This window comes from Nonlabens xiamenensis, assembly GCF_003865345.1.
GTDB lineage: Bacteria > Bacteroidota > Bacteroidia > Flavobacteriales > Flavobacteriaceae > Nonlabens > Nonlabens xiamenensis.
The window spans coordinates 57672-115342 of the sequence record NZ_RMVE01000002.1; the positions used below are offsets into that span (position 1 = coordinate 57672).

Consider the following 57671-nt stretch of genomic DNA (forward strand, 5'->3'; position numbering starts at 1 on the left):
GTATTTAACTGATATACTTCCACAATCCCTTTTTGTTTTGAAGGAATTGCATCACCCGTTTGACATTAGCATGTTGTCGGGACTGTAATTGGGGATCTTCATGCAACAGACCTTTGGCCACTTCACGGGCGTGGGCAAGTATCTGGTTGTCTTTTATGATATCTGCCAGTCTTAAAGACATGACGCCACTCTGACGGGTACCCATCAAGTCTCCTGGTCCTCTGAGCTTGAGATCTACCTCGGCAATTTCAAACCCATCTGTAGTTGACACCATTGTTTCTAGGCGAGTTTTCGATTCTGTGCTCAATTTATGACCTGTCATCAAAATACAATAACTCTGATCGGCACCACGACCTACTCTACCTCTTAATTGATGCAATTGGGATAAGCCAAAACGCTCGGCACTCTCAATGATCATTACACTGGCGTTGGGCACATTGACCCCAACCTCGATTACCGTAGTAGCCACCATAATCTGCGTTTCTCCCTTCACAAACCTTTCCATCTCATAATCCTTGTCTTCTGGTTTCATACGACCGTGAACAATACTGACCCTATATTCGGGCAGTGGAAATTCCCTCACCACACTTTCGTAACCGTCTTGAAGATCTTTGTAATCCAGGGTAGCCGATTCCTCGATCAGGGGATACACCATATATATTTGTCGGCCTTTTTTTATCTCGTCGCGTATAAAGGCAAAAACAGCTAATCTGTTTTTATCATACCTGTGTACTGTTTTGATCTCTTTACGTCCGGGAGGTAATTCATCAATGACTGAAATATCTAAATCTCCATATAGACTCATCGCTAAGGTACGCGGGATGGGGGTCGCAGTCATCACCAAAATATGCGGTGGCAGGTCATTCTTTTTCCACAACTTGGCTCGTTGGGCTACGCCAAATCGATGTTGCTCATCCACAATCGCCATTCCTAAATTAGCAAATTGCACTTTATCTTCAATTAATGCGTGGGTTCCAATCAAAATATGCAGACTTCCCTCTTCCAGCGCTTCATGGATGGGTTTACGATCTTTTTTACTCACAGAACCTGTAAGCAAAGCCACCTCAATTTCAGTACCTGCCAATAGCTCGGCTACGCCCGTGTAATGCTGTTGTGCCAATATCTCGGTAGGTGCCATGATACAGGCCTGAAACCCATTATCAATAGCTAGCAAACACGTGAGTAGAGCTACGATGGTCTTGCCAGAGCCGACATCTCCTTGAAGCAACCGATTCATATGGGATCCTGTACCCAGATCTGACCTTATCTCTTTAACTACTCTTTTTTGCGCACCTGTCAATTCAAAGGGTAAATGTTGCTGAAAAAAATTGTTGAAATGTTCACCGACTCGATCAAAAACATAGCCTTTGATCTTTGTTTTGCGCACCCTATTTTGAATTAATAATTCCATTTGAATAAAAAAAAGCTCTTCAAATTTGAGTCGGTAAATAGAGGCTTGCAATTTTTCCTGAGAGGAAGGAAAGTGAATTTCTACCATGGCCTCGTTTTTAGGCATCAACCGCATGGCTTCCAACAAATGGGTGGGCAGTGTCTCTACAAATGATCCGTGGATCTCACTGTACAATCGTCTCATTAGTTTGACGATGTAGGTATTGGTAATCTTGCGTTTGGACAAGGTTTCTGTGCTGGGATAGATGGGCGTCATCGCGCTCCTTTTCCTGCTTTTATGGTCTCTGAGCAACTCGAGTTCAGGATGCGCCATACTGTATTGCGCACCATATCGGGCTACTTTGCCAAAAGCTACATAGGGTTCATTGATTTTCAACATCTCCCGGATTTGCTTCTGACTGCGGAACCAAACCAATTCCATTCTTCCAGAATCGTCGGCAAAAGTGGCTACCAGACGGGTGGACTTTCCAGTACCTGCTGTTTTGACGTTGATGATTTTACCTATTACCTGGACTTGGCCAGCTTCGGGAACTAATTGATTGACCTTGTAATATTTAGTTTTATCAATGTATCGATGGGGGAACAAATTGGCCAAGTCGCCATATGTCTGTATATGCAGCTCATTGCGCAACAATTTGGCCCGTTCCGGTCCTACGCCAGATAAATAGTCAATGGGAGTGGATAGGAAGTTTAGTGGCAATGCTACAGGTTGTTTTAGCGATACGACCAAAGGTAACAGCTATCCAGCGAATAACCAATAGTCATAAATGTACCCACAAGACTCCTGAAATCTTGGGCAAAACATGTTCTAACTATTTACTGGTGAAAAGACTAACCTCTGCGTCGTTCCAACAAAATCATCATCATCAGCCCCAGCATAACGCGCTCCTTATCGTCCTCGTCAATATCTGCCGTTTTGACCAATTCAAATTCCTTTCCAAAGAAAGAAGCTTGTTTTTTGAGTTTAACTACAATTTGTCCAGCCTTGTTGGTCACATTATAGGTCGGGTTAAACATATATCCTGTAAAGAAGCCTAAAACAGGTATCTCGCCTACCATAGAATCTGCAACACGCACCCAGGCATTGGCTTCCTGAACCTTGTACTGCGGATTATTATTTTGGTCTACAATATCGTATTCGGCTTTCCACATGCTGCGCCAGCCCTTTCTGGCGATCTTACCAATCTCGTTGCCATTAGCATCAAACATCGAGTAAGCCGCACTGAAATCCAACCATTTATTAGCCTTGATGGTAAACAGGACTTTGGATTTACTTTCATCGCTATAAATAGTAATCGCCTCCTTCAGCTTGAACATCTTTTGTTTGACATAAGCTATGGTTTGGCCAGAAGCGTTTTTGGCGGTAAAGTCATTGCTTAAGGTCGTAATCTTAAAAGAAAATCTAATGGGATATTGAAGGTTGAGCATGGGTGAAATTTGATGGCAAATTTAGTTTTTTTTCGCTTTCGCGAAAGCGGAATGATCCGTAAGTTGCTAATTCTAGTCCAGTAGTTCCAACTTGGCAAACCTCAACAGCAATTTTTTGAGTCCGCCGACTTTGAAATTGATTTCCGCTTTCTTTTCTCCTCCTACACCTTCCAATCCTACCACTGTACCTTGTCCAAACCTGGCGTGTTCCACTTTCATTCCCGGCTTGAGATCTCCTTCAAATCCTGCTGGCGCGCTAGAGCTACCTGCTCGGTTGACCGGTCGCATTTTGCGCAATTTGCGAATTTGGTCCTCTGTGGGTTTATTCACACTGGGCGGCGTACCGTTTTTGGGTTTGGTCTGTCTAAGCTTGGACTTATCAGGTTCATCCCAAAGGTGATCAGACAAAGCGCTTTTGTATCGATATTCATCTGGCGGTGTGGTGTACTCCAGATATTGGTCGTCAATTTCTGTAATAAAACGGCTAGGCTCTGCATCAACCAATTTTCCCCAACGGTAACGGCTCAAGGTATAAGTCAGGTAAGCCTGATGCTCTGCCCTGGTCAGCGCCACGTAGAAGAGTCGGCGTTCTTCCTCTAATTCCTCCCTGGTATTCATACTCATACCGCTGGGGAACAAATCCTCTTCCATTCCAACTATATAGAGATAGGGAAATTCGAGTCCCTTGGAGAGGTGCACTGTCATCAGAGAAACCCGATCCTCATCACCGGTATCCTTATCCATATCTGTAGCCAGCGCTACATCTTCCAGAAATTCGGCCAGCGCGCCACGTGCATCGGCAACCTCTTTCTGTCCATCCACAAAATCACGCATACCATTCAACAACTCTTCAATGTTTTCGATACGAGAAATACCTTCCTGAGACCCGTCCTTTTTCAATTCGGTCAGCAAGGCGCTCTTCTTGATAACGTATTCGGTCAGCTCAAAAACATTCTGTTCTTCTTCAAGGGCCTGAAAGCTCTTGATCATGGTTACAAAATTCTTGAGCTTGGTCTTGATTGAACTGCTGATACCGGCATCTACCCTATCGATGTTTTCTATCACTTCAAAGATACTGCGGTCGTAATGTTTGGCGGCTACGATCAAGCGATCCATGGTGGTACTTCCGATTCCGCGCGCGGGATAATTAATGACCCGTTTTAGCGCTTCCTCATCCTTGGGATTAATGATCAGCCTCAGGTAGGCCAGTACATCCTTGACTTCCTTACGCTGATAAAAGCTGAGTCCGCCGTAAATACGATAAGGAATATCTTTTTTGCGCAAGGCATCTTCCATGGCACGGGATTGTGCATTGGTACGGTACAAAATGGCAAATTGGCTATTGTCCAATTGGTGTTGCATCTTGTTTTCAAAAATTGAGCTCGCGACATATCTACCTTCTTCGGCATCGCTCATCAAACGGTGCACGATAATCTTGGGCCCATCAGTATTGGCGGTCCAAACTACTTTGTCAAGTTTGGTTTTATTGTGCTCAATGATGGAATTGGCCGCCTCGACAATATTTTTGGTAGAACGATAATTTTGCTCCAGTCTGTACGCCTTGACCTCATCATAATCACGCTGGAAATTGAGAATATTATTGATATTGGCACCTCGGAAGGCGTAGATCGATTGGGCGTCATCACCCACCACACAAATATTTTGAAACTTGTCCGACAAGGCTTTAACGATCAAATACTGAGAATGGTTGGTATCCTGATACTCGTCCACCAAGATGTATTGGAAACGATGTTGGTATTTGGCCAATACATCGGGAAAGCGATTGAGTAATTCGTTGGTTTTAAGTAGCAGGTCATCAAAGTCCATCGCTCCAGCCTTAAAACAGCGCTCTACATATTCTTTATAGATTTCTCCAAACCTAGGTCTCCTTGCCATGGCATCAGCTTCCTGTAAGTCGGCATCGTTATAATAGGCACGAACGGTAATGAGACTGTTTTTTAAGGAAGAAATACGATTATGGATCTGTTTATATTTATAGACGTCTTTATCCAGCCCCATTTCTTTGATGATTGCGCTTACTAAGCGTTGGGAATCCTGAGAGTCATAAATTGTAAAATTAGACGGATATCCAAGCTTGTCAGCCTCCATACGCAGTAACCTGGCAAAAACCGAGTGAAAGGTACCCATCCACAAGTTCTTGGTTTCGCTAACCCCAACGATATCCCCAATACGCTTTTTCATCTCCCTAGCGGCTTTATTGGTAAAGGTGAGAGCCAAAATATTAAACGGATCCACCCCTTGTTGCATCAGATAAGCGATGCGTATAGTCAATACCCTGGTCTTACCGGATCCTGCACCGGCAATAACAATCATAGGTCCTTCTTTTTGTAATACAGGTGCGCGTTGGGCCTCGTTAAGTTGCGAAATAAAATCCTCCAAAATAGCTTGTTTTTCCAGGGATAAAGATAAGCCTTGTACAGCTTTTGACCTTGGTTTTAGTACCTGCTTTCCGCTTGTTTTATCCACATTTCAGGGATGAATGCCATGGGACGATTATTGTTAAATCTCGCTTTCGCGAAAGCGAGATCAAAACAACTCCTCAACACAGGATCATAAGGCTTGCTCTAAAAAATTAAACCTGCCCCCATGAGACATCACTCAAGTATTGTATTTTTAAGCTTTTAAAATTAATTATGGAAAAGATTTGGGAATTTGTCACCCAGCTGGATTGGTATTGGTACCTCCTGATATTTGTTGTACTGGTGGCGATTTATGATATTTTCAACAAGAAGCACACGATTTTACGCAATTTTCCAGTCGTGGGGCATTTTAGGTATTGGCTGGAGAGTATTGGTCCCGAATTGCGCCAATATATCGTCGCCAACAACCGCGAAGAATTACCTTTTAACCGGATAGAGCGCGGTTGGATCTATGCTAGTGCCAAAAATGAAAACAACTACGAAGGTTTTGGTACAGATCGGGATATCTATTCCCATCAGTATATATTTATCAATAATGCGATGATTCCGTTTAAGGTGGAATCCGATCATGTCACCCATGCACAACCTGAATTCCTGCCATGTGCAAAGCTCATCGGCGGACCCAAAAAGAGAAAAAGACCGTACCGACCTTCTAGTATTATCAATATATCGGCCATGAGCTACGGTAGTTTGAGCGCCAAAGCCATTGATGCGATGAATAACGGTGCACGTTTGGCACAGGCCTATCACAATACTGGAGAAGGCGGACTTTCCCCCTACCATAAACGAGGGGCCGATGTGGTTTTTCATTTTGGAACTGGTTATTTTGGGGTACGGGACGAGGATGGTAATTTCTCCATGGAAAAGCTCAAACAACTGGTTAATGATCATCCACAAATAAGGGCGATTGAGGTCAAGCTATCTCAAGGAGCCAAACCTGGTAAAGGCGGTGTGTTACCGGGCTCCAAAATCACTAAAGAAATCAGCGAGATACGCGATGTCCCCTTGGGTAAAGATGTACTTTCTCCTCCCAACCATTCTGCATTTAATGGCATCGACGGATTGGTTGATTTTGTAGAACGTATCGCTCAGGAGACTGGGCTTCCCACAGGTATAAAAGCAGCTATCGGTAAACTTGAACAATGGGAAGAACTGGCCGATATTATGCATAAGACGGGAAAAGGTCCTGACTTTATTACAGTTGATGGCGGTGAGGGAGGAACTGGTGCGGCACCACCTAGTTTTGCCGACCACGTTTCCTTGCCCTGGGTGTACGGATTTAAAGATGTTTATCAGGTATTCCAGCAGCGACAGATGACGGATGATCTGGTGTTTATCGCTTCTGGAAAATTGGGCTTTCCTGCCAAGGCTGCGATGGCCTTTTCCATGGGCGCTGATCTGATCAATGTAGCTCGGGAGGCCATGATTTCCATAGGCTGTATCCAGGCCAAGGCATGTCACAACAACTCTTGTCCTACTGGTATAGCTACCCAAAACAAATGGCTACAACGAGGTATTGTAGTCCCTGAAAAAGCCGAACGCCTGGCCAATTATTTTAAAAAATTCAACAAAGAACTGTTAGAGATCACCCATGCCGCTGGATATGAACATCCTTGCCAATTTGATATGAGAGACGTGGATGTAAGTATTGGAGATATGAATATGAGCCAAACCCTGGAACATACTTACAAATATCAAAAAACACCAGTTCCTTTTGACAATATGCGTTCTTTGGCCAATTGCCCTCATCTGGGCGGAAAATAAGTCCGCTAGATCATGCCAGAATGAATTAACCTGTTATTTTTGGAACTTTGAACTGAATAGAACACCCAACGGAAATACCCATGCAAGATACCGCCTTTATCATTTTTCAAACCTTATTGCCCGCTTTTATCGTCGGGACCATTGCTTATTATTTCCTCTATGCTTTTATGAAGAATGAAGAAAAGCGTAGACGATTTATTACCGTTCGGGAATCACAAGGCAAAACCTTGCCTACTAGAATGGCCGCTTATGAACGATTGGTGCTTTTTTTGGAGCGTATCAAACCTACCAGTCTAGTGGTGCGCACCAAGTCGGGAAACAAATCCAAGGAAGATTACGAACAATTGCTGATATCGGCCATAGAGCAGGAATTTGAACACAATATCGCCCAGCAGATTTATGTAAGTGAAGAATGTTGGAATGTCATACGGGCCGCCAAAAACACAACCATACAGACCATTAGACAAGCCTCGATGACCGATAAAGTCACTACGGCAGATGGTTTGCGACAAGTGATCCTCAACGATACCATGGATAAAAGATCACCCAGTTCTACGGCGATCAGCTTTCTCAAGTCAGAGGTGAATGATCTATTTTAATCAGATCGCACAATAAACGAAACTTAATTCTTCCCTAGAATTTTCTCAATTTTTGCTCGGTCCTCACTACCCAATAAACGGATAGCTTGATCGATCAAGGCTTTTTCAGTGGGTATCTGATATTGCTGGATCAACTTCTTTCTGGAGTCTTCGTAAAATCGCCAGACATGGTGCAGACTGGCATCGATCAGATCCACATAATTTTGTTGCCCCATCGCCCGTAGGCTGATCAGATATTCAAAAGCAGCGGTGCGTGTTTCAGTCGACTGTTCGGGCGAAGTGTAGGATTGGAGTTCGCTCATGAAAGCCAGTAGCTCATTGTTTTTGTAATTGCGTGAATTTAATGCCAGTACCCGCCAGGCCATCTGAAGGCTGGGATTCCATTGTTGCCAGGAATCACGCACATCATCCAATAATGTGCGTTTGTTATCTACATCATTCCACATCAAAAAGAGTGCAGCCTCACGAGTTACATAAGAAGGATCCCTCAACAGTTGCCTAATGACATCCCGATTGTCATCGTTGACTGCCGGCGTCGACAAGGCGATCAGCTGATTTACCTCATAATGGTCCAAAAGAATTGCCTTACGCAATAAGTCATATTTTCTAGGGTCCTCGTGAGCACTTAATTGTGCCACGACTTCTTTGACCAATTCTTTCTCCACCGGTGGCTCCAGAACTTCTTGATAAGTGTTGAATGCCTTGTCAAAATCTACCACTCGTCGGGAAGCCACTTGAAGATACGCCTCCATAAACGGATCTTTACGCAGTAACACCAGCGCTTCTGCAGTGGGGAATTCAGGGGCGGTAAGCCATATCTTTTTAAAGTTGGTCAGGTCTTTTCCTGTAACTTCAGTCACCACCTGTAAGAAATCATCGGTAGTCACATTTTTGAAAGCATAACGTTGAAGGTAAGTGGATACGCTTTCGCGAAAGCGGGCCTCCCCCACCATATTTCGCAATGCATGTAGTGCCCACGCGCCGTGCTGATAATAAGTTAGCGTACTGCCTGCCGGATCCAATAAAGCGGTAGTTGCACTTTGGGAAGATTGGGCGTTAAGAGCTTCTGCATATTCATACAATTTGACCTGGAAATAGGCGTTGCCATACAATTCGCGCTCTGCTAACAAAGCATAGTAGCTAGCAAACCCCTCGTGCAACCAATGGTGTTTACTATCGGTCTCGGTGACCAGGTTACCAAACCATTGATGGGCGAGTTCGTGCGCATTGACATTGACATAACTGCGGTCATTACTGCCTAAATCGTCCGTAAGAAATTGGTCGTTAAACAAAGTTAGACTGGTATTCTCCATTCCTGAATACAAAAAGTCTTTGACTGGCACCTGCTTGTAATTCTGCCAAGGATAAGCAACGCCAATCTCCTGTTCCAGAAAATCAAAGATTTCGCGCGAATAACGATAGGTAGCACTGACTTTATCAGACTGATCAGGGTAATAATACAATTCGATAGGAACACCAGTAGTGCTCGTGCGTTGCTCAAAGGCATAATTACCTACCGCAAAAGCCACTAAATAACTGGACATGGGTAACTCCATACTGTAATTCCACTGTTGAAACTCTCCTTGATCCTGTCTGGAAACCAATTTGCCATTGGCAATAGCCTTGAGATTTTTGGGAGCCGCAATACTGAGGTTCCATACGATTTTATCCTTCATGTCATCGAGACTGGGGAGCCAATTACTGGTATACTTGCCTTGCCCTTGGGTCCAAACCTGATCCCACCCCAATTCTCCATCGGTATCCACATGATAGAGCGCTTTGGAAGGAAATGCCGTATAACTCAGCTCCAATTGATGTAAAGAACCTGCAGTAAGATTGCTCTCGTACTGTAGGGTTTTGCCGTCATATATGGGAAGAATTTCCTGTTCATCCAGCCTACTGGTATTCCCGATCAAGTTTTTGGCATCCAGAAAAAAGGAGTCGGTATCTTGAAGTACTTTAAAATCATAAATGACCCTTCCTTTTACTTGAGTGGAGTTAGGATCCAATTCAAGAAAGACCTGCGCCTGTTGAAAATCCAATACATCGGTTTGTGAGACCATATTCTGGGCACCGAGCATACTGCTCGAGCAAATCGCCCATAGATAAATCCATTTCATAGCTGGGCAAATTACAAAAGTTATACCGCAGTTGTCCAGCACTAACTATGCATTAACGCTAATTAACCTGATGGGATTTACTTGGTCATACCTATCTGTTTCTAAATGGATAGATTTATTAGTGTATGACTTGGGCAGACAATTGAATAAAAAGTATTTTCGTAAAATAAATGTAGGCCTTGTACGAAAATAGCTTTCCCCATAAACGTTTCCGCATTACCCTGGAATTTTTACAAAAACATATTTCCACGCATCAGCCAATTTTGGATTTAGGGGTATCTAATCCGTTTTCTGACATCATGCGAAAGGCTGGATATAGTGTGGAAAATACCTCAGGAGAAGATTTAGACGATGACGTAGAACGCATCCGAAATTTTCAAGGAGAAGTGGTGACCGCTTTTGAAATTTTTGAACATTTGGTCAGTCCCTATACGGCCATTCAAGCCATTCCTTGTAAGCATTTGGTCATTAGCGTACCTTTAAAATTATGGTTTTCCAGCGCCTACAGAAATAAAAATGACGTCAGAGACCAACATTATCACGAATTTGAATCCTGGCAATTGGACTATGTTCTAGAAAAGGCAGGCTGGAAAGTGGTGGATCAGCTGAAGTTTACGCACCCGGTAGGCAGACTTGGTTTCCGCCCATTGCTCAGGCTCTTTACTCCCAGGTATTATCTGGTCTATTGTGAGCGTCACTGAACATTTCATGAAAACATTGATTATCATACCCGCCCATAATGAGGAGGCCTTTATAAGTCAAACCTTGGACAGTTTGTTGTCCCAAACCTTGGAACCTGACCGAATTATAGTGGTTGACGATAACTCTACGGATGCTACCGCCAGTATTGTAGCTTCTTATGCCTCCCATGGAAATGTATCATTGCTTTCGCGAAAAAGCAGTCCTAAAAATATACCTGGTTCCAAGGTTGTTCAAGCCTTTAATCATGGGTTAGCCCAGGTAGATTGGAAGGAATTTGATATCATCTGTAAATTTGATGCAGATTTAGTGTTTCCAAAAGATTATATGGAACAATTGGTCACCATGATGTCGGTTGATAGGGACGATGATCAGCCTTATGGAATGGTGGCCGGTCATTGCAGCATACTTAAAAATGGACAATGGATACGAGAAGGCCAAAACAATCCGGATCATATCAGGGGGGCACTGAAAGCCTATCATATAGAATGTTTTGAACAAATCGGCGGACTCAAAGAAAGTATAGGTTGGGACACCGTGGATGAGATGTTGGCCAGATTTTATGGCTGGGAAGTAGTCACCATTCCCGATTTATACGTGAAGCACCTTAAACCCACAGGCGCGGCCTACCAACATGAAAAGAGCATGCAGTTGCAGGGAGAAGCTTTTTATAAAATGCGTTATGGTTGGAGGTTAACATTGATCACCGCAGCTAAAATGGCTTGGAACAAAAAGAAATTCTCATTGATTCCAGCCTATATCAAAGGATATCAAAAAGCCAAAAAAAATGACCTTGACCCGCTGGTGACAGTGGATCAAGGTCAGTTTATCCGATCCTACCGCTGGCAGGGAATCAGAAAAAAAATAGGGCTTTAAAAGTTAAAAGAAGTACCTATACTGATATTGAACTGGTTGTATAGACTTTCTTCTGGAGTCAAGTCTTCTGTTTTGTACTTAGCAAAAGGAAAAGCTGCTTCCGTGTACAAACCAAATCCATCCGTAAAAAAGTATCTGGCACCTACGTGTCCACCAAAATGTTTAGTAGTAAAAGCAAGTCCAGGGTACAGATCAAACATGGGATCTATGTTCAACACATTACCAATAGGCGCGTTGAATCTTAAGGCAAGCATCGCTCGCTCATCAAAATCAGGATCGATCAAATCATCGGTTCCCAAGGCATAAGCCGCTCCCAATCCGATAGAAAAATTGTCTCCCAAACCGTAATCATAGGTCCCAATAATTCCAGTAGCACCGTCCTGAAAACTGGCACCAATTTGTACTTTTTGGTCTCCCCTTCCTTCATAGGCCTGAGCGCTAACCAAAGTTGCACAAAACAGACATGCAATAAGTATTATTCTTTTCATATATAAAGTTTAATTGTTCATCAATAATTTGTGACGCTGCAAAGATAGGCAACACTAAAGATCTTAAAGCCTAGTCTTCCAGGACTTCTACTATTGGATTCCCAATGCTTGCATTAGGAAAGGCTATTTGGAGTAGGCTTGATATTGTGGGTGCTATATCGGTAATTTCATAGCGTCTGGCAGACTGACCCGGTTTGATACCTTTTCCATAAAACAGTAGAGGTACGTGGGTGTCGTAGCTCTGCGAACTACCATGAGTAGATCCGGTTGTAGGATAAGAGATCACTCCAGGTTCCAATACGTAAACCACATCCCCACTGCGCTTATGATGGAAACCGTTTTGGATCAACCGGCCAGTTCCCTCTGTAAAACTTCCACTGACCAACGCATCTCTCGTAAACACTTTGTCGATATGCTCAAAGTTGATAATGGTTTGCGCCACAAACTGCTGTAAGTCTGAGGCATTGACACCAGCATCTAGCATTTCTTGATGATTAAAAAAGATCTGATCATTTGAAATATTTTTGATCAAGTTTTCTGTGTTATAGGTATCTGACAATGCTTGATTGAGTTTTTCTTCAAATTGTCCTCCGTCAAAATACCCAGCTTCAATTCTCTTGGATTGGAGGTAAGCAGGTACATTGACAGCACCATGGTCTGCGGTCAGGAACACTGTATAATTGCCTTGTCCAACTTGTTGATCCAATGCCTTGAACAGTCTTTCCAAATCCTGATCTAATCTTAAATAAGTATCCTCTAATTCAACCGAATTCACTCCGTACTGGTGACCTATATAATCCGTACTGGAAAAACTGACCGCCAAAAAATCAGTTTCGTCCCCTTGACCCAATTTTTCAGCTTCCAATGCTGCAATGGCAAAGTCGGCCACGATACTATTTCCAAATGGTGTGGCTTTTAAAAGGTTCAGTTGTCCATTCTTTTCGGCAAGGGCAGACAAGTCGTAAGGAAATGTGGCAGTATCCTTCCCTCTGGGCGGTCGTTCAAAATCATTCAGGTCCTTACCGCTGGCCGTATAGGTTTCCAGTGGATATAATGTATTCCAAGTTTTGAGGTAATTCCTGACCTGACTGGAAGTATTGAAATTTTGTACCCATTCTGGGAGTTCAGACATATAATAACTGCTGGTAATAAATTTTCCCTGGTCGTTGCCCTGGAACCAATAAGCTGCATCTGCCGCATGACCTGCAGGTAAGATAGCCCCACGATCTTTGATGGAAATACCTATGACTTTTGAACGCCCTTGGGAATGTAATTCCAGTTGGTCGGTTACGGTGGTACTCAAGAGTTTTCTGGGGGACATACGGCCGTCATTCATATCAGTACCTACCGGATCAACATCAGGATCACTCGCATTATAAATGGTTTTTTCGATAAATTTATCATACCAGTTGTTGCCAATGATCCCATTATTGGCTGGAGTGGTTCCTGTATAAATAGCGGCGTGTCCCGGCGCAGTATAAGTAGGCACATAATTGTAATGATGATTGGTCGCATTGAATCCGTCCCTTACTAAGCGATTAAATCCTCCCTCACCATATCTATGGGCAAAACGCGTCAGGTAATCATAGCGCATTTGATCGACCACAATACCTACCACAAGCTTAGGCGGTGTTGATTTTAAATAACCAGGTTGTCCTTGCTTCGAGGGTTCATACATGGCTGAATCACCTTGCTCTTTTACTTCTGTTTGCTGGTAGCTACGGCTTGCCTGTACACTGGGACCACATGAAACCAACATAAGCATGCTGAATATAAGTATTGAACTGATTTTCATAAAATGACTTTGTACAAAAATAGGGATATGGTTAATGGATAAGTTTAAGATAGCATTAAATTGCGTAGTGTAATTTTTATCTACTTTTACCAGCAATGAGATTTTTAGACCATATAGGCCGATACATGATCATGTTGTTCGGTGTATTTAAAAGACCAACCAAAGGGATCGTTCTTAAAGAATTGATTCTTAAGGAAATCGATGATTTGATCATCGGATCATTGGGTATTACTGCCTTTATTTCGCTGTTTATGGGTGCGGTAGTTGCCTTGCAGACCGCATTGAACCTGGACAATCCGCTCATTCCTAAATCTCTGATTGGATTTGCCACACGTCAGTCGATCATTTTAGAATTCGCCCCAACTTTCATCTCGGTCATCATGGCAGGAAAAGTAGGTTCTTATATTACTTCCAGTATTGGTTCAATGCGAGTAACAGAGCAGATCGATGCGTTGGAGGTGATGGGGATTAACCCGCTCAATTATTTAGTCTTCCCTAAGATCATTGCATTATTGTTCTATCCGTTTTTAATTGCTATAGTCATGTTTGTAGGGGTTTTTGGCGGATTCCTCGCTAGTGTTTATGGTAATTTGGTGAGCATGGAAGAGTTTGTGATTGGATTACAGGACACCTTTATCCCTTACCATGTGGCTTATGCCTTTATTAAAACTATGGTCTTTGGACTTATCTTGGCCACCATTCCCAGCTACCATGGTTATTATATGAAAGGGGGCGCACTAGAAGTGGGAAAAGCCAGTACCACAAGTTTTGTATGGACCTGTGTGGGCATTATCATCGCCAACTATATCTTAACCCAATTACTCCTGAGCTGATGATTCAAGTAAATAACCTTAGAAAAAGTTTTAATGGCGAGGAAATCCTGAAGGGTTTAACAGCCACCTTTGATAAAGGAAAAACTAATATGATTATTGGCGCCAGTGGGTCGGGTAAATCTGTCTTTCTCAAAAATATGTTGGGATTATTTGTTCCAGATTCGGGGGAGATCATTTATGATGGAGAAGCGTTGAATGAGATGGAAATTGAGCGTAAGAGCGAACTGCGCAAAGACATGGGAATGTTGTTTCAGCACAGTGCCTTATTTGATAGTATGACGGTAGAAGAAAATGTCATGTTTCCTCTGCGTATGTTTTCCAAAATGCGCAGAAAGGAGCGACTGGAACGCGCCAACGAAGTTTTAGATCGGGTGAACCTTGTTAATCTCAACAAAAAAATGCCCAGTGAGATCTCTGGTGGCCAGCAGAAGCGTGTGGCACTGGCTCGAGCTGTGGTCAATTACCCCAGCTACTTGTTCTGTGATGAACCCAACTCTGGGTTGGACCCCAAAACCGCCACGGTAATTGATAACTTAATACAAGAAATCACCCACGAGCGGGACATCACAACCGTCATCATTTCGCATGATATGAATTCGGTAATGGAAATCGGTGAAACCATCGTGTTTCTTAAAGACGGTAAATTGGCCTGGAAAGGTACAAACAAGGAAATCTTTAAGACAGACAACCAGGCTGTCACCGATTTTGTATATAGCTCAGAACTTTTTAAAAAGGTGCGAATTGCGCAAAATGAAGGTTTTTAGACCTTTTTTCTAGCTTTTCCCCTCCAGCGATACCAACTATATCCTAAAAGACCCAAGAGGACAATCGGCCACATAACCATGATCGTCAGGCTGAAGTTTTTAATCCAGCCCCATCCAATGCTTAAGTTTTCCACAGCTCGATCTGTATAGGTTTTGACGTCTTGTTCAATCGAATGTTCAATCTCTAAAGGTTGGTAGAATAACAAATCTATACGGCTGTAGGATATTTGTTCATCCATAAAACGCAATCTTCCTTCCGCAGATTCAATTTCTTCTTGGAGCACCCGTAGTTTTTCTTCAGTATTTAAGACTTCATCTATGGTTTTGGCTTTACTCCGTAAGATTTGATCATACCTAAGTTTCACCTCTTTCTTAGTAGCCAATCTCGTTTTCAGATCCACATATTCTGACGTGATATCCTTGGTGGTGATATTCTTATATTCCACAACATCTGCTAGCTCAGTCAACGCTTCAAATACCGGGTCAAATTTGCCAGAAGGAACCTTGATCAAGAGTTTGTTCTCTAAATTATATTGGTTTTGGCTGTAAAGCATTTCAGCAATGTATCCTTGGTTTTGAGAAGTAATACGTTGGACTTGGCGGGTCACACTATCCAGATGGCTGACCTTGCATCTTACATTGGCATTTTTGACAATTTTGATAGCAGATGGACTGGCAGTAGAGGTCAATACATTAGGTAATTTGCCCGGGATGTTAATATCAGCCTCTTCAGTAGTTATCGCCTCCGCTGTGCGGTTCATTTCCGGGTGATAGGCTTCGGTACAATTGATTAAAATTGGCATCACCAATAAGGAAAGAAAAGTGTTTTTCATGAGAATAAATTTTAATGATGAACCAAAACTATCGGGACAGGTTCCAGTGGGGTTGTATTCGCCTTGTAAAAACTTTGTAAACTGTTTTACAAAGGATATTTTAGCGGTGAACCAGCCATGGAAAGAGCCCAAGACATATCTGTATTTAATCAACTACTAGACGAGTTACAGGATAGAGTAATACGGGAAGAACATCCTGTGAGCACCTCAAATATCCGGAAATGGAAAGGCGAGGATATTCTCATTTTCCAAGATGAGTTAAGGCGCAAAACCGGAAGTACAGTAAGCGAGAAGTGGTTTTACACCTATGTTAGAAAGGATTCAGAAAAATTACCCAGGATTGATATCCTGCATTTGCTCAGCCAATATGCTGGCTACGATAACTGGCATGACTTTAAGCAAAAACACCATCAAAACTCAACACTTCAACTAGCCCCTGATCCGCATAAAAAATCCTTTCCTGCAAAAATCGTTCTTGTTTCTAGTTTGGCTATCCTGGCAATTCTTGTTTTGATATGGGCTATCTTTCCTTTTAGCAGTACGCATCAAATTTGCATTCAAGATCACGATTTGCGCTTACCAATAACTGAGAGACCGCTGCACATCACCATTTTAAATAATAAAGAACGATTACAACTTGGTATTGATTCCAGCGGGTGCTTTAAGTGGAAAACTGCTGCCAATAACTTGAGGTTCGAAGTCAGGTCACCCTATTACAAAACAGATACATTTTACCTTAACCTGAACCGGCAAAACACTCACAAAGTCGATTTAAAAACTGACGATTATGCTTTGATGCTGTATTATTATTCCAATGGAAAAAGTAAAGATTGGCAGAAGCGAAAATCCCAATTGGAAGAGATCATCGATGACCAAGCGATCATCATGGAGGTGCTCCCTTATCAAATCGGCATCAATCTTTACGAAAAAAGTGAATTTATAAATAAGTTAACTACGCCTACCAGATCCCTTCAACGCATGGAAATCATTAGTACCCAATACCAAAATGAACGCATTGTGAAATTAAAATTCAGGCAAAATGACTCCCTCTAGATTAATTATCATCCTTTGTTTCATTATGGTCTGTTCCTGTAAACAGCATACAGAAATGACTGAGGTTAAAGATCGATTGGACTCCGAGACGATGGAACTACCTGCCGATTTTGACAAATCAGACTTTTATCAAGATTATATCACATCGGCTTATAAAGATATCATTGAACGCCAGCAACTCAGCCTACAATCTGAGTGGTCTGAAGAAACCATCGATAGCCTACCTTTTCAAATACCTCAAGGTCTAGCATTAGACAGTTTGCAATTAACGGCCGTGGATCAAGCTTACAACCCACGTATGACCGGTATGGATTACGAGTATTTTTTTGCCGCCCAGCATTATTTTAAAAACGCCCAGGGGCAAGCAGTTACCTTTAGCTCCACGATTGCTATTGATGAACGATCTATAGAACTAGATGGTGAAAAGCTTATGGAGATTAGGATCATCTGGTAAGCTCCATGTCAATCGATGCAATTTATGGCTATTTAATTATTGTATAGGTAGATTCTATAACGATATTTGCCAAAAAAATTGATTGCTGTCCGCTTTCGCGAAAGCGGAACATATATTTGCACACTGAAAAATCAGACTAATTTTTAAATTAAAAAACATGGCCATAGTAGGTAAAAAATTTCCAAATCTAAGTGTAGATGCAATGAATGAAATGGGCGATACATTTAAGCTCAACGTTCTTGACGAAGCCAAAAACAACAACAAAAAAGTATTGTTGTTCTGGTATCCAAAAGACTTCACCTTTGTATGTCCGACAGAGCTTCACGCTTTTCAAGAGGCGTTGGAAGAATTTGAGAAAAGAAATACCATTGTCATAGGAGCTTCCTGTGACACTCCAGAAGTACATTTTGCATGGTTGAATACACCAAAAGACCAGGGAGGAATTGAAGGAGTTACTTATCCTATCCTGGCAGATTCTAACCGTAATCTATCTGGAACCCTTGACATTCTTGATGTAGAAGTTGATTATAATGAAGAATTGGACGACCATATCCTTGTAGGTGACAACGTAACTTTCCGCGCTACCTATCTGATCGATGAGGAAGGAACCGTCTTTCATGAAGGGGTGAACCATATGCCTGTAGGAAGAAACGTCAATGAGTTCCTAAGAATGATTGATGCATACACTCATGTTCAAAAGAACGGAGAGGTTTGTCCAGCCAACTGGGAGGAAGGTAAACAAGCCATGGGAGCTAATCGCGCTGCAACAGCCGAGTATCTTTCTCAAAACTAATATATAGCTTATACACCTTGAAAAAGGGGAAGAACCTATTCAGTTTTTCCCCTTTTTATTTTAAAAACCCAAAATCATGAGAACATTAGAACAAGACAACCTGAAAGATTTGGTTGATCAAAATAAAACCGTTGTGGTTCAGTACATGGCTTCTTGGTGTGGCAACTGCCGACTCATGAAACCCAAATTCAAAAAATTGTCGGCCGAAAATGAAGATGTGGTCTTTGTATTGGCTGACGCAGAAAAATTCCCTGAATCCAGACAATTGGCCACTGTAGACAACCTACCCACTTTTGCCACTTTTAAGGATGGGAGTTTTGTGAATCAGGTACAGACCAACAAATTTGAAAATCTAAAAGAACTCGTCAATGAAGTTACCAGTAATTAGACATTTGCAAAAAGGAACCAACCCTGAACAACTGGAGGCGACCCTCGAAGTGCTGGAACATTTTTCAGAACACAGATCGGTTACCGATGAGGAAATGGATGTGGTGGGCGAACTCATCACTAATATCTGTGGAGCTTTGGAGGTGCATGCCAACGTTTCCCAAGGCATGAGCAATGTAGAAGCCGCCAATGCCTTTGCCCAAAAAGTAATGGGCTCTATTGATCAATAATAATTTTGATGAATGGAAATGCGGGTTGACCGCTTTCGCGAAAGCGATATATCCCCATTCCCCTCAAAAGTATATAAAAACAGACCTGGTTTTCTCCAGGTCTTTTTTTATGCTATTTGCTTAATTTTATTGGGATACCGGACGATTATCTCCCAGACGCATATAAGTAGCGGTAATAATTTCTCCGTCTTCTCCCAACCTATCCGTGTCGTCCAAAAGTATCATATCATCAGATTTTCCCTGAGCGAGTAATAAATCGCCATTGGGATGATTACCTAAAATACTTTTCCTGCTTTTAAAGGAACTTATAAAAATGAGTGAGAAGAAACTACTTCCTTTACGCAAAGTGAAAAAGTTTTCAGTTCGTCTTCCTGGTAAAGTAATTTCCTGTAAAAGTTTGACCCCATCGTAGAGCTCTGCTTTTACGTGCTTATCATCGATGTATTCCAAGTATACCAGATCTCCGTAGTCTGCTGTGGTTTTTTGATCTGGGAAATGCAGACATAGATCATTCCATAAACTGTTGTAGTCATCATCTGGGATTTGATTTTCATACAGTCCCGTAAGTGTGTTGGGGTCAAATTTGGCTGGATCTGCCTGTAGATTGCTAGCAAGCCCTTGAGAAGTATAACAACTGGATAGACATGTTATGCAAAGAATGGCTAAGAGTAAGTTTTTGAGCATAAGTTAGCGGTTTGCAAGATGGTATCAATTGTTATACCAACTTAGATTGAATTTAGATAAAAATAGACATCAGCATTTCCATTATATTTGGGAAAACATCCATCATGAAAAGATTGCTTCTATTGTTAATCACTGTGACTACACTAACCAGTTGTGCGGAATTACAACAAATTGCTAGCCAGCTCCCACAAGGAGGACCTTTAACGCAAGTAGATATTGGTAATGGTCTGAGACAAGCCCTGGATTTGGGGATAGACCGTGAAGTAACTAAACTGATGGCTGAGGACGGTTTTTATCGAAACGAATTGGTCAAAATTCTATTACCAGAAGAGTTACAGAAAGTGGACAGCGGCCTGAGACGGATTGGTTTAGGTGGTGTAGCCGATGAAGGTCTGAAATTATTGAACCGCGCAGCCGAAGATGCCACCAAAGAAGCCTTACCTATTTTTACCCAAGCAGTAAAGGAAATCACATTTACCGATGCCAAAAATATCCTTTTAGGAGATCAGCGCGCTGCCACCAGCTATTTGGAAACCAAAACCCAACAGGAGTTATACGCCAAGTTTTCACCGGTGATTCAACAAAGTTTAGGACGTGTGGGAGCAACAGAACTTTGGTCACAGGCGATTAATCGTTATAACTCGATACCGCTAACCAACGATGTGAATCCAGACCTCACAGATTATGTTACCCAACGAGCGCTGGAGGGTGTCTTTACAATGATTGCGCAGGAAGAAATTCAAATCAGGAATCAGGTAAGCGCCAGAACAACAGATCTTTTACAACGTGTTTTTGCTTTACAGGATAAATAATTAAGAAATATTGAAACTTTTCGACATTTCTGAAGTCTTATTATTGTCCGTCAGGACAGTTTAAGGGTAAAAGCCGCGGATTGTAATGATCCGTGGCTTTTTTATTTCCAGTATCCGTAGTCCTTTTTGCTTGCTCAATTACCTCCATTGATCTCAAATCCGCAAACGACCATTTAACAGGTTGTCTCGAATAAATCATTGCTTCATCCATAACTAAACATTATATATGTTTATGTATTAGTAAATTTTTAACTACTCAGGCAAGGATGTTAACGGACCGCTAGGAATATTCAAAGTTGCTAACTCATATTTTTGCTTTAATATCAATGAATAACATGAGTGCAGCCTACGATAAACAAATAGAACGATTGAGAAAATTGGAGAAAAGATATAGTTCGTTAATGAAACAATCTTATCAAGCCGCCATCAATAATCGGGAATATAGTCAAGAACTTAGACAGATCGCCAAAGAAATTAAGATCGAAATTGATACGCTTAAGGAACAATTACTTACCCACTAACCCAAACTCACCCACTTCATCATCATCTTATCTAGCCTGCGACGAATATCGTCCAGTCTAAAGAATTTCTACAGCCGATTCACTCTAGCAGCAGATCAATAAAACTGGCTCATCAAGCATGACTGGTTCTAGCTAGCTGAGGACTAATAGATATTATCCTATCGATCAACTTGTTGAGACCTTTTGGTCGTATATTGGATATATTAAAAGTGTCAATGTGATTAATGCGTCTGATCAAGAGTTGCCGATCTTCAACATTCACCTCATCGATGTAATCACTTACCGTTCCGACCTTTTTACGATTGATTGTCAATGAAAATTCGTTGGGTCTCTTCCTGTAAAACACATTTTTCCTAGAGGAACGGTAGATTTCATAGATGAGCGTAAATATGATAACAATGACCAGCACAACATCTTCATTAAAGATCAAGAAAGATAGCTCCAGTAACAAATAAATAAGCACCGCAAAGGTCAAGATTTGTGTCCAGGTGTTCCACCATCTACTGTAGGGAAGTAATAGGAGCATTAAAAAAGTAAATTTTCTCAATCATTTCAAGTATCCTTATCATTGTATTGCATAGCTAAGCCAGTGAACCGCAATTTCTTAACTACTTGGGAAGGCTTACAATAATCCTCTGGCTTTAATTTCGAGGTACTTGTTAATTGTATTCACCGTGAGATGCTGTGGCTCTGTCAAAATTGTCTGGATCCCGTATCTATTGAGTTCGTTAACGATCAGCTTCTTCTCATATGCAAACTTTTCTGCGATGGTTTTATGGAAGATCTCATGGGTAGTGGTAACCTTTTCATGAAGCAGGGCATTGAGTTCAGTATTTTCAAAAAATATAACCACAAGTAAATGATTCTTAGCAATGGCCTGAAGGTAAGGCAATTGTCGATGCAACGCATCCATGGTCTCAAAATTAGTGTACAGTAGCAATAGACTGCGCTGGGTCAATTTTCGTTTGATATCCACATAAAGTCTGGCAAAATCGCTTTCTTTAAAGTCCGTATCCAAGTTGTACAGGGTTTCCAGAATCAAATTCATTTGAGACGCCCTTTTTTGTGCCATGACTTGGTTGTCCACCTTATTGGAAAAACTAAACATCCCGGCTTTGTCACCTTTTTTTAAGGCGATATTTGATATCACCAATGTAGCATTGATGGCATAGTCCACCAATTTTAATTCGTCAAAAGGCATCTTCATCACCCTGCCTTTATCGATCACAGAATAAACAGGTTGAGATTTTTCGTCTTGAAACTGGTTGATCATTAATTGATTGCGCTTAGCACTGGCTTTCCAGTTAATGTTGCGCACATCATCCCCCAACACATAGTCCTTGATTTGTTCAAATTCCATGGTGTGTCCAATACGTCTGATCTTTTTTAAACCATAATCCTTTAATCGATTCGTAAAAGCCATCAACTCGTATTTGCGCATCTGTAGGAAAGAAGGATAATTAGGCACCATTGCGTCCTGAGAAAACGAAAATTTGCGTTCAACCAGACCTAGTGCTGTACCCGCAAATACATGAAGCCCACCGTAGTGATACTCACCGCGTTCGGTAGGTCGGATTTTATAGACAAAAAAACGCGATTGACCACCTTCAATCTCTCGGACTATTTCAAATTGACGTTCCTGAAATTGCACTGGTAATTCGTCTATTATGCGCAATTTGGTACTGGCGTTGTATCTGTTGGATACCAGAATCTCAACAGGGTTGGCATCACCGTTGGACAATTTATCCGGCAGGTTCCTACTGGCCTGGATACCATTTTTGATGCGATAGAGTAAAAGAATGTCCAGCACAAACAGCCCTAGCAAAACAAATAGAGCAATTTTGATGTAGTCTATCCATCGCTCAAAGAAAAAGGCCATAACAAAGGCTACTACTATCACACCCATGGCGATAAAGAAGCGTCTTTGCAGAAATAGGCTTTTAAAGAATTTCTTCACGGATGGTTTATCTAGGGATCTCTATGTTTTCAAGTATTTGGTCGACGGCCCGATCAGCAGTTAATCCCTCCATTTCACGTTCAGGAGTTAAAATGATACGGTGTCTCATTACCGCTTTGGCAATGTACTTGATATCGTCTGGGGTTACAAAATCTCGTCCCATGATGGCTGCATAGGCTTTGGCTCCATTCATAATGGCGATGGAAGCACGAGGAGAGGCTCCCAGATAAAGGTTAGCATTTGAGCGGGTATCCAAAATAATTTGTGCGATATATTTGATCAAATGCTCTTCAATCAAGATTTCTTTGACGATGCCTTGATAATTTGCGATTTGCTCGCCATTCATAATCGCTTCCACCATGGATTCTGGATCTTTAGTTTTGCGGGCGTCGTGGTCCGTAAGGATTTGAATTTCCTCTTTGAGATTAGGATAACCTACATTGATCTTGAACAAAAAACGGTCTAACTGAGCTTCTGGCAATCTATAGGTTCCCTCCTGCTCTACCGGGTTCTGTGTAGCAAAAACAAGGAAGGGTGCCTTAAGGTCATATTCCTTTCCGTCAATAGTGACTTGTCGTTCGGCCATAGCTTCAAACAAGGCAGCTTGTGTTTTGGCGGGAGCACGGTTGATCTCGTCGATGAGTACAATATTTGAGAATATAGGACCTGGTTTAAATTCAAATTCGTTATTCTTCATAGAAAAAACCGAGGTACCCAAAATATCAGAAGGCATGAGGTCCGGTGTGAACTGAATTCTATTAAAGTCGACTTGCATGGTTTTGGCCAGCAGTTTTGCGGTGACTGTTTTGGCTACTCCGGGTACACCTTCGATCAGGGAGTGACCATTGGCCAGGATAGATACGATCAAGAGATCAATCATTTCCTCTTGTCCAACGATCACCTTTCTAAGTTCGTTTTTGATCTTGTGAACAGCTGCACTCAATTTATCCAGATCCAGTCTGTTTTTAAATTGAACCGAATGATCGACTTCTTTGATTTGGTTTACAGGTTGAACTGTCTCTGGGGATGGTTGTGACTGATTGATTGTATCAGCAGAAGGCTGAGTATTTTCTGTAGGCAAGTCATGCTCCTCATTTGGTCTATTGACAAATTGTTCCTGCGCAGGTTGTTGTCCTGGCTGGCCTTGGGGAGCATCCTGGGAATTATTCATATTGTTTGTATCGTCCATATCCTATTTATTAAAAAAGGCATCAATCCTTTTATTCAATTGTTTGAGTTCGTAATCAATATGTAGCGGTTTTCCCCTCAGGTGGACAATGTATTCCACCATATCTCTGGTTTGTGCTACGGAATTATGTGATTTGATCGCTAGTTTCTTGATAAATGCCTCATCCAGTCGATCGGTGGTCAGATAATAAGATCTGCGTACTCGTTCCAAAAAGAAATTGATCTTCTTATCTATGATTCCTGTAACATCACCACTTTGAAAATATAAATCACCTATAGTTTTAGTGAATTCCAACGTGCTGTTTTCCAAAGGTTTTACCACAGGCACAGCTCGTTGTTCTCTTTTGGCTTTAAAGATAAAATAAACCAAAATACTGATGATAGTCAGATACCAAGCCCATTTAAGGGCAGGATGGGTGAGAATAAATCTTAAGGGAGAACTTACTACCCTTCTCCCAGATTTACCATAGTCGTCAAAATAAACTGGTCCATCATTCAGATAAGAAAGGACTTCAGACACATATTGTTCTTTGCCTTCCTGAAGCATATAATAATTGGTAAACGCGATGGGGTTGAGGTGATAATATATAGCACCATCACCAATCGGTACTTCAATAAAATTAGCTTGTGGAACGCGACGGGTTTTTGATTTTTCTATAGCTTTCTCTAGTATGCTTTTGGTACTATCGCCCACCTTCTCTTCACCTATCAGTTTTTTGAAATAACCTTCCATAGGTTCAAAAGGTAGCACCTCTCCCAAAACCTTGGTACGGGTGGTGTCATAACTGGTAAAATACCGGTAACTACTGCCCTTAACGTAGATGTAACTACGATTTTCAAAAGATGGATTATTGAGTCTCACCCGAACAGTATCCTGTTCATAATACGCATAAGACCTATTGGATCTTATATTCAAAGAATCGGCCAGCCGTCCGGGAGTACTTTTGCTACTTACAAATACTTTGTTCCCTCTGGACACAAAATCCACTACATCGTCAATTTCAGACTGATCAAAGCCAATATAATTATTGACAAAAACGTAATTAGCACCAGTAGTCGATTCTTGAGATTTAAGAAAAGTTACTGGGTCATCTTCAACACTTTTGACTTCATGCCCGGGAAAAAGTTCGTCCAATTGATCGTAGAATACATAGGCCCCAAATGGTATTTTATCACCGCTGGTATAGCTCTCGGTCCAATTGATTGGTGGTGGAGCGATCAACTCGATCATCATCAATAAGCCGGCAAACCCAAAGATGACATAGAGTAATATTTTGGATTTCTTATTCATTAGGCCGCCATTTTTTTAGATGATTGAACTCACTAACTGCTGTTCGATAAGAGGCTTCATCGATAGGAAACTCACCGTACCATACATGATCGTAGAGGTAAGACACTTTCTTAAATTGATCCCGCATGGCTGGATCGTTCAATTCCCGGTAATAATCAGTGTTGGTTTTCTGAAAATCCCATTCCAATATTCCTTGCTGACTTAAGGCCTTGAGCAATGCCAAATATTGATACCTGATCGCACTTCTATAATTCCCTTCTCTTTCGCTTTGAGCGATAAAGTCAGTAAAATCAATTTCCTCGATATGTGTTTCCTCAATTTCCACACGGCTGGCTGACTTAGGGGTGTGCCCGAATAGCTTTGATGCCGTTTCTTTCCCCAATACACGAACAATCATATAAATCACCCCAATGCCGATTAAGATATAAAAGAGATAAGTGAGTAATTTTACCGTAAGAGGTGATAGTGTAAAACCAAATATATTCTGTAAGCCTTCCAACATCCAACTCATAAAACGACCCAAAAGGTTTTGGCTACTACCCTCAAGTTGTCTATAATTGAAATCGCGACCGCGATATTCCTCATTCAGACCAGGTTCCCATTGGCGAACTTCTAACTTTCTGGTGTCGTACTCCCTTTCCAGCGTATCCACAATCTCGACAGGCTGATGTTCCAACTGGTCGATCAAATCTTCCACCTGTTGAATCTGTGCTTGGCCCCAAAGGCTGCCCAGGCAAAAGAAACATATGAAAGTCCAAGGCCTAAACTTCATCTTTCTGCCCTAATTTTGCGATACGTGATTGAAGGTAAACATTGTACTTTGATTCATGAAGGTTGAAGTAGAGGTACCCCAACATGAGCATAATAAGGAAAAACACCAACGAAGTCGCTATGCTGTTAATGGCATAGAAAAAGAATTCTACAGCCTTGATAAAAATGTTTTCTTGGATTTCTATATTGTCTAGCGCCGAATTATAGGTGAAAACACCAATCATTATGATAGGAACCAATTGAAACAAAAATGATAATAGATATAGTAGTATACTTACAATAAAACTCACCCCTAAGGCTTTCCAAAACTTAGAAAACAACATTTCCCATCCCTTCCCCAATGCTTGCATAGCTCCCGTATCTGGATCATAAGCATAAGCAAACATGCTCATGCCTATCCAGGTAAAATAGACAACAATCAAACCCGGAGTAAGCACGAAAATACCTATTAAAGGCACTATGGCCATAATTACAGCAACGATCATGGTAGGTATCATTCCAATGACACCCACCACCAAGATAAGTATCATACCTAGCAACTTTGGTCTAGCTGCACTGAAAACTTCTCTCGCCTCTGGAGAACCTTTTCGATCTCTCTCGTACAAGCGCAGATATGCACCAGCCAGAGCGGCGTTGAGCACCATCATCAACACCGAGCCTACCAGGCTTAATATCCATGCGTATTCGCTACTTTCAGTGTATAAAGTAGGATCCGTATAGGTACCAGAGGCCAAAGCCATAATACTTGACATACCACTATCGGAAAGATAGTTGGCCAAAAACAACAATATGATCAGGACAAAATTATAAGTGAGAAAAACCGTAAAGATGTTTTTGTGGTCTCCCTTCAAAAAATCAAAATAAGCCGTGATCACTCCACCAAAATCTCTACGTAGCCTCGGCTCTATGTAATGCTTCATATTTTCTTTTAACTAATTGGGGGTAAATCCCATAATACCAGATGATCAAGGCCGCACTCGCAATAACGATCAGCCAATTGAGCACTGCGGGCATAAACGCATATCTGGTTACAAAACCTTCAATAAAACCTGCAATGATAAACAATGGAATGGTACTGACCATAACTTTTAATCCTGCCTTTACTCCACGCACAAATGAATATTTACGTTCATAGGTTCCAGGGAAGAGAAGACTATTCCCTAAAATAATTCCTGCGGCTCCACAAACCACAATTATACTTAATTCGATGGTCCCATGAAGCATTATCACTCGCCAGGCGTCCAAAGTCACCCCTTCTTTATAAAACATAGTAAAAAAAGCGCCTACCATGATACCATTGCTGGTAATGACCCACAAACTCCCTAAGGAAGTGAGGATACCCATCGCAAAACAAAACATACCCACACGAATATTGTTCAATGTAATATCCAGAAACATTCCCCCTTGCCCACTCGTTTGGTAAACCGCGGTTGGATTTCCTTCTTCGATTTTGTCCAAAGTCCAATTGACGTAGTCATCTCCCAATATCAGCCGTACAAAACTATCATCGTACAGCGTACTGACCGTACCTATTCCCACAGCAACAAAGAAAACAAGGATTGCAAAAAGGAATTCGCGCTGATAATTTGAAAAGAACAACGGAAAGTCCATGGCAAAGAACCTAAGGATACTATTTCCATTCTCTTTTTTATTGATATAAATTTTTTGATGGGCCTGGGTGGCTAGCGAATTTAAATAACGTAGGGTATTCGAATTCTGATAGTAAGTCTGGGCAAAGGCCAGGTCATTGGTCAAATGGATGTATAAGTCAGACAAGTGATCTGGATTAATTTTTGAATTTGCATCCAAGGCTTTTTCAAAAGCTATCCATTTTTCTTTATTTTGCCTGACGAAAGCAGCCTCGCGCATGAGCTCTTTTTTGGGTAAAGATATAAACTTACGACACTATGTCCAATACGGCAATCAATACAGCGCAAAATGTAAATATAGAATATGAATATGCAGGCTTGAGCCAGCGTGTTTTGGCTTTTATTCTGGACCTGGCCATCCTATTTGTTTATATTTTGATTCTCAACAACACAGTTTTTAAAGCTGCGTCCTACATCGATCCAAACAACGTCTTTGGGCTAGAACAATTATCCCTATTACCTATCTTTTGCTATACACTGTTTATGCATTTGATCTTTGACGGTCGTACCGTCGGGAAGTTCATCATGGGAATCAAAGTAGTCAAAGAAGATGGATCTCCTGCTCGCTGGTCAGATTTTATTGTGCGATGGATTTTCAGATTGATCGATTTGTGGCTCTTTACATTCACGATAGGTACTGTATCCATTCTTTTTTCAGACCGTAAACAACGACTAGGTGACATGGGAGCCAAAACAGTGGTTATCAATGTGCGCAAAAGCACCCGGATCTCCCATACAATCTTGGAGGAATTGGATACTAATTACCAACCTCAATTTTCTGGGGTGCATCTATTTACGGACCAAGAAATCAATGAAATCAAAGATATTTACAGGTTGGCCGGAGAAAGCAGGGACTACTTGACCTTGCGTATGCTGCGCAATAAGGTGGAGGAATTGCTTCAGGTAAAATCGGATTTAAGAGACGGTATATTTATTCGCACCGTTTTGAAGGATTACACCTATCTAACCCAGGGCCAATGACCTATATCGACATCATTGATTTACTAGGTACCATTGCTTTTGCCATCTCAGGTGCTTTGGCGGCCTTTTCCAAAAGACTGGATCCGTTTGGTATCGTGATCATTGCCTTTGTAACTGCCGCGGGTGGAGGAACATTACGGGACGTCCTGATTGGAGCAGAACCAGTCTCTTGGATGAAAAACATGAACCTGGTCTATACTATTTTGATCTGTGTATTTATCACCTTCTTTTTACGCAAGCAATTATTAAAATTACGCCGCACACTCTTTTTGTTTGATGCGATTGGTATAGGCTTATATACTGTGGTAGGAATTGAAATGGGTCTGGCCGCCGGACTTCATCCTGTGATTTGCGTTACTCTGGGTTGTATCACTGCTTGCTTTGGCGGTGTAATCAGAGATATCTTGGTCAATGAGATCCCTGTGATTTTTAGAAAGAATATATACGCTACCGCCTGTATTTTGGGCGGTGGGGTTTATTTTATGTTGAGGCGATTGGGGATAGATGACAATTGGGTTTTTACGATCTCTGGATTTTGCGTGATTGCCTTTAGGATATTGGCAGTAGTGTTTAAAATTAAATTGCCTTCCCCCTATTCTCGTGCAGAGTTGGAGGAAACAGATTCTTGATCACAGAGGAGAAATTGGGTGGTATACGCTTTCGCGAAAGCGTTATTACCTGAGGTTATCAGAAGTAAAGTCTGCGTCTGTTCCACACCTGCCTTTACGAAAGTCTTGTGTAAAAATTGGATCTACTCCTTACCTGCACGGAATAAGTAGTCTTTTTCGGCTTTGGAAAGTGATTCATAACCACTCGCTGAAATCTTGTCCAAAATAGCATCTAGTTTAGCCTGATCTGTTTTAGGCGTTGAAGCTTTATTTCGCTGTTTACGATTTTTATAGACCGTCTTCATGTTGGAGGAACTGGACCTTGACTTGGACCTAGGTTTGAACAAATTGGCAAAAAAATCACCTACTTTGGCCATTCCCTCAAGTAAATCTATACCGTCCTTCATACGTATGGCAGTATAAAATCCAACTGCGGCCCCAGCCAAATGGGCTAAACTTGCCCCAGCTTCAAATTGAGTAAACAATCCCACAATATTTACCGCTACCAAAAAATAACCAATATATTTCAATTTGATATTGACAAAAAGCAATCGATATTCTGATTCTTTGAAGTAGGTGCAGGCAAACAACATCAAGGCAAAAACACCACCACTGGCACCGATGGCAATACCGCTTCCAAAGTAAAAATTCATCAATCCAGTGGACAATGTAAAGGATAGACCTCCCGCCAACACTCCCAAAAAGAATAAAGTCAGGAATTGCCTTCCTTTAAATAGGTTAAGAATATATCTTCCCGCAATAAAAATACCGAAAGCATTTCCTATAAAATGCCATAGACTTCCATGTACAAAAGCATGGGTAATATAACTCCACGGCTGTAAAAGTGGAGGAACAAAACCAGATGGTAAAACCAACTGTAAATAAGCTCGAAGATAAACCAACCCAATCAACCAGGCCAATATACTGGTACCTGCCAGAACAGTAATCAATTTACCGGCGGTGTCAAAGGTTTGAAATTTAGATTTTATTTGGTCCACAAAGTTCATATCAGTCTATTCTGTATCGATCCATATCGTTTCTTTTCCAATACCAGATCATGATAAAACCTACAATCGCACCACCTAAATGAGCGAGATGTCCCGTTCCGGGTGTGGAGGCAATCACGCCAGTAGAAGCCAACAATTCCCTTAAGATATAGAAACCAATCAAGTATTTTACTTTGATGGGAAAAGGAATAAATAACAGGTACATTGACCTATTGGGAAACAAATACATAAAGGCGGCCATTACACCAAAAATTGCACCACTGGCTCCCACTGATGGGGTCCAATAGTCTTGCACATTGGGGTGAATAAGTCGTTTATCGGCATAGCCCTGAGCAATAGCGCTCATGCTCCAGTCTTGTGCCAATAATTCGTTGATGGCCATCTGATATTGCACATATTCAATTCCCGCTACCAATACAAAAGCACCTAATCCACAGGAGAGATAAAAGAATAGAAAACGATTAGATCCCATCCAGCGTTCAATCTCAGGCCCCAAAAAAAACAACCACAACATATTAAACAAAATGTGACTGATATCGTAAGCACTGTGCATAAACATATGCGTCAAGGGCTGCCAAATCCTGAAATTGGGGTTTTCAACAAACCATAAAGCCATCGTATCATATAATCCCGGCGCCAAAAAAACCGTACCCACATACATTGCTGCGTTGAGGATAAGAAGGTTTTTCACCATGGGGGAAATCTGAATATTCATTTAATCAAATTTTGAGTTGAGTTGGTCCCCAGAGAGTTTTATAAAAATCTTTTTGCCGGCCGCGGTTAGCGTGGGTTCCTTGCAAGCAAAAAGCTCGTCCACCATATGATGCATAGCCTCTCCGCTAAGTTGTTCACCCGTCTTTATACTCATACCACTGGCGATGGATTGAGCGAGACTATCTACACTGGAGTATCGCTGCTCTGGCAATTGCTGTTGTTCATTGGAAACGATTGCATCAATCACCTGAGGCACATCCTTTTCCTTGAGTTCAAGGGGAAGCCCTTCCATCTCCACCACATTATGTTCCAGGCTTTTGAATAAAAAACCTGTATGTTCAAGATCGGCTTGCAAGTGCTTGAGAATCTCCACCTCTTCTTGAGGAAGGTTTAACTTAATGGGAAATAGCAACTGCTGGCTTACTCCGTTTTGAACTGTTAGTTGGCGCAGTAGTTTTTCATATAAGATTCGTTCATGTGCACGTTGCTGATTGATGACCAACAAGCCGCTTTGTAAGGCGCTAATGATAAACTTCCGCTGAAGTTGAAAGATATGCCGCTGTTCTCCTTCTTGTTGATCAAATAACTCTCCGGTACGTCCATCTCTATCGGTTTCATCGGTGAGTCTACTTGTATCAGGTTCCAGATCCGTATATAAAGCCTCCCATGGTTGTGGATTAGTTGAGCTAAAATTCTTCGCTCGGGAACCTGATCCGGGCTTTGGAGAGGTTTCTTGAAACGGATTAAAATCTGGATCTACTTCTATTTTTGGTACTGCTGCGATGCCTCTTTTGGCCAGATCATAAGGCACATCATATTGTTGTTCTTGATTAAAATCAATGGAATTGACGCTGAATTGGCCTAGCGCATGCTTAACCGTTGCCCTCAGAATTGCATACAAACTGTGCTCATCGTCAAATTTGACTTCGGTTTTGGTGGGGTGAATATTAATATCTACAGTATCCGGCGGAACCTCAAAATAGAGAAAGTAAGATGGATTGGCCTTATCCTTCAAGAGCCCCTCAAATGCGCTGGAAACAGCATGATGCAAATAGTTGTGCTTGATAAAACGACCGTTAACAAAAAAATATTGGAGTCCGCGAGTCTTTCTGGCAAATTCAGGTTTTCCGATAAAACCTTTGATATTCATCAGTTCCGTCTCTTCTTCTACCGGCACCAACTTCTCATTGGTTTTGGCACCCATGATAGCAACGATACGTTGTCGGTGATTCCCGGGTTGTAACGTAAAAAGTGGAGTGTCGTTGTGTGTAAAACTCATCGATACATCTGGATGTACCATGGCGACCCGGTGAAATTCATCAGTTATATTGCGCAGTTCCACTTGATCCGATTTCAGAAATTTTCTTCTGGCGGGAATATTGTAGAATAAATTGCGCACACTTACCATCGTCCCTTTAGAGGTTACTACCGGTTCCTGACGCAGCACTTTACTCCCTTCAATTTCCAGCTCGCTCCCTAAATCATCTTCTTCACGTTTGGATTTGACGCTGACCTGGGCAACCGCAGCTACTGAGGCAAGCGCTTCTCCTCTAAAACCTTTGGTATGGAGGTTGAAAAGATCATCTGCAGAAGAAATTTTGGAAGTAGCATGTCTTTCAAAAGACATTCTTAAATCGGTGGAACTCATACCATTTCCATTATCGATAACCTGCACCAGCGTCTTTCCGGCATCCCTTACCACTAATTGGATTTGGGTAGCACCTGCATCAATGGAATTTTCAAGAAGTTCTTTAACCACACTGGCCGGACGCTGCACAACTTCGCCTGCAGCAATCTGGTTGGCCACATGATCAGGTAAGAGTTTTATAACATCTGACATGAAGTCAATTAGAATCTAAAAATACTTAAATCAAAGTCTATCAACCAGAGGAACACAAGCACCAGAATGGCGATAATAATATAAATACGCTTTTTGACCACGGCATCACTTCCTTGTTTAAGGTCATTCATGGCGTTGTTGAATTTACCTTTCAGTCCAACCGTACTGACCGTGGTCCTATGGTCATCAAATTTGTGTTTGATTTGAAAGGGCTTATCGCCAGTCTCATTGTTATAATAACGAGGCTGGTAATCGTATTTCTTGTTTTTCCTGCGGCTTAAAATCCCCATAATATCTGGTCTTCTACAAAGTTAAAAAATCCTTTTCCAACTAGATGCAAAGATTATACCTAGATTAACAAAGTTGTCAACGCAGCTCAATTACTGGTGGTTACTATTTGAATGTTTCACATAAAAATGCCAATCAAAAGAAACTTTATCATATCAAACTCCACCTATAGAAGTTTATAACTTATTGATTTTCAATAGGGCTTAGAAAAACTCAGACGGGCAAGATGAATGGTATATGAACCTATTGGATCACCTCTTGATTTTTACGCTGAAGACCAATAAGATTATGACTGGTACATTTTGTCCCTTAGTTCCTTGATTTTTTTATCATCCATATACTCTTCAAAAGTGGTATAACGGTCAATCACTCCATTGGGCGTCAACTCAATTACTCGGTTACCCACTGTTTGCGCAAACTGGTGATCATGAGTAGTAAGCAGGACGGTTCCTTTAAAATTTTTCAGACTGTTGTTAAAAGCCTGTATAGATTCAAGATCCAGGTGGTTGGTAGGTTCATCAACCATCAATACATTGGCGCGCTTCATCATCATACGAGAAAGCATACAACGTACTTTTTCACCTCCAGAAAGAACACGGGCACTTTTTAATGCTTCTTCCCCAGAAAATATCATTTTACCCAAAAAACCTCGTAAGAATACTTCTTCCCGCTCTTCCTCGGTTTGGGCGTATTGCCTTAACCAATCCACCAGATTCAGATCTACGTCAAAAAATTCTGAGTTGTCCACAGGCAGGTAACTCTGAATGGTAGTAATACCCCAGTCAAATTTCCCAGCATCTGCCTTAGCTCGATCATTGATGATTTCGTAGAACAAAGTAGTCGCACGAGAATCCCTGGAGAATAAAACCACTTTATCGCCTTTGGCCAGGTTGATGTCCACATCTTTGAATAATACTTCGCCATCAACAGAACCGGCAAGTTTCTCAACATTTAGGATCTGATCACCTGCCTCTCGGTCACGTTCAAAAATAATCGCTGGATAACGACGTGAAGAAGGCTTGATTTCAGAAATATCCAGTTTCTCAATCATTTTCTTTCGGGAAGTGGCTTGCTTAGATTTGGCTACGTTTGCACTAAATCTGGCGATAAATTCCTGCAGCTCTTTCTTTTTCTCTTCAGCTTTTTTATTGGCTTGCTGGCGTTGTCTAGCGGCCAGTTGAGAGGATTCATACCAAAACGTGTAATTCCCACTATATTGATTGATTTTCCCAAAGTCGATGTCGGCAATATTGGTACAAACAGCATCCAAAAAGTGCCTGTCGTGTGAAACCACGATGACGGTATTGTCATAATTGGCCAAAAAGTTTTCCAACCAGTTGATGGTTTCATAATCCAGGTCATTGGTCGGCTCGTCCATGACCAATACATCTGGATTTCCAAAAAGAGCCTGGGCCAATAACACCCTAACCTTGAGCTTGCTATCCATATCAGCCATTAACGCGGCGTGATATTCTTCACTGATTCCTAAATTGGATAAAAGAGAGGCAGCGCTGGCATCTGCATTCCAACCATCCATTTCCTCAAACTTTACTTGTAGTTCGCCAATTTTATCAGCATTCTCATCAGAATAATCTGCATAAAGTGCATCAATTTCCGTCTTGAGTTCATACAGGGGTTTGTTCCCTTTTAGCACAGTTTCTAATACCGTGTCCTCATCATGGGCATTGTGGTTTTGCTCCAAGACAGACATACGTTTACCTGCTTCCAGGTGTACATGTCCACTGGTAGGGTCCATCTGACCAGTAAGGACTTTGAGAAAAGTAGATTTTCCAGCGCCATTGGCACCAATAATTCCATAGCAACTGCTCCCACCAAACTTAGCATTGACTTCATCAAAAAGGACGCGTTTACCAAATTGTACAGAAAGGTTTGAAACCGTAAGCATATTTGTGATTTTAAGCCTGCAAAAGTACTCAATCCCATGGGTTCTCCACGAATTTCCTTGCATGAATTTAACTTGCCATTAACGCTACCCAGCCGGCAATAGTCATTTTTTTGTGAAGTCGAACAATTTTGTGACTTATGATTGATGTGTTTCCGCTTTCGCGAAAGCGTACCTACCACAACTTGATCATCTATTTGATCTCATTGCTAACGCTGACCTTGGTATCTTGTGGAAAGGACCAGTCAGATGTCACCCATATCTCAGGAAAGATCATCAACTCCAAGGCAAAAACTGTGGTCTTCCGTGATTTTCAGGAGCTTAACGACACCATTCAAGTAGATTCTACCGGACATTTTAAACTGCAGTTAAACAAAATTAAACCAGGCCTTTACACTTTCCTTCATTCGGGAGAATATCAGTCAATCTACCTTGAACCAGGCGATAGTATAATGATGAGGTTCAACACCAAAGCTTTTGACGAATCACTGGCTTTTACCGGATCACATTCCCAAGAAAACAACTATATGATCAACCTGTTTATCGAGATGGAACAGGACAATAAATTCATACGGTCGCAGTATTACAAGGAGCCATCGCAGTTCAAAAAAACGATGGACAGCCTGACCAACAGAAGGATCAATAAATTAGACAAGACGGCAACGGACAAGAATTTTGAAGAAACATTTTACCAGGCCCTGGAGAAAGCCATACATCTTAACGCTTATTCTCACCTGGAACGTTACCCGTACAGTCACTACGGTAAACGGAACATCTTACAGAGTGAATCGCTTCCAACGGCCTTTTTTGCTCACAGGGAACAAGTCAACCTCAAAGACCCATACATGTTGAACAACTATGCCTATCGACCTTATGTGCAATCGCTGGTGGCCAATATTGCCCTGGTCAATTGCGCCAAAAAACAAGGCAATGGTCAATTGGTCGATCGCAACGGGTATGAATACAGACATGAAAAGCTCAATGTAATTGATAGTCTATTTAATTCACAGGAATTTAAACAGCAATTTGCCAGCGCTGAAGTGCGCAATTTTATCCGAAACAGCAAAAATGCCACAGAGGTCAATCAGCTGGTAAGCCAATTTGTAAGCATGTCGACCTCAGACAGTCTGAATCGCAATATTACCAGTATGGCTGCGACCTATGTCAATCTAAATCCTGGCAATAAATTACCTGACTTTAAATTATTGAATACCAGCCGGGACACCACACAAATTTCTGATCAGATCGAAAAATTAAGTGTGTTATTCTACTGGTCCAACAAGGATGAATCTTACGCACTACGAGTACATAATAAAGTGCGGGACTTGAGGGGAAAATATCCTGAAATCGAATTTATTGGTATTAATCTGGATGATCCCAAAAATACCTTATGGCAGGATGCCAACGATCGTTTTAAATTCAATCCCAACCACGAATTTCAAATTCTAAACACTGAGTCCATCATCTCTCAATTGGCTTTGCGCAACAACAATCGCAGTATGGTGGTGAGACCGGGATTGATCATCGTGGATCCCAGCATCAATCTGTTTCATTATAAAATTGAAACCACTTTATTAGGATATCTCAGTCTATAAAAAAAACTTCAGTATTATTTTTCCATCCTTAAGAGGAGAATAAATAACACTGAAGGATTCATCACATTGAGTTACCAGGTTCCCCTAGCTGTTCCCTTTCTTGTAGTCTGCCAAAAACTTGGCCAGCCCTATATCTGTCAACGGGTGTTTAAGCAAACCATCTATTGAAGACAATGGTCCTGTCATGACATCTGCGCCCAATTTTGCACATTCGATTACATGCATGGTGTGCCTCACTGAAGCGGCCAGAATTTCAGTCTCAAAACCGTAATTATCATAGATCATTCTGATCTCGGCGATCAGGTTTAATCCGTCGGTACTGATATCATCTAATCTACCTATAAATGGTGAAACATAAGTAGCTCCGGCCTTGGCTGCTAGCAGTGCCTGACCTGGACTAAAGACCAATGTCACGTTGGTTTTAACACCCTTATCACTGAAATATTTACATGCTTTTACACCATCCTTAATCATAGGTAGTTTGACCACGATTTGGTCATTAAGTGCTGCAAGAGCCTCACCTTCCTTGACCATACCTTCAAAATCGGTAGAAATCACCTCGGCACTGACATGACCATCGACCAAGTCACATATTTTTTTGTAATGATCAATAATATTTTGCTCGCCTGTGATGCCTTCTTTGGCCATAAGCGATGGATTGGTAGTTACACCATCCAGAACTCCCATATCCTGGGCTTCTGCGATTTGATCCAAATTTGCGGTATCAATAAAAAATTTCATGGGGTTATAAGTTTTGAACTATTGGAAAAATAGACTACAAAAATCCAACATAGCGGAGAATATCAACTATTTTTAACCTTCAAGATATGATAACTTTTTAACAGGCAGCAAATTTCCCTTATCTACCTGGTATCTGGTTCATTTCAACAATCATAATTTGTCATGAGATCGTACCTTGTCGCCACAAACCCCTTTAAAACTATGGAAATTACTTGGTCGCATTTTACGGAAAAGATTGAGCTTCTCCCAGAAGTCGCTATCGGAACGCTGATAGTGTACATTGCCATTATCGCCTATACCCGTATTTTTGGCTTAAAGAGCCTGAGCAAAATGACTGGCTTTGACTTTCTCAACACAGTGGCCATTGGAAATCTACTGGCCATGAGCGCAGCAACGAGTTCGCCTTCCCTATTTGTGGGAGCTATTTTAATCGGACTCTTATACCTTATCAACTATTTGGTGTCGGTGATAATGGTGAAAAGTCAGTCAGCACAACAATTATTAGACAACTCCCCTATTTTATTGATGAAAGATGGCAACTTGCTGGAAGACAATATCAAAAAATCCAAGATTACTATGGATGAGTTGAGGGGGAAATTGCGAGAGGCTAATGTGATACAACTCAGCGAGGTAAAAGCCGTGGTATTTGAAACGACTGGCGATATAAGCGTTTTACATACCGACCAACCCAAAGAATTGGATTCATTTATCATGAAAGACGTAAAAGAATAGTTAATGAGTTTACTTTATCTGATTTTAGGATTGGTTTTTTTAGTAGTCGGTGGTGAATTTTTGGTACGTTCATCAGTGGGACTGTCGTTAAAACTTCATTTATCGAGGATGATCATTGGACTGACCGTAGTTTCTTTCGCCACGAGCGCACCTGAACTCATTGTTAGTATAAATGCGGCCTTGGATGGGTCTTCTGGTATTGCGTTAGGTAATGTTATCGGATCAAATATTGCAAATATAGCCTTGGTATTGGGGGTGACGGCCTTGATGGCTCCGTTGATGATTGACAAAGATTTCTTCAAGTTCAATTGGCCCTGGATGATGCTGTTTTCTTTTGCGCTCTTAGGTATACTATATTATGGTAAGAATATTGAACGGTGGGAAGGCGTGATCCTGCTTGTATTATTAGTTGTATTCCTGGTATTGCTGATCAGAAGAGCCAGAAACCGTCCAGAGGCGGTTAGTATGGATGAAGAATTGAACGAATCCAAATGGTGGAAAATCATTATGTACCTGATCTTGGGTGGAGCCGCATTGTGGATAGGTTCAGAATTATTGGTAACAGGTGCAGTGGATATCGCAACCAGTCTATCCATTCCAGAAAGTATTATTGCAGTATCTATGGTTGCTGTAGGGACTTCCATACCTGAACTGGCGGCTTCAATTATTGCAGCTTTGAAAAAGGAAAAGGCAATTTCTTTGGGGAACCTGATAGGCTCCAATATATTTAATATTGGGTCAGTATTGGGTATCACTGCGTTGCTTCAACCTATACAAATGGATGTAAGCAATGAGGCGCTGCTCAATAATGATATATGGTGGATGTTGGGTTTTTCTGCCATTCTACTACCCTTGGCGTTTTTTCCCAAACGCTATGAATTAAACAGATTGAAAGGGGCATTTTTACTGGCTGGGTATGTTTTTTTCATTTACATCATCTTTCAGACCCTGTAATTTTTAGGGGTTATCCACAAATAAGATGATCTTGTTCATATTTTACCATCAAAAATTGGGGGTAGTTTCTATCTTTCGTTTACTTTTGTGCCTTCATACAACTAAATCATACTATTACGATGTCCACACTTAGATTTCAAGCATTAAAGGAAACGCTCAACCGAAAGGAAGTTGCTGTAGAAGAGCCGGCAAGGCGCAGCGAAATTTTTGGTAAGCATGTTTTTAACAACCAGTCCATGCGCCAGCACCTGAACAAGGAGGCTTATAAAAGCGTACAGGATGCCATTGTCAATGGCAGCAAGATCGATCGTGATATTGCAGACCACATTTCAACAGGGATGAAAGAATGGGCCATCCAAAATGGCGCCACGCACTATACCCACTGGTTCCAACCGCTAACTGGCGCAACTGCCGAAAAGCACGATGCATTTTTTGAACTTGAAATGGATGGTGAAGTATTGGAAAAATTTGGTGGCGGACAGCTCGTACAACAAGAACCAGATGCCTCCTCCTTTCCTAATGGTGGAATAAGAAACACCTTTGAAGCTCGTGGGTACACCGCTTGGGATCCTACGTCTCCAGCATTTATCATGGGAACCACATTATGTATTCCTACAGTATTTGTCGCCTATACCGGTGAGGCACTGGATTATAAAACTCCGCTTCTGCGCTCATTACAAGCAGTGGATCAGGCTGCAACAGCCGTATGCAAATACTTTGATAAAAATGTTTCCAAGGTCAATGCAACGTTGGGTTGGGAGCAGGAATATTTCTTAATCGACAAAGCACTAGCCGAATCTCGTCCAGATCTACAATTGGCTGGACGTACTTTGTTAGGTCACGCTTCCGCGAAAGGACAACAATTAGACGATCACTATTTTGGATCGATCCCAACACGTGTAATGAATTTTATGCGCGACATGGAAACCGAGTGTATGTTACTAGGTATTCCTGTAAAAACTAGACACAACGAGGTGGCTCCCAACCAATTTGAACTGGCTCCAATTTTTGAGGAAGCCAATTTGGCCGTAGACCATAACTCCTTATTGATGGATGTGATGAGAAAAGTGGCCAGTAGACATCAATTTAAGGTGTTATTCCATGAAAAGCCATTTGCAGGAGTGAATGGTTCAGGAAAACACAACAACTGGTCCTTGTCTACCAATACAGGTGTAAACTTGTTGTCTCCAGGTAGTACACCGATGAAAAACCTTCAATTCCTGACCTTCTTTGTCAATACGATCAAAGCCGTATATGACCATGAGGAATTGATCAGAGCAGCTATTGCCAGTGCATCCAACGATCACAGGTTGGGAGCCAATGAAGCTCCTCCAGCCATAATTTCTGTATTCATCGGATCGCAGCTAACCGCCGTATTGGACGAGTTGGAAAAAGTGACGGATGGAAAGTTATCTCCACAAGAGAAAACAGATCTTAAACTTAACGTAGTTGGAAAAATCCCAGAAGTAATTCTGGATAACACTGACCGTAACCGTACCTCACCATTTGCTTTTACTGGTAACAAGTTTGAATTACGAGCCGTTGGTTCTACCGCAAACTGTGCCAATCCTATGACTGTTTTAAATGCGGTTGTAGCCCAGCAATTGATCGACTTTAAAACTGAGGTGGACGCTTTGGTAAAAGACAAGAAACTCAAGAAGGATGAAGCCATCTTCAATGTATTGCGTGAATACATCAAAAAATCCAAGAAAATCAGATTCGAAGGTGATGGTTACGGCGAGGCTTGGGAAAAAGAAGCCAAGAAAAGAGGCTTAAGTAACAACAAGACTACGCCAACAGCACTGAAAGCTAAGGTTTCCAAAAAATCCATCAAACTTTTTGAAGACCTTAATATTATGAGCAAGGTCGAATCTGAAGCCAGATATGAAATTGAGGTAGAAGAATACGCCATGCGTATCCAGATCGAAGGGAGATTGCTAGGAGATATCGCGCGTAATCACGTGATACCAACAGCCATTAAGTACCAAAACACTTTGATCAGAAATGTAAGAGGGCTCAAAGAAATCTATGAAAAAGATTTCAAAAAGGTGGCCAAGGAACAAATGCTGTTAATCGAAGAGATTTCTGAGCATATCGAAAAAATCAATAAAGGCATCACCGACATGACCGAGGCACGTAAAAAAGCCAACAATGCCAAAGATGCTGAAAAGACTGCAGATCTCTATTGTGACGAGGTGAAACCTTATTTTGACGATATCCGTTACCACTGTGATAAATTGGAGCTTCTTGTAGATGACGAGATCTGGCCATTGACCAAATACCGTGAACTACTTTTTACTAGATAATCTGTGAACAACGTTTTTTGGAAAAAGCCTTGAAATTTGAATTTCAAGGCTTTTTTTATGTATTCAATTTGTTTATTGAAAGGCCTGTCATGTGCTTGGAAAACCTAAATCATTGTGAACAGTGTGCCCAACACAGCAAAAAATCAATACTTTTAACCATAGATTGGTTAACATCAGTAATTTTTTGTTTACGAGTTAACTAAGTCTCTTGGCTTTGATCCGTGAGATATTTTTGGCCCTTTGAAATAGCCAAAATTTAAACCTGTTGTCCTTGCCATAAAAAATTTAAAAATTAGATATGATGAAACAGAGTTACATTTTAAGTTTACTATTCCTTTTCTGCACGGTAGTTACAGGGCAAGTTACACTGGTGGGGGATCTAAATCCAGGAGTAGCAAATTTTTCGCCTTCAAATATTACCGTGTATAACGGCAATATGTTTTTTGCTGCCGATGACAGCTCTGGCACCAATACAGGTGGTGTAGACTTAGGGAGGGAGCTATGGATCAGTGACGGGACCTTAGCAGGAACTTCTCTTTTAAAAGATATCAATCCTAATAACTTTAGTAGTGCACCATTTAACTTTTTTGTTTTTAACAATATCCTCTACTTCACTGCCAACGATGGTAGTTCCGAGCTCTGGAAGACTGACGGAACCAGTGCTGGAACCGTAAAGGAAGATATCATTCCTTCAGCCGTAGGCGAGGCCCCCAATCGAGCAACCTCATACATCAATCAAGTCTTTATGACTGCATTACTGAACGGAGTTGCCAATCAGTTAATCGAATGGGATGGTGTCAATCCCGCTGTAAAAGCCGCAGATGCTACCAATCCCAATGCAGATGCTAGGGTTTTCGAAATGACTGAATTTAAAAACGAACTTTACATGTATATGTCCTATTCGCCTGATGACGCCACTACGGGTAATGAACTGTATAGTTACGATCCAGCTACTGATATATTTACGCTAATAGCCGATGTGGATAGCGGTCCTGGTAATTCAGGTATTAGCAATTTCATACCCACGCTCAATACTTTATATTTTGAAGCCCTGGGGAACCTTTATCAATCCGATGGTACTGCAGCAGGTACAATAGAAGTCCCGGCAGCAGCGACACTATCGTTGAATGGTGTCAGCAATCTTTACAGATTCAATGATCTGATATTGTTTGAAGCCGACGCCGGTGCAGGGGACCAACTTTATACTTTTAATACGGTAAGTGGTTTAATTAACCAATTGTCTTTCAATTCTGGAAATAACATCAACCATGACCCTTCGGATTACGAAATTCTCAACGGTCTTGTCTACTATCGTGGCGAAGATTCCAATGATACTGATGGTAATCTTTACAGTACAGATGGAGTCACCATTACACAAATTGACAACACCATTAAAGATATTGATGACATTACGGTATTCAACAACAAGTTATACTTTGAAGGAGAGCAAGATGGCGTGACTGGAAATGAACTATTTACTTATGATCCAGCGACAGCTTCTATTACCCAACTTACCGGTCTAGGGAGCATTGGGATTTACCCCAATCCAGCTGGGCAATTTTTACAACTTTCTGGTGATTTAAATGATGTAGAATCCTACCAAATCTATGATATGGCTGGTCGTCAAGTCATGGAATCAAGTTTAAAGAGCAATAAAATTTCATTGGACCTTGCGGCAGGAACCTACATACTGCAAATCCATTCAGAAAATAATAGTATTTCCCTTAAGTTTGTGAAAGAGTAGTCATTTACAACTTAACCAATAAAGCTGTAAATTGAACCTATTCCATTTACAGCTTTTTTATGCCTAAGCTTTTATACAGAGTTGTCTTTGTTTTATTCATTAACCTGTTAGGTCATATTGGTGTAGCCCAACAACAACGCCAGATCTCTGGTCGAGTGCTAGATGACCAAACTCGTGAAGCGATCTTTGGGGCCAATGTTCTGATCAAAGGAACCAATCAAGGTACCGTTACGGATGTTGATGGAACATTTACTTACACTATCCGATCTGCAGATATCAACGCTACTGTTTTAATTATCCGTTATCTGGGGTATAAAACAAAGGAAGTTACTGTCGGCGAGCGATCTAAATTTCAAATTCTTTTATCTGAGGATGTTGAAGCACTGGACGCGGTAGTTTTAACTTCTTCCTATGGTACAAAAAAACTAAAAGAAGAGGTGGTGGGAAGTATTTCCACCGTCAACACTGAAGATTTAAGCACTGAACAACCAGCTACTAGTGTGGATGAATTGTTGGAAGGCCAGGTGGCCGGTGTGCTGATCGAATCCAATCCGCAGTTGGGTGAGCCTGTCCGCATTGATATCAGAGGACAAGGATCTTTGACTCCGCTGGGAGCCAATGTGGTAGGTACCTCAACACAACCTTTGATCATCGTTGATGGCGTCATACTCCCTGAGGAAATAGGTATTGATGGTAACGCCTTTTTCGACGCTGGCACCGGAAGATTGAGCGAAAACTTTCTGAATCCGCTAGCTAGAGTTGGAATTCAGGATATCGAAAGCATTAATGTTCTAAAGGACGCCGCAGCGGTAGGAATCTACGGAGCCAATGCCGCCAATGGAGTGATACTTATCACTACAAAAAAAGGAAAAAAAGGCAGCCTTTCAATGACAGCTGGGATTCAGGGCGGGTACTCGCAGGCTTTTGACCAGATTCAATACCTTTCTGGAGAGCAGTTTAATGAAATAAGGAACCTGTATAATGCCAATAATGAAGATTTCAATAACATTAGACCTTGGAATGGAGTAGATACAGATTGGTTTGATATCTTGAATAGAGATGCCTCATTTGTGAGATATAATGTAGGTGCAACTTATGGAAACTCCTTATTTCGCTTCCGCGGAAGCTTAACCTACCAGCAACGTGAAGAGCCACAAGTCAACAATAATTTTGACCAAATCAATTCATCTTTCTCAGCCGATTATGCAGGAGAAAAGCTGAACGTTGGAATACGGTTTTCACCGTCATTTACCTCCAAAAACAACCCCAATGTCTTAAACAACTTTGCGGTGGATCCCACGATCCCGGTTCGCGATGATACAGGTGCCTTTACCCCTTTTCCCAATATCGGAAATCCAGTTGCGGTGGCCCAACAGAACAAATCTTTGGCAGAGACTTTCTCTTTGTTAGGTAGTCTTAACCTTTCCTATGAGTTGAGTGAAGATTGGCAACTCAACAGTCTTTACGGATTCAATTTGGCGGATAAGGATGAGGATAAGTTTTTTTCAGGTCTCAACGGGTCTGGAATTCTAAATAGCGGTGATCTGGGTAGGCGTATCCTCCGAGAGCGAAACACGAGTTCCTGGAACTGGAATGCCTCACTGAACTTTAGCAAGACTTATGCCCAAAAAAACAATGCTGAAGCCATTTTTGGCGTAGAAACTAGAGGAGAACAAGTGGATTTTGGCTACATCAGGGCCCAAGGATTTACAGACCCAGGCAGAATACAGTCGGTTGATAGGGCTGCAGAAATAGACAGACAGCAGGACACTGCCGAATCTTATGGGAGGTCAGGTTTTACCCAATTGAATTATAATTATGACAAAACTTATTTTTTCCTTGCCAACTTTCGGGTAGACCAAAGTTCAACCTTTGGAACAGATAACAACACGGCCTTAAATGGAGGTTTGGGGGCAAGTTGGGTATTGAGCCGTGAAGATTTTCTGATCAACTCCAATTCGGTTGATTTTCTAAGATTGAGATTGAGTTACGGTACAACTGGGAATTCTAGGATCGGATCTTACAGGTCTCTAGGACTGTATGCCGTAGATCTGGACAATGATGGCTATAATGGCTTGCCCAATGCAACGCCAACTGGTGACGGCCCTAATCCTAATCTAGGTTGGGAAAAAAACAATAAGTTCAATATTGGAATTGACTTCAACACATTGGGAAGATTTAAAATGACCCTGGAGTATTTCAGGGATGCCATAAATGACATTATTGTGTCCAGACAGGCTATTCCTGAATCAGGTTATGACACTGTACAGATCAATGGTGCCAGTATGATCAATCAAGGGATTGAATATAGCCTGGCCGTAGATTTCATCAGTACGGAAAACCTTAATTGGTCGGCCAATTTCAATATTGCTACCCTCACTAACGAGGTGACCAGCTTATCCGGATTGGGATCCAATTTTTCCAGTTCAGAGCGTGCCCGGGCCCAACAGATAGGTTTTGCAACAAGTACTATTTGGGGTTTCCCTTCCCTAGGCATTGATCCAGCTACTGGGAACGAATTGTTTTTGATCAATGGACAAGTGTATGATGCCGCCTTTGTCAGGACCAATTTTGATGAAGCTGATTGGACACCTATCGGTGATTCACAACCAGATTTCTACGGTGGCTTACGCAGTAATTTGAGCTATAAGGATTTAAGTCTATCCGTCATCATGAGCTACAGCTATGGAGGGGACCAACTGATCAGTAGAAATATTATCGATGGTTACAATGTACTCACTAATCGTAATTTAAACAGCAATACTTTCTTTGATGCCTGGCGTAATCCTGGGGATATAGCCTTCAGTCAAGCACCGAGCAATGTGCAGGGAATCATTAATTCGTCCAGATATGTATACGACAGCTCAAATATTCAGTTAAAATCTGTTAGCCTGGCCTACAATTTTCCGACTGAAAAATGGAAACTACCGGTAAAGACCTTGAGCATCAATGCCAACGGCTCAAACTTGTATTATTGGTTCAATGAGGATGCTCCGGAAGGAAGAAATGGTATCGCAGAATTTAGAAATGTTTATCCGCAGATGAGGACTTTCTCTCTGGGCATCAATACCTCATTTTGATATGAAAAAGTATTTCATTTTATTTTTTTTGGCTACAGTAGGATATGGCTGTAGTGATTTTTTGGAGGTTGAACCCGATGAACAGGTGTCCATTTCCGAACAATTATCATCTAGACAAGGGGTACTCCAAGCTGCTGCAGGAGTGTATGTAAACCTTGAGGAACTGATGTCCTCTGACATTCATTTCTATCCAGGTATATTAGGCGGAAATATGAGTTTCTCCCCATCAGTTTCCGATAAAGAACTAAGAATATTTGCTAGGGTTGCTCAGGTGTATAACTTCAATGATACAGAAGCAGAAAGTGACTTTGAGAACTTTTACGAAGAAAGCTACGATGTGATCAATCAGACCAACCTGTTGCTGGAACGTCTAGCCAACTTTGATTTCTTAAGTACCAACGAGCGGGATCAGCTCCAAGCAGAGCTATTGGCAATTAGAGCCTTTGTCCATTTTCATTTAACTCAGGTATACGCTCAGGATTATTCATTTACTACCGATGCCAGTCATTTGGGTATTGTTTACAACACAGAGGTCCTCGATATAGGAACCGACTTTCCCTCACGTTCAAGCATGGCTGAAGTTTATAGGTTTTTAAAAAATGATCTGGAACAAGCCATTTCTCTATTCACAGGCCAACAGCTATTGGCGGGACCACAAAATAGTTACTTTAATAGCCAGACCACCACAGCTGTATTTGCCAAAATTGCATTACAGATGAATGATTGGCAAACTGCGGCAGATTTATCGGATCAGCTGATCAACACCTCTGATGTGAGTTTAACGCCCACTTCAGAATATCTTGCCCAATGGAATGATGTAAGCCTACCCAGCGAAACCGTTTTTCAATTTACCGCTCCTTTGGATGACGGCGAGGTAAGTTCTAGCGTTTCTGAAATTTTTGCCTATTTCAACGATGTCAATTATGGACGTATCGTGGCTTCAGGAGACTTGTTACAACTCTTTGCGCCTGGTGATATACGAGCAGAGTTGTATCAACCTCAGCAATTAGAGGTATTGCGTAACGGGACTATTGTTACCGAAGATTTTTATTTTACCACTAAATATCCGGCAGACTCAGGTATACCTTACCTCCGGCTTTCAGAGCTCTACCTTATTTATGCTGAGGCCAGCGAGCGCTTGATGCCAGGAGACCCTTTAGCACTTTCTAGGCTCAATGACATTAGAGAACGCGCAGGGTTGAGCCGTTTAACTACCTCCAATAATTTACTCGAAGAAATCTTTCTAGAACGACGCAGGGAATTGGCTTTTGAAAGTGCCCTATTTTACGATATCAAACGCTATCAAAAAGATGTCAATAGAAATCTTGATTGTATCGCCGCGCTATGTGATATAAACTATCCATCCAATTTCTACGTTTTGCCGATTCCCATATCGAGCATTTCAACCAATGAAAACATGATCCAAAATGAAGGCTATTAAATATCTGATTTGTGTATTGCTGATGCTTTTCATAAGCTGTGATCGTGACGACGATAGAGCTTATACCAATGAGGACGGACGTTTTGTTCGCTTCTATTTACAAACAGATCGCAATAACCAGCCATTAGAAGCCCCTCAAATTGACCTGGGTGCCATCGCTCTAAATGTATTTGAAAAAGACGATATAAAACAATTGAAAATCCCTGTGGCTTTGACATCTGCACCGTTGAGCGAGCCCGTGCAAATCAATTTTAATACAATTGCCGATAACCTCAATGGTTTCGAAATCAATCCCGCATCTCAGCTCTCTTTTGAAGGAAGCCAATTGGTGGATACAATTTTCGTTTCTCTCAACGAGCGATATGATCCGAGCTTGAACCCCCAATTAAAATTTGAATTAATTTCTAGCAGTGATCCCAATATCAATCTAGGGACACCCAATGAACAATTACCTCTTGATGAATTGACCATCAATTTCGTCGACTACCAATTAACCTATGAGCTTGCCACTCCAAGTCGTGTGGATTTGGCAGGAACGAATGGAGAAGAAGTTCAAATCAACATTGCTTTTCCAAATGGTTTTATTGACTCAGAAGTAGACCCTTTCTCATTGCTCAGCGAGACCCAGAGTAATTTTATATACCAGCTTACACCACTTCCCAACGACGCCAATGACGAAATCAGTTTTAAATTTCAGGTCGGTCAGGACTTTACCGATAATGATCTATTGTATAAGACTGGCTTGATATTAAATGAGATTCCTGGATATAGCCGTACAGGGAACCCAGTCATCAATTTATTAAGGGATCCTATCACACCCAGAGAGCGCAGTGTGAATACTGCGGCCAACTTCTATGATGTGTCCAATCCTTTCTATCGCACATTTGGAGTGAATTGGATGGATTTTAATGAAGACGGCCTCTGTGAATGGCGTGATTTTAATGCGTTTACTGTACCAGTTATAGTTTCTGCCGATGATCCTAACGCTATTTTGGGTGACGATATGGGAACTGCTGATCCCAGCGATGACATCTATTATCATGCTTTTAGGCTTGGTTTTGAATCACCCGTTTCCAACACCACCAATCCATTTAACCTAAGACGCTGGTTTACCAATGAATCTTCAAATCCAGATATTTCATCTGGATTGAATATCGTTCCAGCATTGGAATTCTATCCTGAGAATGGAAACAGCAATACAATGGGAACGGTGCAGGTACTCGATCAAACCATTCAAATCGGTACCACAGCGACTAATGGAGGCATCATCGAATTTATTACGATCAGTGGGTCAGGAACCTATCAAGAGATCAGTCCAGGAGTTTTTGAAATCATCCTCGAATTTAACGCCACCAACAGCCGACTTTTTGGTGGAACAAGGACTGCCTTTTATCATATTTACAATACAAACACCTTTACAGATCCTCCTTTGTTAACTGAATCTTGCTTTACTCCGCTGGAGTTATAAAGAACGGTGCATGTGATGGTTTCCGCTTTCGCGAAAGCGGACAAAAATTAAAGCAGTAGAAGAAAAATGAAGATTAAAAAACTATCAGTCTTATTGTTCAACCTCGCCCTCTGCGGAATCCTGCTCGTTTCCTGTAAATCAGAATCTGAGGAAGGGTATTCCCAAATACAGGTATGGCGAGAGGCTTATAGTCAGCCTGATGTTTCCCTGTGGCCCAAACCAACTTTGGACAGCTTAATTGACCCTAGCAAATTTCAGGACCTGGGAATCCTTCCCGAAGTAGTGCATCCGGCAGATAATCCCTATAGCTTTGAAAAAAAACAGTTAGGTAAATCGCTTTTTTTTGATGCTCGCTTGTCCAAGACCGGACAAATCGCCTGTGCTTCGTGCCATAACCCAGAACTTGCATGGACGGATAACCTGACCAGATCCTTTGGGCATAACCGGCAAATGGGTAAACGTAATGCAATGACCATTCTGAACAGTGCTTATGCACACGAATTGTTCTGGGACGGAAGAGCAAAGAGCCTAGAAGATCAGGCCAGATTCCCAATTCCAGACAAGGTGGAAATGAATTCCAATCTGGATGTGGCCGTTGAAAACATTGCAGCGATCAAAGGTTATGCACCGATGTTTAGTGAAGCTTATGGAGATTCTACTGTCACATTGGACAGAATTCTTAAAGCCATCGCCGTCTACGAAAGAACGATTGTTAGTACGCCCAGTAAATTTGACAAATTTATCTCCGGAGATGCCGATGCCTTTACCGATCAAGAGGTACTAGGATTGCATTTGTTCAGAACAAAAGCCAGGTGTATCAATTGCCACAACACTCCTTATTTAAGCGACAATCAGTATCATAATGACGGACAAACACTTTTTGGCACCAAAGACGAAGATTTTGGACGTTATTACGTCACTGGTGACCCTGCAGACCTGGGTCGTTTTAGGACGCCTACCTTAAGGGAAGTCGCTAGAACAGGACCCTGGATGCATCATGGGCATTTTCCCAGCTTGTTAGATGTAGTCGAGTTTTACAATTTGGGGAATCCGGCGCCCATTCAGAAAAAATACTTGAACCAAGGCAGGGATTCTTTGATTCCCGTTACCTCGCCTTTGCTACAAAGGTTGGACTTGAATAAAGAGGAGGTACAAGCCTTGATTGCATTTCTGAAAACGCTGTCAACCAAGACCAGAAGAGTCAACCTGAATCTCATCCCAGAATAGTATAATAACCTTTTGATATCTAGTCTGTATTCACGTCAAAAATGGCATTTGAAGCTATAACTTAATATTACCTTTGTCGCATGAGCCAAGAAATTTCCAAAAGATATGCCCAAAGAGGCGTGAGCGCGGGAAAGGAAGATGTCCACAACGCTATTAAGAATGTAGATAAAGGTCTGTTCCCACAAGCATTTTGCAAAATTGTACCAGATACGCTTACAGGATCAGAAGATCACTGCCTGATCATGCATGCTGATGGTGCAGGTACCAAATCTAGTTTGGCTTACATGTACTGGAAGGAAACAGGGGATTTATCGGTATGGAAAGGAATCGCTCAGGATGCGCTCATCATGAATGTGGATGACCTCCTATGTGTTGGCGCTACAGATAATATACTCCTGTCCAGCACGATTGGAAGAAATAAAAACCTGATTCCAGGCGAAGTTATCAGTGCGATCATTAACGGAACGGAAGAGCTGATAGCCGATCTCAAAAAGCATGGTGTCGAAATCGTTTCTACTGGTGGTGAGACGGCTGATGTGGGCGACCTTGTGCGTACCATTATTGTGGACTCTACCGTCACCGCACGAATGAAGAAATCCGATGTGGTGGACAATGCACGTATTCAGGCAGGTGATGTAATTGTAGGATTGGCCAGTTTTGGAAAGGCTAGCTATGAAAATACGTACAATGGTGGTATGGGTTCCAACGGCCTGACCAGCGCAAGACACGACGTTTTTCATAAAATACTGAAAGATAAATATCCAGAGAGCTTTGATGCGGCGGTACCAGATGAATTGGTTTACGCTGGATCAAAAAATCTGACCGACGCTGTACAGGATAGCCCGCTGGATGCAGGCCAATTGGTACTGTCCCCTACCCGTACTTATGCGCCCATCATTAAGCAGGTGCTCGAGCAGGTAGATCGGCAAGCATTACATGGTATGGTGCATTGTTCTGGAGGAGCACAAACTAAAATCCTTCATTTTATCAAAGATCTCCACGTGATCAAGGACGATCTATTTGAGCTCCCACCGCTTTTTAAAATGATTCAGCAGGAATCGGGAACGGATTGGAAAGAAATGTATCAGGTCTTTAATATGGGGCACCGCATGGAGTTGTATGTGGACCAAAGTATAGCCCAGCAGATTATTGACATCGCTACTTCGTTTGACGTGGAGGCCAAAATCATCGGACGCGTAGAGCCCGCTGAACAAAAAAAGCTTACCATACAAAGTGATTACGGGACTTTCGAATATTGATGCCGTTCAAAAAGGAATTCTAATCTCTCTGAAACGCTATCAATTTTTCTTGTTATGGACTAGATCAGTTCAGTCGGTAGGATAGCCCCAATTGTAGTAAGAAACTCACATCCTCACCTCCTGTGCGCCAGTCATCAGCGCCGCCCAAGGTGTTGATAGGATCCGTCCATAGTGCATTGAGTTCCAAATTTAAATCCAGCTTATCATTCAATTTGGTGCTGGCAACTCCCCCGACAATAATACTCATGAATTTGTCTTCCTGTTTTACAAAAGGATTACTGGAATCAAAAACCAATTCCTCTATAGTATAGCCCAGACCCAACTGATAGCCCAGATCAACTTTGTTTTTTCTTTGGATTCGTTCGTACATCAGTGCAGTAGTAAAGGTAGAAATACTGCCGTCCAAAGACCGGGCAGTTCTGTACTCACGGCCGATAACATCAGCATTCGCATTTTGGAATCGTAATTTTAAAACACCTGGACTTTCTTTGAATTGATAACCCAATTCTGCATATAGCGATTGATGATTGCTAAAATCAACGGAAAGATCATCAACAACGTCTTCGCCGAAATAAAAAGCGCCGGATCCTGCACCAGCCGCAATTTCAAAGGATTGTGCGTAAATACTTAAAGGCATGCACAAGAATACACTATAAAGAAAAAGAGATTTCATGGTTGATTGGATATAAGTTTAATTTTCAGAATCAAACTTCATGCCACCTCAAAATAGATGAAACCCGTTCCAGTTTAGGTTGGATATATCGCTGGCAAAATGGAGCCTCAGGTCGAGACTGGTAGTAATTTTGAATTTCAATTCTGGAGGCTTCAAATTCATGAAACGCAAGGATTTGGGTAACATATTGTTGATTGCGCTTTCGCGAAAGCGTAGATACCACATCCTCCAAAATAATTTTATCCTTAGCATCAACATAATAAATAGCGCTGCGATAGTTGTCGCGCCTGCTGTGATTATATTGAGAAGAATGTGTTTGAAGATGGACATCGATCAGCAATTCGATATCAACATCATCCTCCAGGTCAATTAAAATGGCCTCGCTTTTGCTTTGATTTGGGGGCAAGCTAGAGATATAGCCTTGGGAGACCTGTGCTACACCAGGCACTGATTGGAAAACAGCCTCGGTACACCAATGGCAACCACCTCCTAAGCCTAACTTTTTGATCTTTTTCACACCCCTATTTGATATACAATATTGAGGCAAAATGCTTACTTTCGCAAGACTTCACATAGATCATGATAGATAAATTAAATATTGTAAAAAACCGTTTTGACGAGGTCAATGATTTGATCATTCAACCAGATATCATTGCCGATCAAAAGCGTTATGTACAATTGACCAAAGAATATAAAGACCTTAAGAGTCTGATGGACAAACGTGAGGAATACCTTACTTTGACAGCCAATCTTGAGGAGGCACAGGAAATCATCGCTGATGGCAGTGATGCCGATATGGTTGAAATGGCCCAGATGCAACTGGACGAAGCCAAAGAAGCCATTCCCGCCTTAGAAGAGGAAATCAGAATGATGCTGGTGCCCAAAGATCCAGAAGATGCCAAAAATGCCGTGATGGAAATACGTGCCGGAGCTGGAGGCGATGAAGCAAGTATTTTTGCTGGGGACTTATTCAGAATGTATGAGAAATACTGTTCCAGCAAGGGATGGAGCACTAGCGTTGTGGATACCAGTGAGGGAACCAGTGGTGGTTACAAGGAAATCATCCTTGAGGTAAACGGTGAGGACGTCTATGGAACCTTGAAATTTGAAGCCGGTGTACACCGCGTCCAACGGGTGCCACAAACTGAAACTCAAGGACGTGTACATACAAGTGCAGCTACGGTGATGGTACTGCCTGAAGCAGAAGAATTTGATGTCGAACTGGACATGACTGAAGTGCGTATCGAGCGTACGACTTCTACCGGACCTGGAGGTCAATCGGTCAACACTACATACTCTGCCATTAAACTACACCACGAACCCACTGGAATGATCGTGAGTTGTCAGGACCAAAAATCCTCGCATAAAAACCTGGAGAAAGCCCTTAAAGTGTTGAGGTCCCGTCTATACGAAATGGAACTGGCCAAAAAGATGGAAGCCGACTCAGAGAAGCGCAAGAATATGGTGAGTTCGGGAGACCGTAGTGCCAAGATTAGAACCTATAACTATCCGCAGGGAAGAGTGACCGATCACCGTATTAATTTGACCCTATATGACCTGGACAATATCATCAATGGTGATATTCAAAAAATCATTGACGAATTACAGTTAGTGGACAATACTGAAAAATTAAAGATGAGCGACGATAGCCTGTAATTAGGATGTAGCGTTGCCCATCTGTTGTAAATCAAGCCACATGGAGCTAGATCAACTGACCAAACAAATACATACTAAACAATCTTTTCTTTGTGTAGGTCTGGACGTGGACCTGGAAAAAATTCCGCCGCATTTACTAGACGAAGAAGATCCATTGTTCACTTTCGCGAAAGCTATCATTGATGCCACGCATGATTTATGTGTAGCCTATAAACCCAATACTGCTTTTTTTGAAGCCTATGGTAGTAAAGGCTGGGACGCCTTGAAAAAAACCATCGACTACCTCAACCAGCACTATCCATTGCATTTTACCATAGCCGATGCCAAACGCGGCGACATAGGCAACACCTCGAGTCGGTACGCCAAAGCATTTTTTGAAACCTTGAATTTTGATAGTGTGACCATCGCTCCGTACATGGGAAAAGACTCGGTTGAACCATTCCTGGAATTTGAGGAAAAGTACGCCATCTTACTTGCATTGACTTCCAATCAAGGCGCTTATGACTTTCAAACCAGCACGGATAAGGAAAAGAATTTGTACCAAAAAGTCCTTCTCACTGCATCTCAATATAATAACAGCGATCGCTTGATGTATGTGGTGGGTGCCACCAAGGCAGAGTCTCTTCAAGAGATTAGGGCAATTGTACCAGATGCTTTTTTGCTGGTGCCAGGCGTGGGTGCCCAAGGCGGTAGTCTTGAAGAAGTGGTGCGCTATGGAAAAAACGATCAGGTAGGCTTATTAGTGAACTCTTCCCGAGGAATTATTTATGCCTCTCAAGGTGCTGATTTTGCCCAAGCTGCCCGAGAAAAGGCGCAAGTTTTACAGAAACAAATGGCGACGCTATTGTAAATAAAATCTCCAACATTTTAGGATCTGACTTAAGATTAACAGATTTACTTATCTAAATCAATTGTAAAAATTAACCATTCCTAAACACCATAATCAACCTGGGAGACTCAACAGGATGATAGGCATGCAATTGATAATTGCCAAACACATCTACCAACTCCAATCCTGCGGTATGAAAATAACTTTGAAAGTCCTCCAACCGCAATGCCCGCACCCGTTCAGTAAAGTGAAAATCCTTGCCCTGATCTGAAAATTTAATATCCTTGTAAATAAACCCGTTTTCAAATCTCCTGGAATTATGAAAGGTAATTCCCTGTTCGGTTTTAGAATTGGCTGCCACTAGATGATTTAAGACCCATTCCACATTCATAAAATCGATCACCCCATACGCCTGTGGCTTCAGATTACTTTTGATGGCCTTGATGGTATTCAGGTTATCCTCAGGATCGTCAAAATAGCCAAAGCTGGTAAAAAGATTAAATACTGCATCAAAACTTCTATCATAGGGTTGGGTCATATTATGCACCTCAAATTCAATGCGGGAAGGATCGAGCTTTCCCTTCTGGGCAAAGGTCAAAGCGGACTCATCACCTGAAAGAATTCTGTGTAATTCCGCTTTCGCGAAAGCGATACTACTAGCACTAAGATCCACACCTGTAACCCGGTATCCCAATTGGTTCAGATACATACTGTGGCGACCTCGTCCACAGGCCAGATCCAAAATATGTGCTCCAGGTTTTAATTCCAAATTCTGGGTAAGGGATTGCATAAATTCAGCTGCTTCCTTGTGGTCCCGGTCTCTGTATAATATATGATAGTATGCGGTATCAAACCAGTTGGCATACCACTGGTCATTGTCGTCAGAATGGCTCATGGATGGCAAAAATACCGTAATTTTGCCCACTAAAACCCACAACTATGTCCCAAAATTTCAAGATGATCGCCAAAACTCTCTACGGACTCGAGGAAGTGCTGGAAAAGGAGTTGCGTCAATTGGGTGCCATGGACATTAAAAAAGGTGTCAGAATGGTAGAGTTTGTTGGGGATCAAGGCTTTATGTATAAGGCCAATATGATGCTGCGTACAGCTATACGCATCCTGAAACCCATCTATAGTTTTAAAGCCAGAAATGAGGTAGATCTCTACGACGGCGTTTACCAATTCGACTGGTCGCAATATCTGACTGCTCATGATACACTGTCTGTACACGGAACCATCGCCTCCAAATACTTTAACCATAGCCAATACGTAGCTTTAAAAACCAAAGATGCAATCGTAGATCAGATCAGACGTAAAACTGGAAGGCGACCAGATGTAGATACTTCGCATCCAGATCTACGCATATCTGTCCATATCAATGACCAAACTGTGGATGTATCATTAGATACCAGTGGTGAACCACTTTATAAAAGAGGCTACAGAGACAAGACCAATGTAGCACCTATCAATGAAGTGCTCGCGGCAGGCATCATTTTGCTGAGTAATTGGGACCAGCGTTCCACCTTTATTGATCCGATGTGCGGTAGTGGAACCATTGCTATTGAAGCTGCGATGATAGGAGCCAATATTGCTCCCAATATCAATCGGATGGAATTTGGCTTTGAACGTTGGCCTGACTATGACAATCAATTGTTTGAAGCTATACAGGAAAGCTGCTTAAAAAAGATGCGCGAGTTTGACGGAAAGATACAGGCTCGCGATGCCGATGGCTACACCGTGGAAAAAGCCAGAGAAAATGTAAAAAATGCCAATCTGCAGGATTTTATTGAGGTGGAAAAAGGGGATTTTTTCAGAGACCATCAAAGTGCACAGGCATTTTTAATGTTTAATCCGCCGTATGATGAACGATTATCTGTAGATATAGAATCTTTTTACGCAGAGATTGGGAACGCACTAAAACAACGTTACACGGGTTCTACCGCCTGGATGATCACCGGAAACCTAGAAGCTCTGAAACACGTGGGATTGCGGCCTTCAAAGAAAATTAAATTATACAATGGGAAGCTGGAATCCAGACTGGTACGTTATGATATGTACAGCGGGACAAAAAAGACCCATAAAATCCATGGCAAGTCCAAGTCACAATGACAAAGTGCTGCTCAACGTTTGGCCTGTTGAAACCCAATGGCGAAATCAATCGCACAACAATTTTCTTGAGTGCCAATGATGAAAATTCAACGCATTGAACATGTACTTCAATCCACCGTTACGAATTATTCCGATTAAAGCCTGCCGAATGCCCAGCAAAACTTATTTTTGTTCCATTCAATCAGCTGAACTTCTATGAATTTACTGTTGCCTTTTAGCGCTGTACTCTTGGGATATGTTGCTGCCTTGATCCTTAAGGTAGAGTCCAGGAACAGGATCAAATTACTACTGGCATTTTCGGGAGCTTTTCTTTTGAGTGCGGTGGCCAGTGAATTTCTACCAGAGATTTATGAAGAGGGCGATAGTAGTTTGGGAATTTATTTGATTGTCGGTGTCTTTGTTCAGATTATTCTTGAATTTTTTTCCAAAGGCGCCGAACACGGACATGTCCACATCCATAGAAAAATGCACGATTTTCCTTATGCATTATTTATCAGTTTGTGTCTGCACGCATTGTTGGAAGGAATGCCATTGCAAGGAGACAATAGCATGCTATATGGAATTGCGATCCATAAGATTCCCATTGCCTTTATTTTTTCTTCTTTTCTATTGACCAGCGATTTTGGCCGAGGGAAAACCTTAATGGTCATTTTGATTTTTGCAGTCATGTCACCAC

At 41.7% G+C, this 57671-nt stretch carries 53 protein-coding genes (1 of these 53 only partly in view); 29 read left to right on the forward strand and 24 right to left on the reverse strand.

The features are described 5' to 3' along the window. Positions 1-4 precede the first annotated feature (4 nt). The 3 genes from recG to EGM47_RS05265 form a co-directional block, all read right to left on the reverse strand. Positions 5-2110 carry an ATP-dependent DNA helicase RecG gene (gene recG, locus EGM47_RS05255; protein ID WP_124979753.1) on the reverse strand — a complete coding sequence of 702 codons (2106 nt, stop codon included), beginning with the start codon at positions 2108-2110 and terminating at the stop codon, positions 5-7. A gap of 131 nt (positions 2111-2241) precedes the next feature. Beyond that, positions 2242-2838 carry an LURP-one-related/scramblase family protein gene (locus EGM47_RS05260; RefSeq protein WP_124979754.1) on the reverse strand — a complete coding sequence of 199 codons (597 nt, stop codon included), beginning with the start codon at positions 2836-2838 and terminating at the stop codon, positions 2242-2244. Between the two features lie 72 nt (positions 2839-2910). Further along, positions 2911-5238, reverse strand: coding sequence for an ATP-dependent helicase (locus EGM47_RS05265; RefSeq protein WP_124979755.1), 2328 nt, complete (start codon positions 5236-5238; stop codon positions 2911-2913). A 254-nt stretch (positions 5239-5492) separates the two neighbouring features. Here EGM47_RS05265 and EGM47_RS05270 point away from each other — a divergent pair, with 254 nt between their 5' ends. Together EGM47_RS05270 and EGM47_RS05275 are read left to right on the forward strand one after the other, a co-directional pair. Continuing rightward, positions 5493-7043, forward strand: a complete 1551-nt coding sequence (locus EGM47_RS05270; RefSeq protein WP_124979756.1) for an FMN-binding glutamate synthase family protein — start codon at positions 5493-5495, stop codon at positions 7041-7043. 80 nt (positions 7044-7123) lie between these two features. Beyond that, positions 7124-7642, forward strand: coding sequence for a DUF7935 family protein (locus tag EGM47_RS05275; RefSeq protein WP_124979757.1), 519 nt, complete (start codon positions 7124-7126; stop codon positions 7640-7642). 23 nt (positions 7643-7665) lie between these two features. Here the strand turns inward: EGM47_RS05275 and EGM47_RS05280 are convergent, their stop codons facing one another. Beyond that, the gene (locus EGM47_RS05280) at positions 7666-9762 is read right to left on the reverse strand and encodes a M1 family metallopeptidase (RefSeq protein WP_124979758.1); all 2097 of its coding nucleotides are present in this window, start codon (positions 9760-9762) and stop codon (positions 7666-7668) included. A 179-nt stretch (positions 9763-9941) separates the two neighbouring features. On the opposite strand from EGM47_RS05280, the gene EGM47_RS05285 reads away from it, so the two are divergent. Both EGM47_RS05285 and EGM47_RS05290 read left to right on the forward strand, forming a co-directional pair. Beyond that, positions 9942-10463, forward strand: coding sequence for a methyltransferase (locus tag EGM47_RS05285; RefSeq protein ID WP_124979759.1), 522 nt, complete (start codon positions 9942-9944; stop codon positions 10461-10463). 7 nt (positions 10464-10470) lie between these two features. Further along, the gene (locus tag EGM47_RS05290) at positions 10471-11337 is read left to right on the forward strand and encodes a glycosyltransferase family 2 protein (RefSeq protein ID WP_124979760.1); all 867 of its coding nucleotides are present in this window, start codon (positions 10471-10473) and stop codon (positions 11335-11337) included. On the opposite strand, the gene EGM47_RS05295 is transcribed toward EGM47_RS05290, so the two are convergent. Both EGM47_RS05295 and pafA read right to left on the reverse strand, forming a co-directional pair. After that, the gene (locus tag EGM47_RS05295; RefSeq protein ID WP_124979761.1) at positions 11334-11825 is read right to left on the reverse strand and encodes a DUF6646 family protein; all 492 of its coding nucleotides are present in this window, start codon (positions 11823-11825) and stop codon (positions 11334-11336) included. The two genes, EGM47_RS05290 and EGM47_RS05295, sit on opposite strands and share 4 nt — an antisense overlap. 70 nt (positions 11826-11895) lie before the next feature. Next, entirely contained in the window at positions 11896-13620 is a 1725-nt protein-coding gene (gene pafA, locus EGM47_RS05300) for an alkaline phosphatase PafA (protein WP_124979762.1), read from the reverse strand. Positions 13621-13715: 95 nt separating this feature from the next. Between pafA and EGM47_RS05305 the strand changes: the two genes are divergently transcribed. Both EGM47_RS05305 and EGM47_RS05310 read left to right on the forward strand, forming a co-directional pair. Continuing rightward, positions 13716-14453: an MlaE family ABC transporter permease gene (locus EGM47_RS05305; RefSeq protein WP_124979763.1), complete on the forward strand. Its 738-nt coding sequence runs from the start codon at positions 13716-13718 to the stop codon at positions 14451-14453. Next, positions 14453-15217 carry an ABC transporter ATP-binding protein gene (locus EGM47_RS05310; RefSeq protein WP_124979764.1) on the forward strand — a complete coding sequence of 255 codons (765 nt, stop codon included), beginning with the start codon at positions 14453-14455 and terminating at the stop codon, positions 15215-15217. Before EGM47_RS05305 ends, EGM47_RS05310 begins: the two co-directional genes overlap by 1 nt. Here EGM47_RS05310 and EGM47_RS05315 read toward each other — a convergent pair. Further along, positions 15214-16050, reverse strand: coding sequence for a DUF4349 domain-containing protein (locus EGM47_RS05315; RefSeq protein ID WP_124979765.1), 837 nt, complete (start codon positions 16048-16050; stop codon positions 15214-15216). The genes EGM47_RS05310 and EGM47_RS05315 overlap by 4 nt on opposite strands. A gap of 117 nt (positions 16051-16167) precedes the next feature. Here EGM47_RS05315 and EGM47_RS05320 point away from each other — a divergent pair, with 117 nt between their 5' ends. The 5 genes from EGM47_RS05320 to EGM47_RS05340 all read left to right on the forward strand — a co-directional run bounded on the left by EGM47_RS05320 (position 16168) and on the right by EGM47_RS05340 (position 18967). Beyond that, positions 16168-17103, forward strand: coding sequence for a hypothetical protein (locus tag EGM47_RS05320; RefSeq protein WP_124979766.1), 936 nt, complete (start codon positions 16168-16170; stop codon positions 17101-17103). A 55-nt stretch (positions 17104-17158) separates the two neighbouring features. Next, the gene (locus tag EGM47_RS05325) at positions 17159-17557 is read left to right on the forward strand and encodes a hypothetical protein (RefSeq protein WP_124979767.1); all 399 of its coding nucleotides are present in this window, start codon (positions 17159-17161) and stop codon (positions 17555-17557) included. Positions 17558-17714: 157 nt separating this feature from the next. Then, positions 17715-18350 carry a peroxiredoxin gene (locus EGM47_RS05330; RefSeq protein ID WP_124979768.1) on the forward strand — a complete coding sequence of 212 codons (636 nt, stop codon included), beginning with the start codon at positions 17715-17717 and terminating at the stop codon, positions 18348-18350. Between the two features lie 76 nt (positions 18351-18426). Next, positions 18427-18738, forward strand: a complete 312-nt coding sequence (locus EGM47_RS05335) for a thioredoxin family protein (protein WP_394341787.1) — start codon at positions 18427-18429, stop codon at positions 18736-18738. Beyond that, on the forward strand, positions 18719-18967 hold the full coding sequence (locus EGM47_RS05340; RefSeq protein WP_124979770.1) for a DUF6952 family protein: 249 nt from the start codon (positions 18719-18721) through the stop codon (positions 18965-18967). Before EGM47_RS05335 ends, EGM47_RS05340 begins: the two co-directional genes overlap by 20 nt. Positions 18968-19093: 126 nt before the next feature. On the opposite strand, the gene EGM47_RS05345 is transcribed toward EGM47_RS05340, so the two are convergent. Continuing rightward, positions 19094-19651: a hypothetical protein gene (locus EGM47_RS05345; protein WP_240642293.1), complete on the reverse strand. Its 558-nt coding sequence runs from the start codon at positions 19649-19651 to the stop codon at positions 19094-19096. 104 nt (positions 19652-19755) lie between these two features. Between EGM47_RS05345 and EGM47_RS05350 the strand changes: the two genes are divergently transcribed. Continuing rightward, complete coding sequence (locus tag EGM47_RS05350; RefSeq protein ID WP_124979771.1) at positions 19756-20463, forward strand: DUF4197 domain-containing protein; 708 nt, start codon at positions 19756-19758, stop codon at positions 20461-20463. A gap of 335 nt (positions 20464-20798) precedes the next feature. Further along, complete coding sequence (locus tag EGM47_RS05355) at positions 20799-20984, forward strand: Lacal_2735 family protein (protein ID WP_164510825.1); 186 nt, start codon at positions 20799-20801, stop codon at positions 20982-20984. Between the two features lie 112 nt (positions 20985-21096). On the opposite strand, the gene EGM47_RS05360 is transcribed toward EGM47_RS05355, so the two are convergent. The 7 genes from EGM47_RS05360 to EGM47_RS05390 all read right to left on the reverse strand — a co-directional run bounded on the left by EGM47_RS05360 (position 21097) and on the right by EGM47_RS05390 (position 28060). Then, the gene (locus tag EGM47_RS05360) at positions 21097-21510 is read right to left on the reverse strand and encodes a hypothetical protein (protein WP_124979773.1); all 414 of its coding nucleotides are present in this window, start codon (positions 21508-21510) and stop codon (positions 21097-21099) included. Between the two features lie 96 nt (positions 21511-21606). Then, positions 21607-22941, reverse strand: a complete 1335-nt coding sequence (locus EGM47_RS05365; protein WP_240642294.1) for a DUF58 domain-containing protein — start codon at positions 22939-22941, stop codon at positions 21607-21609. A 7-nt stretch (positions 22942-22948) separates the two neighbouring features. Further along, entirely contained in the window at positions 22949-24130 is a 1182-nt protein-coding gene (locus EGM47_RS05370) for an AAA family ATPase (protein WP_240642295.1), read from the reverse strand. Positions 24131-24133: 3 nt separating this feature from the next. Beyond that, positions 24134-25420 carry a DUF4350 domain-containing protein gene (locus EGM47_RS05375; protein ID WP_124979774.1) on the reverse strand — a complete coding sequence of 429 codons (1287 nt, stop codon included), beginning with the start codon at positions 25418-25420 and terminating at the stop codon, positions 24134-24136. Beyond that, positions 25413-26192 (reverse strand): DUF4129 domain-containing protein, encoded by a 780-nt coding sequence (locus EGM47_RS05380; protein ID WP_124979775.1) that lies wholly within the window; start codon positions 26190-26192, stop codon positions 25413-25415. Before EGM47_RS05380 ends, EGM47_RS05375 begins: the two co-directional genes overlap by 8 nt. Further along, on the reverse strand, positions 26182-27111 hold the full coding sequence (locus EGM47_RS05385) for a hypothetical protein (protein WP_124979776.1): 930 nt from the start codon (positions 27109-27111) through the stop codon (positions 26182-26184). Before EGM47_RS05385 ends, EGM47_RS05380 begins: the two co-directional genes overlap by 11 nt. Further along, positions 27080-28060, reverse strand: coding sequence for a stage II sporulation protein M (locus EGM47_RS05390; protein WP_124979777.1), 981 nt, complete (start codon positions 28058-28060; stop codon positions 27080-27082). Before EGM47_RS05390 ends, EGM47_RS05385 begins: the two co-directional genes overlap by 32 nt. A gap of 38 nt (positions 28061-28098) precedes the next feature. On the opposite strand from EGM47_RS05390, the gene EGM47_RS05395 reads away from it, so the two are divergent. After that, on the forward strand, positions 28099-28821 hold the full coding sequence (locus EGM47_RS05395; protein ID WP_124979778.1) for an RDD family protein: 723 nt from the start codon (positions 28099-28101) through the stop codon (positions 28819-28821). Next, a complete protein-coding gene (locus EGM47_RS05400; RefSeq protein ID WP_124979779.1) occupies positions 28818-29450 on the forward strand; it encodes a trimeric intracellular cation channel family protein in 633 nt (210 codons plus the stop codon). The genes EGM47_RS05395 and EGM47_RS05400 overlap by 4 nt, the downstream gene beginning before the upstream one ends. A 122-nt stretch (positions 29451-29572) precedes the next feature. Here the strand turns inward: EGM47_RS05400 and EGM47_RS05405 are convergent, their stop codons facing one another. The 5 genes from EGM47_RS05405 to EGM47_RS05425 form a co-directional block, all read right to left on the reverse strand. Beyond that, positions 29573-30436, reverse strand: coding sequence for a rhomboid family intramembrane serine protease (locus tag EGM47_RS05405; RefSeq protein WP_124979780.1), 864 nt, complete (start codon positions 30434-30436; stop codon positions 29573-29575). A 1-nt stretch (position 30437) separates the two neighbouring features. Then, positions 30438-31151 (reverse strand): rhomboid family intramembrane serine protease, encoded by a 714-nt coding sequence (locus EGM47_RS05410; protein ID WP_124979781.1) that lies wholly within the window; start codon positions 31149-31151, stop codon positions 30438-30440. Next, positions 31152-32990, reverse strand: a complete 1839-nt coding sequence (gene mutL, locus EGM47_RS05415) for a DNA mismatch repair endonuclease MutL (protein ID WP_124979782.1) — start codon at positions 32988-32990, stop codon at positions 31152-31154. It abuts the gene before it with no gap. 8 nt (positions 32991-32998) lie between these two features. After that, a complete protein-coding gene (locus EGM47_RS05420) occupies positions 32999-33280 on the reverse strand; it encodes a riboflavin synthase subunit beta (RefSeq protein WP_124979783.1) in 282 nt (93 codons plus the stop codon). 284 nt (positions 33281-33564) lie between these two features. Further along, positions 33565-35184 (reverse strand): ABC-F family ATP-binding cassette domain-containing protein, encoded by a 1620-nt coding sequence (locus tag EGM47_RS05425; RefSeq protein ID WP_124979784.1) that lies wholly within the window; start codon positions 35182-35184, stop codon positions 33565-33567. Positions 35185-35321: 137 nt separating this feature from the next. Between EGM47_RS05425 and EGM47_RS05430 the strand changes: the two genes are divergently transcribed. Next, positions 35322-36776 carry a redoxin domain-containing protein gene (locus EGM47_RS05430; RefSeq protein ID WP_124979785.1) on the forward strand — a complete coding sequence of 485 codons (1455 nt, stop codon included), beginning with the start codon at positions 35322-35324 and terminating at the stop codon, positions 36774-36776. A gap of 84 nt (positions 36777-36860) precedes the next feature. Here EGM47_RS05430 and fsa read toward each other — a convergent pair whose 3' ends face one another. Further along, complete coding sequence (gene fsa, locus EGM47_RS05435; protein ID WP_124979786.1) at positions 36861-37517, reverse strand: fructose-6-phosphate aldolase; 657 nt, start codon at positions 37515-37517, stop codon at positions 36861-36863. Between the two features lie 201 nt (positions 37518-37718). Here fsa and EGM47_RS05440 point away from each other — a divergent pair, with 201 nt between their 5' ends. From EGM47_RS05440 to EGM47_RS05480, 9 genes are all read left to right on the forward strand, one after another. Beyond that, the gene (locus EGM47_RS05440; protein ID WP_240642297.1) at positions 37719-38249 is read left to right on the forward strand and encodes a DUF421 domain-containing protein; all 531 of its coding nucleotides are present in this window, start codon (positions 37719-37721) and stop codon (positions 38247-38249) included. A gap of 3 nt (positions 38250-38252) precedes the next feature. Then, positions 38253-39203 carry a calcium/sodium antiporter gene (locus EGM47_RS05445; protein ID WP_124979787.1) on the forward strand — a complete coding sequence of 317 codons (951 nt, stop codon included), beginning with the start codon at positions 38253-38255 and terminating at the stop codon, positions 39201-39203. A gap of 119 nt (positions 39204-39322) precedes the next feature. Next, on the forward strand, positions 39323-41509 hold the full coding sequence (locus EGM47_RS05450; RefSeq protein WP_124979788.1) for a glutamine synthetase III family protein: 2187 nt from the start codon (positions 39323-39325) through the stop codon (positions 41507-41509). Positions 41510-41807: 298 nt separating this feature from the next. Further along, entirely contained in the window at positions 41808-43253 is a 1446-nt protein-coding gene (locus tag EGM47_RS05455) for a T9SS type A sorting domain-containing protein (protein ID WP_124979789.1), read from the forward strand. A gap of 59 nt (positions 43254-43312) precedes the next feature. Continuing rightward, positions 43313-46333, forward strand: a complete 3021-nt coding sequence (locus tag EGM47_RS05460; RefSeq protein WP_124979790.1) for a SusC/RagA family TonB-linked outer membrane protein — start codon at positions 43313-43315, stop codon at positions 46331-46333. 1 nt (position 46334) lies between these two features. After that, on the forward strand, positions 46335-47774 hold the full coding sequence (locus tag EGM47_RS05465) for a RagB/SusD family nutrient uptake outer membrane protein (RefSeq protein ID WP_124979791.1): 1440 nt from the start codon (positions 46335-46337) through the stop codon (positions 47772-47774). Beyond that, on the forward strand, positions 47761-49242 hold the full coding sequence (locus tag EGM47_RS05470; RefSeq protein ID WP_124979792.1) for a hypothetical protein: 1482 nt from the start codon (positions 47761-47763) through the stop codon (positions 49240-49242). The genes EGM47_RS05465 and EGM47_RS05470 overlap by 14 nt, the downstream gene beginning before the upstream one ends. A 66-nt stretch (positions 49243-49308) precedes the next feature. After that, positions 49309-50469, forward strand: a complete 1161-nt coding sequence (locus EGM47_RS05475; RefSeq protein ID WP_124979793.1) for a cytochrome-c peroxidase — start codon at positions 49309-49311, stop codon at positions 50467-50469. 80 nt (positions 50470-50549) lie between these two features. Next, positions 50550-51728, forward strand: coding sequence for an AIR synthase related protein (locus EGM47_RS05480; protein WP_124979794.1), 1179 nt, complete (start codon positions 50550-50552; stop codon positions 51726-51728). Positions 51729-51792: 64 nt separating this feature from the next. On the opposite strand, the gene EGM47_RS05485 is transcribed toward EGM47_RS05480, so the two are convergent. Next, positions 51793-52401, reverse strand: a complete 609-nt coding sequence (locus EGM47_RS05485; RefSeq protein ID WP_124979795.1) for a hypothetical protein — start codon at positions 52399-52401, stop codon at positions 51793-51795. Between the two features lie 31 nt (positions 52402-52432). Further along, positions 52433-52918 carry a peptide-methionine (S)-S-oxide reductase gene (locus EGM47_RS05490; protein ID WP_124979796.1) on the reverse strand — a complete coding sequence of 162 codons (486 nt, stop codon included), beginning with the start codon at positions 52916-52918 and terminating at the stop codon, positions 52433-52435. A 62-nt stretch (positions 52919-52980) separates the two neighbouring features. Between EGM47_RS05490 and prfA the strand changes: the two genes are divergently transcribed. Further along, positions 52981-54057 (forward strand): peptide chain release factor 1, encoded by a 1077-nt coding sequence (gene prfA / locus EGM47_RS05495; protein ID WP_124979797.1) that lies wholly within the window; start codon positions 52981-52983, stop codon positions 54055-54057. Positions 54058-54097: 40 nt separating this feature from the next. Then, on the forward strand, positions 54098-54907 hold the full coding sequence (pyrF, locus tag EGM47_RS05500) for an orotidine-5'-phosphate decarboxylase (protein ID WP_124979798.1): 810 nt from the start codon (positions 54098-54100) through the stop codon (positions 54905-54907). 70 nt (positions 54908-54977) lie between these two features. Here pyrF and EGM47_RS05505 read toward each other — a convergent pair whose 3' ends face one another. Further along, on the reverse strand, positions 54978-55781 hold the full coding sequence (locus tag EGM47_RS05505) for an SAM-dependent methyltransferase (protein ID WP_124979799.1): 804 nt from the start codon (positions 55779-55781) through the stop codon (positions 54978-54980). A gap of 44 nt (positions 55782-55825) precedes the next feature. Here EGM47_RS05505 and EGM47_RS05510 point away from each other — a divergent pair, with 44 nt between their 5' ends. Together EGM47_RS05510 and EGM47_RS05515 are read left to right on the forward strand one after the other, a co-directional pair. Continuing rightward, a complete protein-coding gene (locus EGM47_RS05510) occupies positions 55826-56995 on the forward strand; it encodes a THUMP domain-containing class I SAM-dependent RNA methyltransferase (RefSeq protein ID WP_124979800.1) in 1170 nt (389 codons plus the stop codon). A gap of 195 nt (positions 56996-57190) precedes the next feature. Next, positions 57191-57671, forward strand: the 5' portion of a protein-coding gene (locus EGM47_RS05515; protein ID WP_124979801.1) for a ZIP family metal transporter. 188 nt of this gene lie beyond the right edge of the window; 481 of the gene's 669 nt are visible here — the first part of the coding sequence; its start codon is at positions 57191-57193; its stop codon lies beyond the right edge, outside the window.

Bases quoted from the DNA above. Each gene is read 5' to 3' on its own strand.
- EGM47_RS05260 (WP_124979754.1), bottom strand. From the start codon at position 2,838: ATGCTCAACCTTCAATATCCCATTAGATTTTCTTTTAAGATTACGACC.
- EGM47_RS05270 (WP_124979756.1), top strand. From the start codon at position 5,493: ATGGAAAAGATTTGGGAATTTGTCACCCAGCTGGATTGGTATTGGTAC.
- EGM47_RS05275 (WP_124979757.1), top strand. From the start codon at position 7,124: ATGCAAGATACCGCCTTTATCATTTTTCAAACCTTATTGCCCGCTTTT.
- EGM47_RS05280 (WP_124979758.1), bottom strand. From the start codon at position 9,762: ATGAAATGGATTTATCTATGGGCGATTTGCTCGAGCAGTATGCTCGGT.
- EGM47_RS05290 (WP_124979760.1), top strand. From the start codon at position 10,471: ATGAAAACATTGATTATCATACCCGCCCATAATGAGGAGGCCTTTATA.
- EGM47_RS05295 (WP_124979761.1), bottom strand. From the start codon at position 11,825: ATGAAAAGAATAATACTTATTGCATGTCTGTTTTGTGCAACTTTGGTT.
- pafA (WP_124979762.1), bottom strand. From the start codon at position 13,620: ATGAAAATCAGTTCAATACTTATATTCAGCATGCTTATGTTGGTTTCA.
- EGM47_RS05305 (WP_124979763.1), top strand. From the start codon at position 13,716: ATGAGATTTTTAGACCATATAGGCCGATACATGATCATGTTGTTCGGT.
- EGM47_RS05310 (WP_124979764.1), top strand. From the start codon at position 14,453: ATGATTCAAGTAAATAACCTTAGAAAAAGTTTTAATGGCGAGGAAATC.
- EGM47_RS05315 (WP_124979765.1), bottom strand. From the start codon at position 16,050: ATGAAAAACACTTTTCTTTCCTTATTGGTGATGCCAATTTTAATCAAT.
- EGM47_RS05320 (WP_124979766.1), top strand. From the start codon at position 16,168: ATGGAAAGAGCCCAAGACATATCTGTATTTAATCAACTACTAGACGAG.
- EGM47_RS05325 (WP_124979767.1), top strand. From the start codon at position 17,159: ATGACTGAGGTTAAAGATCGATTGGACTCCGAGACGATGGAACTACCT.
- EGM47_RS05330 (WP_124979768.1), top strand. From the start codon at position 17,715: ATGGCCATAGTAGGTAAAAAATTTCCAAATCTAAGTGTAGATGCAATG.
- EGM47_RS05335 (WP_394341787.1), top strand. From the start codon at position 18,427: ATGAGAACATTAGAACAAGACAACCTGAAAGATTTGGTTGATCAAAAT.
- EGM47_RS05340 (WP_124979770.1), top strand. From the start codon at position 18,719: ATGAAGTTACCAGTAATTAGACATTTGCAAAAAGGAACCAACCCTGAA.
- EGM47_RS05345 (WP_240642293.1), bottom strand. From the start codon at position 19,651: ATGCTCAAAAACTTACTCTTAGCCATTCTTTGCATAACATGTCTATCC.
- EGM47_RS05350 (WP_124979771.1), top strand. From the start codon at position 19,756: ATGAAAAGATTGCTTCTATTGTTAATCACTGTGACTACACTAACCAGT.
- EGM47_RS05355 (WP_164510825.1), top strand. From the start codon at position 20,799: ATGAGTGCAGCCTACGATAAACAAATAGAACGATTGAGAAAATTGGAG.
- EGM47_RS05360 (WP_124979773.1), bottom strand. From the start codon at position 21,510: ATGCTCCTATTACTTCCCTACAGTAGATGGTGGAACACCTGGACACAA.
- EGM47_RS05370 (WP_240642295.1), bottom strand. From the start codon at position 24,130: ATGGACGATACAAACAATATGAATAATTCCCAGGATGCTCCCCAAGGC.
- EGM47_RS05375 (WP_124979774.1), bottom strand. From the start codon at position 25,420: ATGAATAAGAAATCCAAAATATTACTCTATGTCATCTTTGGGTTTGCC.
- EGM47_RS05380 (WP_124979775.1), bottom strand. From the start codon at position 26,192: ATGAAGTTTAGGCCTTGGACTTTCATATGTTTCTTTTGCCTGGGCAGC.
- EGM47_RS05385 (WP_124979776.1), bottom strand. From the start codon at position 27,111: ATGAAGCATTACATAGAGCCGAGGCTACGTAGAGATTTTGGTGGAGTG.
- EGM47_RS05390 (WP_124979777.1), bottom strand. From the start codon at position 28,060: ATGCGCGAGGCTGCTTTCGTCAGGCAAAATAAAGAAAAATGGATAGCT.
- EGM47_RS05395 (WP_124979778.1), top strand. From the start codon at position 28,099: ATGTCCAATACGGCAATCAATACAGCGCAAAATGTAAATATAGAATAT.
- EGM47_RS05400 (WP_124979779.1), top strand. From the start codon at position 28,818: ATGACCTATATCGACATCATTGATTTACTAGGTACCATTGCTTTTGCC.
- EGM47_RS05405 (WP_124979780.1), bottom strand. From the start codon at position 30,436: ATGAACTTTGTGGACCAAATAAAATCTAAATTTCAAACCTTTGACACC.
- EGM47_RS05410 (WP_124979781.1), bottom strand. From the start codon at position 31,151: ATGAATATTCAGATTTCCCCCATGGTGAAAAACCTTCTTATCCTCAAC.
- mutL (WP_124979782.1), bottom strand. From the start codon at position 32,990: ATGTCAGATGTTATAAAACTCTTACCTGATCATGTGGCCAACCAGATT.
- EGM47_RS05420 (WP_124979783.1), bottom strand. From the start codon at position 33,280: ATGGGGATTTTAAGCCGCAGGAAAAACAAGAAATACGATTACCAGCCT.
- EGM47_RS05425 (WP_124979784.1), bottom strand. From the start codon at position 35,184: ATGCTTACGGTTTCAAACCTTTCTGTACAATTTGGTAAACGCGTCCTT.
- EGM47_RS05430 (WP_124979785.1), top strand. From the start codon at position 35,322: ATGATTGATGTGTTTCCGCTTTCGCGAAAGCGTACCTACCACAACTTG.
- fsa (WP_124979786.1), bottom strand. From the start codon at position 37,517: ATGAAATTTTTTATTGATACCGCAAATTTGGATCAAATCGCAGAAGCC.
- EGM47_RS05440 (WP_240642297.1), top strand. From the start codon at position 37,719: ATGGAAATTACTTGGTCGCATTTTACGGAAAAGATTGAGCTTCTCCCA.
- EGM47_RS05445 (WP_124979787.1), top strand. From the start codon at position 38,253: ATGAGTTTACTTTATCTGATTTTAGGATTGGTTTTTTTAGTAGTCGGT.
- EGM47_RS05450 (WP_124979788.1), top strand. From the start codon at position 39,323: ATGTCCACACTTAGATTTCAAGCATTAAAGGAAACGCTCAACCGAAAG.
- EGM47_RS05455 (WP_124979789.1), top strand. From the start codon at position 41,808: ATGATGAAACAGAGTTACATTTTAAGTTTACTATTCCTTTTCTGCACG.
- EGM47_RS05460 (WP_124979790.1), top strand. From the start codon at position 43,313: ATGCCTAAGCTTTTATACAGAGTTGTCTTTGTTTTATTCATTAACCTG.
- EGM47_RS05465 (WP_124979791.1), top strand. From the start codon at position 46,335: ATGAAAAAGTATTTCATTTTATTTTTTTTGGCTACAGTAGGATATGGC.
- EGM47_RS05470 (WP_124979792.1), top strand. From the start codon at position 47,761: ATGAAGGCTATTAAATATCTGATTTGTGTATTGCTGATGCTTTTCATA.
- EGM47_RS05475 (WP_124979793.1), top strand. From the start codon at position 49,309: ATGAAGATTAAAAAACTATCAGTCTTATTGTTCAACCTCGCCCTCTGC.
- EGM47_RS05480 (WP_124979794.1), top strand. From the start codon at position 50,550: ATGAGCCAAGAAATTTCCAAAAGATATGCCCAAAGAGGCGTGAGCGCG.
- EGM47_RS05485 (WP_124979795.1), bottom strand. From the start codon at position 52,401: ATGAAATCTCTTTTTCTTTATAGTGTATTCTTGTGCATGCCTTTAAGT.
- prfA (WP_124979797.1), top strand. From the start codon at position 52,981: ATGATAGATAAATTAAATATTGTAAAAAACCGTTTTGACGAGGTCAAT.
- pyrF (WP_124979798.1), top strand. From the start codon at position 54,098: ATGGAGCTAGATCAACTGACCAAACAAATACATACTAAACAATCTTTT.
- EGM47_RS05505 (WP_124979799.1), bottom strand. From the start codon at position 55,781: ATGAGCCATTCTGACGACAATGACCAGTGGTATGCCAACTGGTTTGAT.
- EGM47_RS05510 (WP_124979800.1), top strand. From the start codon at position 55,826: ATGTCCCAAAATTTCAAGATGATCGCCAAAACTCTCTACGGACTCGAG.